This is a genomic window from [Chlorobium] sp. 445 (assembly GCA_002763895.1).
GTDB lineage: Bacteria > Bacteroidota > Chlorobiia > Chlorobiales > Thermochlorobacteraceae > Thermochlorobacter.
The window spans coordinates 1-50179 of sequence record NSLH01000019.1 but is presented as its reverse complement, the minus strand read 5'-3'; the positions used below and the strand labels follow the sequence as shown (position 1 = coordinate 50179).

Annotated in this window: 38 protein-coding genes, 1 tRNA gene and 7 pseudogenes; 29 read left to right on the top strand and 17 right to left on the bottom strand. The window is 47.4% G+C overall.

The annotated features are described in order from the left end of the window. The first annotated feature begins 26 nt into the window (after positions 1–26). Entirely contained in the window at positions 27–332 is a 306-nt protein-coding gene (locus tag CMR00_08745) for a low molecular weight phosphatase family protein (protein ID PIO47762.1), read from the top strand. Positions 333–334: 2 nt separating this feature from the next. On the opposite strand, the gene CMR00_08740 is transcribed toward CMR00_08745, so the two are convergent. From CMR00_08740 to CMR00_08730, 3 genes are read right to left on the bottom strand one after another with little or no spacing between them, the layout of a single operon-like run. Further along, positions 335–817 (bottom strand): hypothetical protein, encoded by a 483-nt coding sequence (locus CMR00_08740; GenBank protein ID PIO47761.1) that lies wholly within the window; start codon positions 815–817, stop codon positions 335–337. 59 nt (positions 818–876) lie between these two features. Further along, positions 877–1365, bottom strand: coding sequence for a molybdenum cofactor carrier (locus CMR00_08735; GenBank protein ID PIO47766.1), 489 nt, complete (start codon positions 1363–1365; stop codon positions 877–879). 9 nt (positions 1366–1374) lie between these two features. Then, the gene (locus tag CMR00_08730; GenBank protein PIO47760.1) at positions 1375–2154 is read right to left on the bottom strand and encodes a hypothetical protein; all 780 of its coding nucleotides are present in this window, start codon (positions 2152–2154) and stop codon (positions 1375–1377) included. Between CMR00_08730 and CMR00_08725 the strand changes: the two genes are divergently transcribed. Further along, positions 2140–2373, top strand: a complete 234-nt coding sequence (locus tag CMR00_08725) for a hypothetical protein (GenBank protein PIO47759.1) — start codon at positions 2140–2142, stop codon at positions 2371–2373. The genes CMR00_08730 and CMR00_08725 overlap by 15 nt on opposite strands. Here the strand turns inward: CMR00_08725 and CMR00_08720 are convergent. Next, complete coding sequence (locus CMR00_08720) at positions 2364–3626, bottom strand: hypothetical protein (protein PIO47758.1); 1263 nt, start codon at positions 3624–3626, stop codon at positions 2364–2366. The two genes, CMR00_08725 and CMR00_08720, sit on opposite strands and share 10 nt — an antisense overlap. A gap of 232 nt (positions 3627–3858) precedes the next feature. On the opposite strand from CMR00_08720, the gene CMR00_08715 reads away from it, so the two are divergent. The 3 genes from CMR00_08715 to CMR00_08705 are packed head-to-tail and all read left to right on the top strand — an operon-like array spanning position 3859 to position 5631. Next, positions 3859–4383, top strand: a complete 525-nt coding sequence (locus CMR00_08715; protein PIO47757.1) for a hypothetical protein — start codon at positions 3859–3861, stop codon at positions 4381–4383. A gap of 53 nt (positions 4384–4436) precedes the next feature. Continuing rightward, positions 4437–4832 (top strand): molecular chaperone Tir, encoded by a 396-nt coding sequence (locus tag CMR00_08710; protein ID PIO47765.1) that lies wholly within the window; start codon positions 4437–4439, stop codon positions 4830–4832. A gap of 31 nt (positions 4833–4863) precedes the next feature. Continuing rightward, complete coding sequence (locus tag CMR00_08705; GenBank protein PIO47756.1) at positions 4864–5631, top strand: phage shock protein A; 768 nt, start codon at positions 4864–4866, stop codon at positions 5629–5631. Positions 5632–5737: 106 nt separating this feature from the next. Here the strand turns inward: CMR00_08705 and CMR00_08700 are convergent, their stop codons facing one another. The 3 genes from CMR00_08700 to CMR00_08690 form a co-directional block, all read right to left on the bottom strand. Beyond that, positions 5738–7159: a glycolate oxidase subunit GlcD gene (locus CMR00_08700; protein PIO47755.1), complete on the bottom strand. Its 1422-nt coding sequence runs from the start codon at positions 7157–7159 to the stop codon at positions 5738–5740. Positions 7160–7161: 2 nt separating this feature from the next. Then, positions 7162–7596 (bottom strand): hypothetical protein, encoded by a 435-nt coding sequence (locus tag CMR00_08695; GenBank protein PIO47754.1) that lies wholly within the window; start codon positions 7594–7596, stop codon positions 7162–7164. 68 nt (positions 7597–7664) lie between these two features. Further along, complete coding sequence (locus tag CMR00_08690) at positions 7665–8585, bottom strand: ABC transporter substrate-binding protein (protein PIO47753.1); 921 nt, start codon at positions 8583–8585, stop codon at positions 7665–7667. 207 nt (positions 8586–8792) lie between these two features. On the opposite strand from CMR00_08690, the pseudogene CMR00_08685 reads away from it, so the two are divergent. Beyond that, positions 8793–9901 (top strand): annotated as a pseudogene (locus CMR00_08685) (erythromycin biosynthesis sensory transduction protein eryC1). A 31-nt stretch (positions 9902–9932) separates the two neighbouring features. On the opposite strand, the pseudogene CMR00_08680 reads toward CMR00_08685, so the two are convergent. Both CMR00_08680 and CMR00_08675 read right to left on the bottom strand, forming a co-directional pair. Continuing rightward, positions 9933–11098 (bottom strand): annotated as a pseudogene (locus tag CMR00_08680) (selenocysteine lyase). Positions 11099–11136: 38 nt separating this feature from the next. Then, positions 11137–11637 carry a hypothetical protein gene (locus CMR00_08675; protein PIO47752.1) on the bottom strand — a complete coding sequence of 167 codons (501 nt, stop codon included), beginning with the start codon at positions 11635–11637 and terminating at the stop codon, positions 11137–11139. A 1244-nt stretch (positions 11638–12881) separates the two neighbouring features. On the opposite strand from CMR00_08675, the gene CMR00_08670 reads away from it, so the two are divergent. Beyond that, complete coding sequence (locus tag CMR00_08670) at positions 12882–13205, top strand: hypothetical protein (GenBank protein ID PIO47764.1); 324 nt, start codon at positions 12882–12884, stop codon at positions 13203–13205. A gap of 16 nt (positions 13206–13221) precedes the next feature. Here the strand turns inward: CMR00_08670 and CMR00_08665 are convergent, their stop codons facing one another. Together CMR00_08665 and CMR00_08660 are read right to left on the bottom strand one after the other, a co-directional pair. After that, entirely contained in the window at positions 13222–14487 is a 1266-nt protein-coding gene (locus CMR00_08665; GenBank protein PIO47751.1) for a coenzyme F420 hydrogenase, read from the bottom strand. 198 nt (positions 14488–14685) lie between these two features. After that, entirely contained in the window at positions 14686–17235 is a 2550-nt protein-coding gene (locus tag CMR00_08660; protein PIO47750.1) for a Clp protease ClpC, read from the bottom strand. A gap of 471 nt (positions 17236–17706) precedes the next feature. Between CMR00_08660 and CMR00_08655 the strand changes: the two are divergent. Both CMR00_08655 and CMR00_08650 read left to right on the top strand, forming a co-directional pair. After that, positions 17707–17978 (top strand): annotated as a pseudogene (locus CMR00_08655) (cold-shock protein). A 30-nt stretch (positions 17979–18008) separates the two neighbouring features. Beyond that, positions 18009–18284 (top strand): hypothetical protein, encoded by a 276-nt coding sequence (locus CMR00_08650; GenBank protein PIO47749.1) that lies wholly within the window; start codon positions 18009–18011, stop codon positions 18282–18284. Here the strand turns inward: CMR00_08650 and CMR00_08645 are convergent. Beyond that, positions 18284–18356: transfer RNA gene (locus tag CMR00_08645), tRNA-Gly, on the bottom strand. The two genes, CMR00_08650 and CMR00_08645, sit on opposite strands and share 1 nt — an antisense overlap. 192 nt (positions 18357–18548) lie before the next feature. On the opposite strand from CMR00_08645, the pseudogene CMR00_08640 reads away from it, so the two are divergent. From CMR00_08640 to CMR00_08595, 10 genes and pseudogenes are all read left to right on the top strand, one after another. Further along, positions 18549–18976, top strand: a pseudogene (locus CMR00_08640) (methylmalonyl-CoA mutase). A gap of 49 nt (positions 18977–19025) precedes the next feature. Then, a pseudogene (locus CMR00_08635) lies at positions 19026–22116 on the top strand (preprotein translocase subunit SecA). Between the two features lie 143 nt (positions 22117–22259). Continuing rightward, positions 22260–23294, top strand: a complete 1035-nt coding sequence (locus tag CMR00_08630; protein PIO47748.1) for a hypothetical protein — start codon at positions 22260–22262, stop codon at positions 23292–23294. Next, entirely contained in the window at positions 23264–27754 is a 4491-nt protein-coding gene (locus tag CMR00_08625; GenBank protein ID PIO47747.1) for a hypothetical protein, read from the top strand. The genes CMR00_08630 and CMR00_08625 overlap by 31 nt, the downstream gene beginning before the upstream one ends. A 57-nt stretch (positions 27755–27811) precedes the next feature. Further along, complete coding sequence (locus CMR00_08620) at positions 27812–28825, top strand: hypothetical protein (protein PIO47746.1); 1014 nt, start codon at positions 27812–27814, stop codon at positions 28823–28825. Between the two features lie 9 nt (positions 28826–28834). Next, positions 28835–29674 carry a hypothetical protein gene (locus tag CMR00_08615; protein ID PIO47745.1) on the top strand — a complete coding sequence of 280 codons (840 nt, stop codon included), beginning with the start codon at positions 28835–28837 and terminating at the stop codon, positions 29672–29674. A 30-nt stretch (positions 29675–29704) separates the two neighbouring features. Then, positions 29705–30235 (top strand): hypothetical protein, encoded by a 531-nt coding sequence (locus tag CMR00_08610; protein PIO47744.1) that lies wholly within the window; start codon positions 29705–29707, stop codon positions 30233–30235. Between the two features lie 38 nt (positions 30236–30273). Further along, positions 30274–31494, top strand: a complete 1221-nt coding sequence (locus CMR00_08605) for a hypothetical protein (GenBank protein ID PIO47743.1) — start codon at positions 30274–30276, stop codon at positions 31492–31494. 95 nt (positions 31495–31589) lie between these two features. Beyond that, a complete protein-coding gene (locus CMR00_08600; GenBank protein PIO47742.1) occupies positions 31590–33860 on the top strand; it encodes a phosphoribosylformylglycinamidine synthase II in 2271 nt (756 codons plus the stop codon). 136 nt (positions 33861–33996) lie between these two features. Then, positions 33997–34428: an RNA polymerase subunit sigma-24 gene (locus tag CMR00_08595; protein PIO47741.1), complete on the top strand. Its 432-nt coding sequence runs from the start codon at positions 33997–33999 to the stop codon at positions 34426–34428. Positions 34429–34546: 118 nt separating this feature from the next. Here the strand turns inward: CMR00_08595 and CMR00_08590 are convergent, their stop codons facing one another. The 3 genes from CMR00_08590 to moaA all read right to left on the bottom strand — a co-directional run bounded on the left by CMR00_08590 (position 34547) and on the right by moaA (position 41729). Continuing rightward, on the bottom strand, positions 34547–39307 hold the full coding sequence (locus CMR00_08590; GenBank protein PIO47740.1) for a hypothetical protein: 4761 nt from the start codon (positions 39305–39307) through the stop codon (positions 34547–34549). Positions 39308–39449: 142 nt separating this feature from the next. Then, positions 39450–40640 (bottom strand): transporter, encoded by a 1191-nt coding sequence (locus CMR00_08585; protein PIO47739.1) that lies wholly within the window; start codon positions 40638–40640, stop codon positions 39450–39452. Positions 40641–40679: 39 nt separating this feature from the next. Next, positions 40680–41729, bottom strand: a complete 1050-nt coding sequence (gene moaA, locus CMR00_08580; GenBank protein PIO47738.1) for a GTP 3',8-cyclase MoaA — start codon at positions 41727–41729, stop codon at positions 40680–40682. A 121-nt stretch (positions 41730–41850) separates the two neighbouring features. On the opposite strand from moaA, the gene CMR00_08575 reads away from it, so the two are divergent. Together CMR00_08575 and CMR00_08570 are read left to right on the top strand one after the other, a co-directional pair. Then, positions 41851–42093, top strand: coding sequence for a molybdopterin synthase sulfur carrier subunit (locus CMR00_08575; GenBank protein PIO47737.1), 243 nt, complete (start codon positions 41851–41853; stop codon positions 42091–42093). After that, positions 42023–43006 (top strand): hypothetical protein, encoded by a 984-nt coding sequence (locus CMR00_08570; GenBank protein PIO47736.1) that lies wholly within the window; start codon positions 42023–42025, stop codon positions 43004–43006. The genes CMR00_08575 and CMR00_08570 overlap by 71 nt, the downstream gene beginning before the upstream one ends. On the opposite strand, the gene CMR00_08565 is transcribed toward CMR00_08570, so the two are convergent. Continuing rightward, positions 42990–43202, bottom strand: a complete 213-nt coding sequence (locus CMR00_08565; GenBank protein ID PIO47735.1) for a hypothetical protein — start codon at positions 43200–43202, stop codon at positions 42990–42992. The genes CMR00_08570 and CMR00_08565 overlap by 17 nt on opposite strands. Before the next feature lie 15 nt (positions 43203–43217). Between CMR00_08565 and CMR00_08560 the strand changes: the two genes are divergently transcribed. From CMR00_08560 to CMR00_08530, 7 genes and pseudogenes are all read left to right on the top strand, one after another. Next, a complete protein-coding gene (locus CMR00_08560) occupies positions 43218–44327 on the top strand; it encodes a two-component sensor histidine kinase (GenBank protein PIO47734.1) in 1110 nt (369 codons plus the stop codon). A gap of 44 nt (positions 44328–44371) precedes the next feature. After that, a pseudogene (locus CMR00_08555) lies at positions 44372–44823 on the top strand (molybdenum cofactor biosynthesis protein MoaE). Positions 44824–44950: 127 nt separating this feature from the next. Beyond that, the gene (locus CMR00_08550; GenBank protein PIO47733.1) at positions 44951–46303 is read left to right on the top strand and encodes a signal recognition particle protein; all 1353 of its coding nucleotides are present in this window, start codon (positions 44951–44953) and stop codon (positions 46301–46303) included. A 29-nt stretch (positions 46304–46332) separates the two neighbouring features. Further along, positions 46333–46742, top strand: a pseudogene (locus CMR00_08545) (30S ribosomal protein S16). Positions 46743–46797: 55 nt separating this feature from the next. Next, positions 46798–47301: a 16S rRNA processing protein RimM gene (gene rimM, locus CMR00_08540; protein PIO47732.1), complete on the top strand. Its 504-nt coding sequence runs from the start codon at positions 46798–46800 to the stop codon at positions 47299–47301. Positions 47302–47331: 30 nt separating this feature from the next. After that, complete coding sequence (locus CMR00_08535; protein PIO47763.1) at positions 47332–48006, top strand: tRNA (guanosine(37)-N1)-methyltransferase TrmD; 675 nt, start codon at positions 47332–47334, stop codon at positions 48004–48006. 68 nt (positions 48007–48074) lie between these two features. Continuing rightward, the gene (locus tag CMR00_08530) at positions 48075–48446 is read left to right on the top strand and encodes a 50S ribosomal protein L19 (protein PIO47731.1); all 372 of its coding nucleotides are present in this window, start codon (positions 48075–48077) and stop codon (positions 48444–48446) included. An 86-nt stretch (positions 48447–48532) separates the two neighbouring features. Here CMR00_08530 and CMR00_08525 read toward each other — a convergent pair whose 3' ends face one another. Then, positions 48533–49570 carry a prenyltransferase gene (locus tag CMR00_08525; GenBank protein ID PIO47730.1) on the bottom strand — a complete coding sequence of 346 codons (1038 nt, stop codon included), beginning with the start codon at positions 49568–49570 and terminating at the stop codon, positions 48533–48535. Between the two features lie 245 nt (positions 49571–49815). Here CMR00_08525 and CMR00_08520 point away from each other — a divergent pair, with 245 nt between their 5' ends. Further along, positions 49816–50169, top strand: a complete 354-nt coding sequence (locus CMR00_08520) for a hypothetical protein (protein ID PIO47729.1) — start codon at positions 49816–49818, stop codon at positions 50167–50169. Positions 50170–50179 lie beyond the last annotated feature (10 nt).

Sequence of the window (50179 nt, the reverse complement as noted above, 5' to 3'; positions counted from 1 at the left end):
CTAAAAATTCACGGCAACGGGGGAATGTGGAGGCCTACAGTTTCAGGCTCGCGCCGTCGGGCAAGGTCAATCCGAAAGCCATTGAAGCGATGAAGGAACTTGGCTACGACCTTACCACACACACATCAAAATCGCTCAATGAAATTCCCGATATCGAGTATGATTTTGTGGCAACGATGGGTTGCGGCGATGAATGTCCCTTTGTGCGCGCCAAGATTCGTGAGGACTGGGCAATTCCCGACCCGAAACACATGGAGCCCGAAGAGTTTCGCAAAGTGCGCGATTTAATTGAAGCAAAAGTCAAAGACATGCTTGCGCGAATTGGCGCGTAACTTTACTCGGTTGCGAAAATTTCTGCAAGCGAGAGTTCAATACCACTGGTGTGGTCGCTGACTGTGCCTTGTACGAAGGTTTTGGGTGGTGCAAATGCAGTGAAGACGGACACAGTTTGCAGCGCAGGTTGAATCACCCACACGGATTTTACTCCGATTTCAAGCAGAGCTTTGACTTTTTCAAGGAGTGTTTCCATTGCTTGCGAAGGGCTTTGAATTTCAACAGCAAGAATTGGCGGTTCAGCAAGTTCAGGTTTAATTTCAAGCCAATTAACGGGGCGCTTGTTGAAGACCAAGACATCGGGCGTAACACTTGCCGTTGGTGTCGGAATAGAGACTTCAGAGACTACGGAAAACTGCTTGCCGTATTGCTGGCGCAGACTGACAATCAGGTTAGCTTGAATGTAGCCGTGGTTAAAGTTTGGCATGGGTTTTCCGCGCTCGAGTTCGTAGTCGGAGAGTGTGTCAAGGACTTGCGTTTTCATCGTTCAGTGTTGTTTGAGTTGAAAAGAAGATACGAAAAGCGGAAAATATCGTGTGGAGTTTAGGCTTGAGTGTGTTTGAGTTGTAAGAGCGCAGGTTTCAAGGTGCGTGCTGTAGCAAGTGCGATGCCGTTGCAAGTCTTTTCGCTTGGACCGGCGATGTTAAGTGTTGAGGGTTGCAGTCTCAAGAGCCATTGGAGGATGGTGTGTGTAGCCTGTGTTGAGAAGGGGTTGGCAATCAGTGAAGGTTTGCCATAGTGTTGGGTGCACGCGATTGTCCAAGCAGTGCCGGGGTCGGGTTGGAGTGTATCGGGCAGGAGAATCAGTGTGGCGTGGCTATCGCGTACGTTCCATTCGGTGCGCAGGGAGCGGGCGATGTGTGGGGCGCGTGTGCTGTGTTCTTCGGGTGTTGGAATAAGCGGGAATATATCGGGGATTTGACCGTCTTCGCAGGCACGGTTGGGTGGGCACCAGCCGCCGATGTCGAAGCCAAGTTCGAGCGCAAGTTGCAGCGCGGCTTGATCGACGCCGGTTTGTCCGCCAGAGATAATTTTTGAAGCTTAGGCATTGAACCAGTATGTTACTTTTAGCACCACGCCGCGATTGCGAACACCAAAAGTTTCTATGTGATAGTTATCGGTATAGACGAGGAAGACATCGCTCATTGGGGCAAAGCGCCACTGCAAGCGAGCATTGAGGTTAATGTTTTCGAGTTGTGTGTTATACTGCAAGAATGCGGTGATAAAAAGTTCGCGTGTAAGAGAAAGATCGAAGCGTCCTTGCAGCAAAGTGAGTGTTGCACTGCGAAAGGGCTCGGGCAGCAGGATGTAATTTTGTTCAAGCCCAAGTGAAATTAAGCCGTAAGGTTGCGCACGGTAGCGTGCTGTCAGGCTATACTGAAAACGATTGCCATTGAAATACCCGCCATAGTTGCCAGAGCCAGAAAGAGAAAAACGCTCACGCAAGTCTGTCTCAAAATAAGCGCCATAGATTTGATACTCGTAGACCCCCAAGGACAGTTGATTGTCAGGTTCATTGCGTCCAGTAGGGTCAAAAGGAAAAGTCAGTCGAGTAAGGATGTCTCTGAAAGCGATGCCAAATCGAGCGGTGTTTTGCAGATTGAAAAAGTAAGTGAGCTCGAGCGCTCGGTCAAGTTCGGTGTTGAAGTCTTGCGATCGATACATATCGAGCCGAAAATCCAGACCATGATTGTTGATGAAATTTGACTTAGGGTAGAAGCGGTAAGTAGCTTGTGGTTCAAAGCGCCAGACCCCGCGTCGGGGCACGAAGCCGACTTCAGGGTTATAGTGCTCGCCGATAAACTCGTGGTTCCATTCCAAGCGAAACTCGGGCTGTTCATAGCGCAGGAAAAGTGCGGTAGCGTATTGATGTGGTTGAGCGCGTGGGGTAAAGTTATGGTGATAAAACAAGCGTCCAATCCATCGCCCATCGAAGGTGCCGAGATTAAAATCCACGCCAAAGACGCGATTAAAATCATTGCCTTCAATGCCGCGATAATTTGCCCCTTGACGATTGACGCCAAAGACCGTCAGGCTTGAGCGCTCAAAGAGCAGGCGTTGCAGTACAGCAACGGAGTAATTGTTCCCATTATACCGAAGCGAATCGTTGCGCGCTGTTTGAAGCGTGAGGGCGCCGATACGCCAATTGGCATCCAGATTGCCCGAGAGCCGCGCGCCAGCCAGAATTTGTGTCGGCTGACCGTTAAAGAGACCAATTTGGCGAGAAAAAATGGACGAATGCGTGAAAAACCCAGCGATGAAAAAAGGTCGCTATTTTCTAAGAAAAATTGGCGCAGTTCAGGAAAAAAGATGGTGAAGCGATCAAGGTTCGTGATTTGTCGGTCGACATCGACTTGTGAAAAATCAGGATTGAAGGTCAAGTCAAGGTTAAGTGCAGAGCTGAGAGCAAGTTTGGCATCGCCGCCGAAGTTTGCGGTCGGATTGGGGAATGTGCGCGTTTGGTAATTTGCATTCATGCTGCCAATGGTGTAAGGGATAAAAGAGAGATTTGCGCTACGGTTCTCAGGAGCACTCTCCCAGAGCAGTTCGCCAGCAAAAGCAAGGTTAGCGATGCGAAATGCGCGTGGAATGGGTGCCCAAGAGGAGCTTTCAGGGACTTTGAGGTTATTGCGTACAAAATTGATGCGCCAGCTGCCAGTGCCGCTCTTGAAGCGCAGCGTATTGAAGGGAATGGCAAGCTCTGCGATCCACTTACCAGAATCAATGCGTGCTTCTGCTTGCCAGGCATTGTCCCAAGTGGCACTGGAGCCAAACCCGCCGCCACCTGAAATGAGCCCTTCAGACTGTACGCCAAAAGGACTAACGCTGAACAAAAAGCCTGTGGTCTGATTCGAGAGCGGGTCTATGACGACGCTAAAGTTGTCGTTATCTTCGTAGCCAAAATCGCGCCGAAGCGATTGCACGACAAAATCGGCGTTGGAGTGATCATAGCAAATGGCACTGATGTAGAGTGTGGCATCGTCGTATGTGGCACGCACTTCGGTTTGTGCGCAAGCAAGTGAGGTATCAAATGGGAAGTTCTGTATGAAGCCAGTAGCAACCTCAGCGTCTTGCCACGCCTGTTCGTTAAGGTGTGCGTCAATCGTGATGCGGTCAATGGCTTTCTTGATAAAAAGCCTCTTCAACGAACCCACACGGATGGAATCAGCATGAGGGTGTGCAGGAGCGTCAGAAGTGACAAAAAGGAAAAAAAACAAGCAACAGACTCGAAAAACAAAACGAATAATGCGATTCTTGAAAAGAAAGTGAATTCCAAAATGCGAAAGAGACATTTGACGGTTGTGTTGAACGTATAGTGAAGCAGTGCTTGATTTACGCACCCATGCAAGTGAAAGTTGCCTGTCCGACACTATTTCATAGTTAAGCGATTTTGATGAAACGCTCAGATATTTTAGATTAGTCAAATCAACAAGTGTGTCAGCAGCGCAGTCAAGAACGCAGAAGGCAACATGCAAAGTATTATCTGTAACTGTGCACTTGCCTAAATATACGACCTAAACCCAAATGAGTGTCCTATCACGTCTAATCCGAGTGTTAAAAGCATACCAACTCTCAGGCTTAAGGTCAGAGCGTTTGACAGAGGCTCGCTTGGAGGACTTGCTACGTGAGTTTGAGCTGCAATACAATCGGGCAAGAGAAAAAGCCTATCGAGCGTATCAGGCGCAGCAGAAAGCGCATCAAGAAAAAAAACACTACAAGCAGGATAAAGGTTACAGCTACAGCGATAGTGAACAGTTCTATCAGCACAACTGGCGCGATTCTTATCAAAATCAAAGTTATGGAAGTTCATCGCGCTACAGCTCAGCATCGAGCATGGACTCAAAAATAGCGGGCTACTATGCGAACTTAGAAATTCCTTATGGTTCAGATTTGGAGACGGTCAGGCGAGCATGGCGAAAGATGGTCGCTAAGTATCATCCCGATAAGTTTGCTGGGCAGCCTGAAAAGCAGCAGATTGCAACAGAGCTCACAAAGGGCATTAACCGCGCGTACGAAGAACTCACGAAATATTTAAGTAAGAAAAATTGAACTCAACCACCAACTAAATCCGACAAAAGACTATGCAAAATCCGTTCAACGAAGTGGAAACCCGCTTCCAAGCGATAAAGAATATGATTCTGGATATGGACTTGAAGATTGTCAAAGAAGACGAACAAAATGAAATTTTGGTAGTCGAAGATGAAGAATACGGTATTAAAAATATGGTGATTGACTGCGAGGATACAATTTTAGTCATTGAGCAAGTCATCATGCCCGTGCCAGAAAATCCGGGTGATTTTTATGAAAAATTGCTCAAAATGAACCGTACCTTAGTTCATGGAGCATTTGTGCTCGATGAAGAAGGTAAAAACGTCATTTTCCGAGACACACTGCAAATCGAGAATTTGGATCCAAATGAACTGTACGCTTCGATTGAAGCGCTCTCGTTCGGTTTGGCTGAACACAGCAGCGAACTTCTCAGATACGCAAAAGCATAAACACAAACTCTAAAAATTTGAAGGAGGTTTTATGGCAGGATTATTCAGAAGAATTTTCAGAGTTGCGCAATCGGAAGCGCATGCAGTCGTCGATAAAATGGAAGACCCTGTGAAAATGACGGAGCAAGGTATTCGTGAATTGCGTGCTGATTTAGCAAAATCAATTCAAGCGCTTGCGCAAGTGAAAGCGGTTGCTGTGCGGCTGCGCAAAGATGGTGAAGATCAGTTGCGTCAAGCTCAAGAGTATGAGCGCAAAGCCATGGCGCTCCTGCAGCGCGCACAAGCTGGCGATCTGGATATGGCAGAAGCTGAGCGATTGGCAACAGAAGCCCTCAATCGCAAGCAAGAGTTTGAGTCGCGTGGTCGCCAACTGCTGGCTGATGCCCAAATCCAGCAGCAGCAGTCCGATGCTTTGCAAGCGAAAGTGCAAAAACTTCAATCTACCATCACGCGCTACGAAAATGAACTGATAACACTCAAGGGTAGAGCGAAAGCCGCTGAAGCCACGAAGAAAATCAATCAGCAGCTCTCGGGCGTGGATGCATCAGGTACGATTGCAATGCTTGAAAAGATGAAAGAGCGCGTAACACAAACCGAAGCAGAAGCCGAAGCCTACGCACAAATTGCAGAAGCCACGACAACCGTGGATGAGCAAATCAACAAAGTGTTGGCAACGCCCTCAAAAGCAGCGGCGTCCGATTCCTTACTGGAACTCAAGCGCAAGATGGGCATGTTGCCTGCTGCTGATTCTGGCACAAGTGCAACAAGCGGAGCAAATACAACTTCGTCAGCCCTCTAAACGCATCAGTCATCAAAAAGCCAAAACTTGCAGGGCAACTGTCATAGTTGCCTTTTTTCATACAAAGGCACGGTGGTGTGTTTGAAATCGTGACGCTGCTAAGGCATTAAGCTATACGCCGCTCGCACTTGGTTTTGAAGAAAACGCGTGAATCAAAAATTTTATTAGGATTGAGAACATTATTGGGATCGAGCGCAGCCTTAAAGCGACGCATGACTTCAACTTGGGTTTCACCAGCAGCTCGCTCAAGAAATTTTTTCTTTGCAAGTCCAGTGCCGTGCTCACCTGTAATGGTGCCACCAAAATCAATGGCGGCATTAAATACTTTTTCGAAGAAAAGTTCACTGCGATGCACCTCATCCTTATCGCGCTCACTGATCAGGCAAGTGGGGTGCAAATTCCCATCGCCTAAGTGTCCGAAATTTCCGACAAGCACTTGATGCGCTTTAGAAAAGCGTTGCGTCAGTTCCAGCATCTGAGGCAGGGCGGAGCGAGGCACACTAGCATCTTCCAAAATCGTGGTGGGTTTTAGGCGTGCCAGAGCAGAGAAAGCAGATTTGCGCGCCAGTTTCAATTTCATGGCTTCTTCGTCAGATTCAGCGGCTTTGACAAAACTTGCGCCCAGTTTTTGGGCAATGCGAAAGACCGTTGCAGTATCCTCTTCCACAACGGCAGCATGTCCATCAAGTTCAATCAAAACCAGTGCAGCAATGTTGGTAGGCAAACCAATTTTAGCATAGCCTTCCACAGCTTGAATCGTGGTTTGGTCTAAAAACTCAAACATAGCGGGCACGACGCGCGCATGCGCAACTTCGCCAACAAACTCACCGACCTTTGCCAGCGACTCGAGATGCACTAAAATCACTTTTGATGCCGCGGGTTTGGGCAGCAGTCGAAGCGTGGCTTTGGTGAAAATGCCCAGCGTGCCTTCTGAGCCAATGAAAACATCTTTGAGGTTCAAGCCCTGAACGTCTTTGATCGAACGTGTGCCAAGCGTTACAAGGTCGCCAGAGGGCAAGACAACTTCCACTGTAAGCACATAGTTTTTGGTTACGCCATATTTCAAACCCCGCAAGCCCCCAGCATTTTCAGCGATGTTACCACCAATGGTGGAAATTGTCGCACTGCCCGGGTCAGGTGGATAAAAAAGCCCTTTGGCTTCAACCGCTTTTTGAAGTGTCGCTGTAATGACGCCAGCCTCAACAGTGGCTGTAAAATCTTCCTCGTTAATTTCAAGGATGCGGTTCATCGGCGGGAAAAGCAAGACAATACTATTTTCAACAGGCACACTGCCGCCTGAAAGCCCTGACCCAGAGCCGCGTGGCACAACAGCAAAACCAGCTTGATTTGCCAGCATCATGATTTTAGAAATAATTTCGGCAGAGCGAGGAATAACGACCGCATCGGGCTTTTGACGCAGCATGGGCGTCGCATCGTAAGAATAGAGCAATTTGTCAAGCTCCGAGTCTGAATAGTTCTCACTGCCAACAAGCTCACGCAAGGTCTTGAGCACACTTTTTGCAATCATACTTATTGCTCCACACGTAAAAAGAAAATATGCCTGTTCGCAGAGCGGAGTGTCTCACGCAGGTTGGTTGCAAAGACAGTGTAGAAGTAAAAGGTGTCGTTGCGAAACGAAGGCAAGCTCTGCAAGGTCTGAGCACTAATGCGAAGGCTTTCTACAGTAGTCTCTATGCTCAAAACGCGACCATTGTCAAAGTTGGAATCAAGGTCAAGAATAGCATTGTACTTGATATTGCCAGATAAGTCAAAAGCCGCAGTCTCCCAAGAAAGTTGGAGCGTATCGCTTGTGCTCAAAACAACAAAGGAATCTTGTGCAGGCTTCAGGACGCGAAAAAGCCCAACTGTACGCCGAATAATCTCTGGTACGACAGGATTTTGCTGTTGGCAAGCCGCTAGTGTAAGCAGCGTCAGTGAAAGCGACAAAGCAAGAAGTTTCTTCATAGCTGAAGTTGAAAAATTTTGTGCACTAAACTAATCTAATCAATCCAAAGTGTGTAGAGGCACAACAGTTAGGGTATAGCAAAAGTAAAGACATCGCCAAGCGCAAGGCGATTAGTCCAATAGGTATGCACATCAGGCTGTTTTTCAATTTGCCCTGTACGATAAAGCCATGCTTGAAGTGATTCGAGATACTCTGCCGAGAGCGTAAAGTCAAACGTAAAACAGGGGACAGTGGCATCATAAATGGCGTTGCTGAGTGTATCATCAAGTGCCGTGCCCGTACGGCTAAGGTAAATGAGCTTGGTCTCGTCAGGGTGCTGATGAATAAAGTCAATGCTGTGTCTTAAAACTTTGAGCAGCGCACGAATGTCGGATTCTCGGGAAGCTAAAAGATGTGGCGATGTAATCAGAATCAGTTGGCAAAAGTCAGGAATGCCCCAATCTTTGAGCGCAAAGAATTCGGCTTCCAAGCCACGATGACGCGCTTCAATAATTTCAAAATTGTAGAACACAAGCGTAGCAACATCGGCTTTGCCTTCTGCAAGCGCATCCGTGTGGTAGAAACTATTGTTGACTGCGGTAAGCGGTGCGTCCTTAGGTCCACCATCCGCTTCAATCATAGTGCGCACAATAGCTAGACCGCCGGGACCGGGTGCACCCGGATACTGCACGCGTTTGCCGACCATATCGCGCGGACGCAAAATGCCGCGATGTTTCAAATACATCACACCGCCGTTCGTGTGCAAAAAGCGCGCAAAGCCAACAATCGACTTGCCCTTTGCAGCATCAAGCACAAGATGAATTGGCTCTGTAATCGCAACATCAAGGTCACCACGCTCAATAGCGTCAATCGCATCAAGGTGTGCTTTAGGCTCAATAAGCTCAAGCGAAAGACCTGCTTCTTTTAGCCAGCCTTTTTCTTCGGCAATCATAAACGGTGCGTGATCTGGGTTGAGAAACCACTCCAACCCCAAACGAATAACAGACATGGTAGGTGATTGTGTTATAGTGTTAAGGTATTCAGCACGAAAAAAGAACTCTTAACAAAAAGCACACAAACATAAAAGATACGTCCAATCTGTGTTTGCGCAAAAGAAAAAGGCGAGCATGAAGTCAATCGGTGTGCAAAGCAAGGTTTTGGTTTTGTGGAAAGAACCGTGTAGAATTGCACGCATTGTGCCAAAAAAAGACTCAAAATGAAAATTCCATTTGTTGATCTTAAAGCTCAGTACCATGCGCTCAAAGCCGAGATTGATCAAGCCATTGCAAATGTGATTGCAGAGACGGCATTTATCAGCGGCAAATATGCAAGAGCGTTTGAAGAGGCGTTTGCGCAATATCTTGGTGTAAAACACTGCATCAGTTGTGCTAATGGTACAGATTCACTTGAGATTTTGCTTAAAGCCATGGGCATCGGTCAAGGCGATGAAGTGATTGTACCGGCAAACTCTTGGATCTCCACCTCTGAGGCGGTCTCAAACATTGGGGCAATACCAGTGTTTGTGGATATTCTACCTGACTACTACACGATTGACCCGAGCAAAATTGAAGAAAAAATTACGCCGCGCACCAAAGCGATTGTGCCTGTGCATCTCTATGGCTTGCCAGCAGAAATGGACGAGATTATGGCAATTGCGCAAAAACACCAACTCAAAGTCATGGAAGACTGTGCGCAGTCGCACGGCGCAACCTACAAAGGTAAAATGACTGGCACATTCGGTAACTGCGCCTCGTTTAGCTTTTATCCTGGAAAAATTTAGGTGCCTATGGCGATGCAGGCGCAATGGTGACAAACGATGATGAAATTGCTCGCATAGCACGCTTGATTGCAAATCACGGACAGCCAAGGAAAAACGAACACGAGGTTGAAGGACGCAATAGCCGTCTAGATGGCTTGCAAGCGGCGGTGCTCAGCGTCAAATTGCCGCATCTAGAAAAGTGGACTGAAGCGCGTCGGCGCAATGCTGCACTCTACAAAAAGTATCTTGCCAACTTAGGGATCATCTTGCCAAAAGAACCAGCATATTCGCGCCATGTCTATCACTTGTTTGTGGTGCGTGTGGCAAACCGTGAGCAAGTCATAGAAAGACTCAAAGCAGAAGGCGTGGAGACAGGGATTCACTACCCAACGCCGCTGCCGCTTCTGAAAGCCTATCAGCGTTTTGGATACACCGTGCAAGATTTCCCTGTCGCTGCCTCGCAAATGCATCAACTTCTCTCTCTGCCTATGTATCCGGAACTTACCGAAGAAATGATTGAGTGTGTTGCCAAAGTGTTAGAATCTGTGGAAGTGCAACTGGTCTAAATTCTGCAAGCCACAAGGCACGGTGTAAAAACTATAACGATTGCAATCGCTCAATCAGGCGATCAATATCGGCGTGAGTGTGATAGAGTCCAAAGCCGAAACGCAAACGATTGGCACGGCGGTCAATATAAATATCCTTTGCTAAAAGTGCGGCTTCAAGTGCAGCAGCATCTTCGAGTTCAAATGTAAGAAAGTGTCCGCACTGTGTCAGATTGCGCGAGGGTCGCAGAGCAGAAAGTGGTAAAGCCTTGATGGACGATGCTTCAAGGCGCTGCAAAAACACGCTTGCAAGTGCTTGACGTAGTCGTCAATTGCCTCTACGCTAAGATGCTGCGCAGCAAGCCAACGCATAGCAGCATTAAAACGGTAAAGACCACTTGGATCGAAGGTTGCCCCCGCAAATCGCTGTCCGTCGCTGCTGTAGGCGACTTCCTCGTGGTGCTCTTCAGCAAGTGCACCAAATTCAGCAAACCAGCCTGTATAAACAGGACGCAAGGTGCAGCCCTTTGGCACAACTAAAAAGCATACCCCTTCGCCTGACTGCGCATATTTGTACCCCCCCGAGAGATAAAACACACGCGATTCAATCTTGCGCAGCGATGTAGGAATTGCACAAAACCCGTGATAGCCATCAATGACAATAAGCGTCTTGGGAGAAGCAACACTGCTCACGAGCCGCTCTAAGTCGGAGATAACGAACCCTGAATTGAAAAACACATGGCTAAAGAAAATCATATCGAATCTCTCGTTTGCAATTGCCTCACAAAAGCGCGCCTCGAAAGTCTCAAAAGGTTCAGTAGGAATCTTGCGTGCAAGAAGCATTGAAGGCATGGCTTCTTGCAAGCGTGCCAGTTGACGCGAAAAGCTATAAAACTCGCTGTCTGTCGTCAGAATTTTTACAGGCTTTGACCAATCGAGTGCGGAGAAAAGGCGCGCGACAAATTCATGCGTGTTCGGCGCAAAAACAATTTGTTCAGGGTATGAAAGCTCAAGCAGCGATGCAATATGCCGCTGTGCTTCAGGAATGACAGTCGAAAAGATGTGGCGCCATTTCTTGTCGGCATAGCGTGCGCTGTCGTCCCAGTATTGCAGTTGTGCCTCACGCGTGACATCAAGCCAAAGATGATGGCTATGAGCCGCAAAATGCAAGCGGTGTGGTGCAGCACCTAAAAAACGAGAGTAATGCGATTGATACATTGTCATGGACTGTGATGAGAACGAAAGATGTAGACTTGCTACCTAATAAAGCGAATCATTCGGCGAAATTGTGGCAAAATCTCTTCTGTAGTGGTTTCAATTAAACTCTGTGCAAGATCGTTTAATTTAGAATTCGGCGGACACATCCCAATTTGGTCAGCTAAATACCATGGCATTTCCCCTGGCACCGATGAAACCCAAATCACAGAGTACTGCGAGGCGATTTCATTTTTGCGAATAAACCGATTCTTTGCCAAAAGCTGGAAGACAGGTGATTCCATTGTTGTGATAATCAAAATCAGGCGAACTTGTGCGCCTTGCGGTTCAACAAGGCGCAAAGAAGGCGAACGATGAATGTGCGCCTTGAGCAATTTAACCAAACTATCACCGACAATATCGTTGCCGCGCCATTTGATTTCTATCGGGAATTTATCCGACGGTTGCGCTGCAACTTCTTGCCAAAGCATAGAGAGACTTGTCAAAAAGCAGAGGATGAAGAGTTGCATGAGAAAAGAAAAAATTTTATGCCTCGTTGCCATCGTAGTAATTTTGAAACAACTAAGTGTGCAAAGTAGCAAAATTGATAATGAAGAAATTACTTACGCTTGCCCTCTGCCTGCTGCTGGCGTTAGCAAAAGTGCATGCACAGCCCAGCCCTCAAAGTTTCTCCTCATTTCAAGCGTGGCGAGATACGCTTTTGCAACTTGCTTTGCAGAGCACGGATGCTGCAGGACGAGCAAAGCTCGATGCGTTTTGGTCAGCTATGCAAGAGGCACGTCGCATTCCGTTTGCGATTGGGGATTCAGTAGGGTTTCTCTATCGTGGCAATGCCAGCAGCGTGCGTTGGAATGGCGATTTCAACAGTTGGGGCAATGCTTCACAGATTCGCAATAGCGGCAACTTACTGCCAAATTCTGACATCTGGTTGCTTGAACAATCCTTCCCAAGTGATGCACGTATTGACTACAAAATTGTGCTCAACGGCTCGACTTGGATTTTGGACCCAAACAATCCGCTAACGCAGATGAGTGGGTTCGGTCCAAACTCTGAACTGCGAATGCCGAACTATCGCCCCTCGCCTGAGGTTGTTCTACGCACAGCGCAGCGTGGCAGTCTCTCTGAAAATCAACGCATACAAAGTGCACAATTAGGCTACACGGTGCAGTATCGAGTCTATACGCCGTTTGGATACGACGCTGCAAGCGCGCAACCGATGCCAACGATTTATGTAACAGACGGACACGAATACGCCAACGATGCGATGGGCAGCATGGTGATTGTCTTAGATAACCTTATAGCTGAGCGACGCATTCAACCGGTCATTGCCGTCTTCATTGATCCCAGAAATCCAGATAATCTCTCACAAAATCGGCGTGCGTCAGAATTGGTAACGAATGCAAATTATCTGAGCTTTGTGGCAGCAGAGCTCGTGCCGCACATTGATTCGCTTTATCGCACCGTGCGCCGTGCAGAACAGCGTGCGATTTTGGGCACGTCGCTTGGCGGATTAAATGCAGCGTATTTTGGTTTGAATGCCTCGCAAACATTTGGTTTAATTGCCATGCAATCTCCAGCGCTCTGGGTAGCGCCAAGCGTTGCTGCCGAGTATCAACAGCGGGCACGCTTGCCACTGAAATTTTTTCTTTCAACAGGCACACTCTTCGATGGCGAAAGCAATACACGAGCCTTTCGGCGGAACTTAGAAGAAAAAGGCTATCCTGTACGTTATCGCGAAGTCAACGAAGGACATTCTTGGGGAAATTGGCGCGCCTTGCTGAGCGAGATGCTCACTTACTTTTTTGCAGCAACATCGAGTGTGCGTGAAAGTGATGGTGCACTGCCAAAAGAATTTCGCTTAGAGCAAAACTACCCCAATCCATTCAATCCAACGACAACAATTGCTTACACACTTCCCAAGCGCAGTAAGGTGAGCCTGAAAGTCTTTGATGTGCTGGGACGTGAAGTCGCAACGCTGGTCAATCAAGTGCAAGAGGTTGGAGCCTATCGCGCATACTTTTCAGCGCACGGTCTGACTTCTGGCATGTATTTTTATCAGCTGCGCGCCGATGAATTTTCACAAACACGAAAAATGACACTCCTCAAGTGAGCGCGCCGATGCGCACCTACGGCTCAAAGCCATACTTCTCGAGCAGCCGATAGACATGCTTTGGAACAAGTGTCTGGAGCTTTTCAGGATAGCGCTCTTTGACAAAGTAGTAGTTGCGAATAAGATGAAAGTCAATAGAGTAGCGCGCAAACTCTATGCCCTTGAAACTAAATCGTGAGAGAATAAACGCCATCACTCTGCCGAGCCAGATTGGAATGCGTCGACCAGTTTGCTTATCGGCGCGTTGCCAGCGCTCGAGCATAGTTTGAACATTCATTTTGACCGCATCAGCGCAGCTGCCAGAGGATTCTTCAGGGAAAAACTCTAGTTCATCTTTGATGAGTTGAAAAAGCGTTTCACCTTTTTCTGTGCGAACAATGATAAACTGACGTTTTTCATCTTTGACAAGAGGTGCCGCTGCATAGCCAATTGTAATGTCGGAAAGACCATTCATGTAGTCAAAGCAGCTCATGCAACTGGGCGCAAAGACGTCAGGCTGCGAAAGTTCGCGTGGCAGTGAGAAATAAGGAACTTTTTCAATCTCCCCATTTTCATGTTTGAGATGCACCGTGAAATCTTGCATGAATTCATAATGCCGAACGGTGCTTGGAGATTTAGAAATGCGCTCCAGAGCCCAACGCAGTTTCTTTGGTTTAACATTATCGACGCACGGAATGCCGATGGTCAGAATCTGCATATCGCACAGATATGGAAAGCGTTGCTGGAAATCGCGCAAGACATGGATATGGCAAGAGGCGCCAATCACAAGAAGTTTTTTTACGCCTTGACGGTAGGCGGTTTCTAAACTTTTGAGCGTAGGTGAAATTACGGGCTTATTGCCACGCGCCTCATAAACTTCAGCGGAAGTGCGCGCTAAAACAGGTTCAGGAAAAAAGTAGTCGACTTTGCTGCGATGTAGAGTGGCAACAGCTTCAACCATGCCTGTTTCAAGGGCTTTGGCTGCAAGGCGCGTAATGATGCCACTCCACTGCGCCTCGGGAATCGGTGAGCGAAGCCGCGCAATATATCGCGCACGCATGATGCCAAAGCGCATTTCCTCTAAGTCCTCTTGTGAGCGTTCTCTACCGTATAATGCCGTTTCAGCATTGCCAAGCCAGCCGAGTTCGAAGACACAACTCTCAAAACTTTCTTTAGCGGGCCACGCACGCACTTGGCATAAACCACAGCTGCTACACAGTGTCTCCTTAGACTGCGGTGCGAGTGCTGAGGTAGGAATCAATGATGATGGCTGCGGTTGAGTTGAGCCAGTAAGATAAGTCATAAAGTTATACTCCTTTCAAAAAATGTAGAGGCGCTCTGCAGCGCATTTAAGCTAAGGTAAGAAAAACGGGGATAGCGGCAAATAGTGTGGGCAGAAGCGTTATGCTTATGAAGTGGGATAACATTTTGGTCTCAGGCAGAGCTAACCGCTACAGCATTGCGGAAAACACTCTGCCTGAAAACCGCAGGAAGCAACACACTACTGACTGCTTAATGTACCGACACTGGTTTGCACATCAACTTGAGGTGCGACTTCAGTAAAAGTCAGTTTGCCCTCACTTTCGCTAAAGCCGATTTCAATCGTGCTACCTTGCTTGAAGCGCATGCGCAGCAGTTCTTCTGCCAGTGGATCTTCGACATACTTTTGCAAAGCTCTGCGCAAGGGACGGGCACCAAACTTTGCATCATAGCCTTTCTCGATAAGGAAAGACTTTGCAGCATCGCTTAGGTGCACCGACATGCCCAGTGTCTTAAACCGTGCAAAGACTTTCTCGAGCATCAGATCGATGATCTTCGAAATATGCTCTTTTGTAAGTGGTTTGAAGACAATCACGTCGTCAATGCGATTGAGAAATTCGGGCGAGAAGAATCGGCGCAGTGCCTCATCTATAGTCGCCTTGACTGAATTGAACTTATCGTTTTCGGTTTCAATGGCAAAGCCCATTCTGCCTCTGGCGCGCATTTCAATATCGCGTGCAGCGATATTCGATGTCATGATGATAATGGTGTTCTTGAAATCTACACGCCGACCTTGTGCGTCGGTCAGAATACCATCATCGAGTAATTGCAAAAGCAAGTTAAAGACATCAGGATGCGCTTTTTCGATTTCATCGAGCAAGACGACAGAATAGGGTTTGCGTCGCACTTTTTCGGTCAGTTCGCCACCTTGATCATAGCCCACATATCCAGGCGGCGCGCCAACCAAACGGCTCACATTGAAGCGCTCCATGTATTCCGACATATCAATGCGAATCAGCGCATCATCATTGCCAAAGAGCTGTCGAGCAAGGGCTTTAGCAAGTTCCGTTTTGCCGACACCGGTTGGACCAAGAAAGATAAAGGAGCCAATAGGTCGATTCGGGTCTTTGAGACCAGCACGACTGCGCTGAATCGCACGCGCAATTTTTTCTACGGCTTCATCTTGACCAATCACGACGCGCTTGAGTTCATTAGGAAGTTGCAAGAGTTTCTGCGACTCGCTGGTGCCAACTTTCTCAACAGGTACACCAGTCATGCTTGCAACCACTGCAGCAACGGCGTCTTCTGTAACTTCAAAGACTTCGCTGGATTCTGCCCAAGCTTTTTCTCGTGCTTTGAGTTCTGTTTGCATGCGATGGTATTCATCACGCAAGCGCGCTGCTTCCTCAAAGCGTTGTTGTTTGACCATGTCCATTTTTTCTTTGCGCAATCGCTCAAGCTGGGCTTCTAAATCTAGAATATCTTGTGGCACTTTGATATTAGACAGATGCACACGGCTACCGGCTTCGTCGAGCACATCGATAGCTTTGTCTGGGAAGTAACGATCTTGAATGTATCGATCAGAAAGTTTGACGATAGCTTCAAGTGCCGCTTTGGTGTAGCGCACATTGTGATGTGCTTCGTAACGCCCTTTGAGTTGCTCCAGAATTTGCAATGTCTCTTCAGCTGTTGGTGGTTCAACCATCACTTTCTGGAAGCGGCGCTCGAGTGCCCCATCTTTTTCGATGTATTCACGATATTCATCGAGCGTAGTTGCCCCAATGCATTGCAGTTCGCCGCGTGCAAGCGCAGGTTTGAAGATATTAGAGGCATCAAGTGAGCCTTGACCACCGCCGGCACCAACAATGGTATGAAGTTCATCGATGAAGAGAATCACATCCGGCGATTTAGCAAGTTCTTGCATAATGGCTTGCAGGCGCTCTTCAAACTGTCCACGGAACTTTGTGCCAGCAACGAGAGAGGCCATGTCAAGCGCTACAACACGCTTGCCAAAGAGCACAGCGGGCACTTGCCGCTTGACAATGCGCAGCGCCAAACCTTCAGCAATTGCGGTTTTGCCAACGCCAGGCTCACCGATAAGCACAGGGTTGTTCTTTTTGCGACGCGATAGAATTTGCGTCACACGCTCAATCTCTTTTTCACGACCAATCACAGGGTCGAGTTTATCTTCTTGAGCAAGTTTAGTAAGGTCGCGCCCGAAGGTGTCCAGCGCAGGGGTCTTACTGCGACCCTTTGGCATGGGGCGCGATTTTGGCGGTTCAGGTGCCGCAGGTGTATCATTTGCACTTACAAGTTCTGGTTCATCGCTCTTTTCAGAGGACGCCGAAGCAGAAAGCAAGTCAGACTGCTCCGTGAGTTCGCGTCGCACATCAAGATAGGTTACGCCAAACTCCGAAAGCGTTTGCGAAACAAGAGATTGTTCATCGCGCAGCAGAGAAAGAAGCAAATGCTCTGTGCCGATGAACGATGATTTCATGGCTTGTGCCTCGAGCACCATACGACGCAGTGCCGTCTCAGCAGATTTTGTCAGGGGGAGATTGCCAAAGAACGGCACGCCGTTTGATGTGCCAATAACGTCTTCAATGGATTTTTTCAATGCATCAATGTTGACGCCCAGATTTTCTAGGGTCCTCACAGCGGTGTTATCCCGATCGCGCAAAAGACCCAGCATAAGATGCTCCGTGCTAATGTGGTCATATCCAAGCCGTAGAGCTTCCTCGCGACTGAAGCGCAAAGCTGATTGCACCCCACTGGAGAAGTTGCTGTCCATAATTTCTATCCCTCTCGTTTTTATAGCACGAACGGTGTGAGCCCGCTCACGCTGTGTTAGAAGATTCTTGAGTTCCACATGCACAAACGCTATGCCAAACTTAAAGTTTCGTTAAAAAAAACAAATTAGAGCAGGAAAAGTTGTCAGGCAGCATGCCAAAAAGTGTCCCTTTTATCAAAAAAAGGGTAATGACTATGACAAAAGTAATGCCAGAGAATAGGCAGAATTTTACAGCCAAACATAGGGCGCTAAAGCAATTTTGTCAGAGACTTAGCAAGTAAGCATAAGTTAGATCAATCACAGAAGAAAAAAACGGCTGTATCGACTGTAAAGAAATGAGATTTTGAGAAAGTCGAATTGATGAAGCGGGGGGCAACTTCTACATTGCTACGGAGAGAGAAGAGAACATTTAGCTGGTAGTAAGTGGCGGGGCAGAATTTTCAAACGCAGTAAACGAGAGGAGTATCAGCAATGGCAAACCGTAGCAATGTCAAATGGTTTGACGGCAAAAAGGCTATGGATTCATTTTGAATCCAAACGGCGGTGAAGATATTTTTGTGCATTATTCGGCTATCAACTCGGACCGCAAGTATAAGATGCTGGATCCTGGGGCACCGGTCGAATTTGAACTGATTACGACGACGAAAGGACTGCAAGCGCAAAATGTGCGGCAGTTGACACCAGTGTCGTCAGGAACACCGACATCAGGATCGGGTTCAAATGTGGATGGGACTGCAAGATAGCGAAAAAAGCACATTTCTGTCTCCGCTGTGATGCCTTTGGGGCTATACGCTAAGGGTGCGTGTAGCCCTTTAATTTTTTGCCAGCGAGACTTTAGGGTGCATGCTAGGGCGGAGAGGGTGGGATTCGAACCCACGGTAGTCTTGCGACTACATCGGTTTTCGAGACCGACCGATTCAGCCACTCTCGCACCTCTCCAGAGTTCCAGAGTTTCTGTAGAGTTTCTGTTAGCATCCTTGCTAACAGGGAAAAACAAGGGGGAAGCAAGAAAAAAAATAGCCTTGCAAACGCAAGGCAGTGTGTTGTGAGCGAGAGACGAGGTTCGAACTCGCGACCCTCACCTTGGCAAGGTGATGCTCTACCAGCTGAGCTACTCTCGCATACTCGCATAATGAACTCAAAGAACTTTCGTACAAGTTGGGATACAAATATGCATAAAAAATTTCTTTTGTGCAAGAGCTTTTTGCATAGCTCGGGCATTGGCGTAGCAAAGCGATTTCACTATCTTTGAAATTCAGTAAGTGCAGAGTAGTATGTGGTAACTCTACTTAAAACAAGAAGAACTCGAACTTGTGAATAGACCGATTCGCGTGCTCATAGCCAAGGCGGGTTTGGACGGGCACGACCGTGGTGCAAAGGTTATTGCTGCAGCGTTGCGCGATGCGGGTATGGAAGTCATTTACACAGGCTGCGCCAAACGCCAGAGATGATTGTGCAAGCGGCTCTACAAGAAGATGTTGATGTGATTGGTATCAGTGTATTGAGCGGCGCGCATATGACAATTTTTCCACGTGTGCTCAAACTAATGCGCGAAAAAGGTTTGAACGATGTTTTGCTCATGGGGGGCGGAATTATCCCAGAACAAGACATTCTCAAACTGCAAGAAATGGGCACAGGAAAACTCTTTGTGCCGGGCACGCCAACGGCAGACATTGTCTCTTACATTCGTGAATGGGTGCTCAAGCGAGAAACAAGCCAAGAAGGAAAGCAAGCGCTTTAGAACTGCGCTCTTTTTTAAATGAAGCCATGCAACACTAAACAAAAGTGATATGCTGAAATTTTTGGAAAAAGTATTTGGAACGAAGCATGACAAGGATGTCAAGCGTCTGATGCCGATTGTCGAGGAGATCAATAGCTACTACGAGGAATTTCAGAAGCTGAGCGATGATGAACTGCGTGCTAAAACTGAAGAGCTCAAAGCTCGCATCAAAGACTACACGGCAGAAATCGAAGAAGAACTAAGTGCTGAGAAGGAAAAACTGAGCAATCTCGATCTGACCTTTGAGGAAGCACAACATATCAAAGAGAAAATCGAGTCGCTTGAGAAAGAACTGCACAACGCCACTGAAGAAATTCTCAACGAGATTCTTCCCGAAGCATTTGCAATTGTCAAGGATACCTGCCGCAGGCTAGTTGGCAAAGAGTGGGTTGCAGGCGGCACGACGATTAAGTGGGACATGATTCCATACGATGTGCAACTGATTGGCGGTATTGTGCTGCATGAAGGTAAAATTGCGGAAATGGCGACGGGCGAAGGCAAAACGCTGGTTGCAACGCTGCCAGCCTTTCTCAATGCGCTGACAGGACGCGGCGTGCACATTGTTACTGTCAACGACTACCTTGCCAAACGCGACCGTGAATGGATGGGACCGATTTATGAATTTCATAATCTCAAAGTCGGGGTCATTCTCTCAGATATGACCTCAGCAGAACGCCGACAAAGCTACGCCGCTGATGTAACCTTTGGCACCAACAACGAGTTTGGCTTCGACTACCTGCGCGACAATATGGCAACCGACAAAGAAGAGGTTGTTCAACGTGGGTTTAACTATGCTATTGTCGATGAAGTCGACTCTGTACTCATCGATGAAGCGCGTACGCCACTGATTATCTCTGGTCCCGTCCCACAATCCGATACGAGTAAATTTATAGAGCTCAAACCAAAGGTCGAGCGGCTTGTTCGAGCGCAGCAGAACCTTGTGGCGAAAATTTTAAGCGAAGTCGAAAAGCTGCTTACCGAAAAAGATAAGATTGATAAAGATTGGGAGTTTAAGGCAGGGCTTGGGCTCTTGCGTGCCAAACGCGGTCAGCCAAAGAACAAAAAATTCATCAAACTCATTGGCGAAGGCGCAAATGCTCGCCTGATGCAGATGGTCGAAAACGAGTTTCTGCGCGACAACGCCCGGCGCATGCATGAAGTTGATGATGAACTTTATTACTCTATAGACGAGCGATTCCATCAAATTGATTTGACTGAAAAGGGGCGCCTGCTCATTACTGATGCTAATCAAGACCATGACTTCTTTGTGCTGCCTGATGTGGGCACGGAAATCGCAAAAATTCAAAATGATCCAAATCTTTCAGAGGCGCAAAAACAAGAAAAGAAAGACGAACTTTATAGAGTGTTTGCTGAGAAATCGGAACGCATTCACAATGTCTCCCAACTCTTGCGCGCCTACTCGCTCTACGAACGCGATGATGAATATGTCGTGCAAGATGGCAAGGTGCTGATTGTCGATGAATTTACAGGACGCATTTTGACTGGACGCCGCTATAGCGACGGGCTTCACCAAGCCATCGAAGCCAAGGAAGGGGTCAAGATCGAAGGCGAGACGCAAACGATGGCGACCATTACGCTGCAAAATTACTTTCGGCTCTACAAAAAACTTGCTGGAATGACAGGCACAGCGGAAACCGAAGCACAAGAGTTTTTTGAAATCTATAAGCTCGATGTTGTGGTCATTCCAACGCACAAAAAAGTCATCCGAGAAGATCGAGAAGATTTAGTCTTTAAGACCAAGCGTGAGAAATACAACGCTGTGATTGCAAAAATTGAAGAGTTGCGCAAGAAAGGGCAACCTGTGCTGGTGGGTACAACAAGCGTGGAAGTCTCTGAGACGCTATCACGGTTTCTCAAGATGCGGAAGATTCCGCATAATGTGCTAAATGCCAAGCAGCATCAACGCGAAGCGGAAATTATTGCACAAGCAGGACAAAAGGGAGCGGTAACGATTGCGACAAACATGGCGGGGCGTGGCACGGATATCAAGCTCGGTCCGGGTGTCAAAGAACTCGGTGGGCTGTTCATTCTGGGTACAGAACGACACGAAGCACGCCGCATTGATAGGCAGTTGCGTGGACGCGCAGGCAGGCAGGGCGACCCGGGTATCTCGCAATTTTATGTGTCGCTCGAAGATGACCTGATGCGTCTTTTTGGCTCAGAGCGCATCGCTTCAATCATGGATAGATTAGGGCATCAAGAGGGCGATGTGATTGAGCATCCCATGGTAACGAAATCTATTGAGCGTGCTCAGCGCCGAGTCGAAGAACAGAACTTCGGAGTCAGAAAGCGACTGCTGGAATACGATAATGTGATGAACCAACAGCGTGAGATCATCTATGCGCGCCGTCGTGATGCGCTCTACAAAGAACGTCTTCGCCTGGAAATCTTCGATCTCTTAGATACTTATGCCGAGCAAATCGCAGAAAAATATGTTGGCGATTATGACGCTGAAGGCTTAAAGGAGCAAGTGCTGCGAGAGCTCAGTGTACCCGATTGAACTGACGCGAGACAAATTTGCCGCCCTTGGCAAAGAAGGTGTAAAGGAGTTAGTCTATCACACCGCAAGCGAATTCTACAAACGCAAGGAAGAGCAACTTGGCAATGAGATGATGGGACGCATTGAGCGCTTTGCGGTGCTAAGTGTCATTGATGAAAAGTGGCGTGAGCACTTGCGCGACATTGACGACCTTAAAGAGGGAATTAACCTACGCGCCTACGGTCAGAAAGATCCGCTGCTGGAATATAAGAAAGAAGCCTTCGAGCTCTTTGTGCAGATGCTGAATGAGATTGCTGCACAAACGCTATCTGTTGCCTTCAAGCTGTATCCTGTCGCACAGCCAGTCATGGAGCCACGTCGTGTGCAGCGCAGTCGACTTAAAGCTGTTCATGCAGAGGCACAAAGCGCGTATAGTTCTAGCGCAGTGCAGAGCCAAGCAAACGCTGATATAGAGCAAGAAGAAGTGCCGAAGCAACAGCCAATCCGAGTAGAGAAAACACCCGGACGAAATGACCCATGTCCTTGTGGCAGTGGCAAAAAATACAAGAACTGTCATGGCAAAGCTGTAGCGGCAAGGTAAAGCAAACAAGGGGACAAATTGAGAACTTGATAGATTGCACTGCTGCCTATATTTTTGCAACAGCTAAAAAACACTCATATTCATGCATACCGCCTCATCACTGCACAAAAGCAGACTGCATGACTAACAAGATCAAAACTTTAATGACGCATATTCATCTGCGGCATGTGTTGGCTGCAAGTACCGCTTTATGGTTGCTTCTTACTCTTTTTCCTCAAAGACTGCTGGCGCAGCACATAACACCCTCGAGCAAGAGCGAAAAGATATCGCTTGAACCCTCCTCAGTGGTGTCTGTGGCAAAGGTAGATAACAGCAAAGTGCGGCTTGTATTAGAATTTGCTGTGCCATTCGTGAGAGAAATACAGGTAAGCGAAGACAATGTCGAGCAGGAGATTGCCTCGCTGACAACTAACCATCTGATGATGAATCAACTCTACCGCATCCCATCTTATCATTATGTTTTGCAAGCGGCTGTGCAATCGGCAAGGATTGTAGCGGAAGAGGGTGTCGGTGTGCTGCAAAATGTCGTGCTGAAAGCTCATCCTGAGAAGCTAAATGATGTGCCAATCGGTGCACGAGATGAATGGCGCGGGCAAGTAAAGGCAGAATTGAAAATTTCAGAGAAGGAAAACTTCCCAAAAGAAAAACTTAAATGGTTCTACGCAGGCTCTATGCGCGGCACACCGCTGACAAGCCTGACAATCTCACCATACATTTATGTGCCAGCGACTAAAACACTGCGCTATGCTCAGAAAGTTACAATTGAGTGCACACTGAATACACAAGAATCAACGCCAGAAGAATTTAAGGTTGATCTTGATGAAGCTGAATTGATGCGTCAGTCGCCACGCCGACGCAGTCCCTACACGCCACTTGAGAAAACCATAGGTGGCAAATTGATGTCCTTTTCAGAGGCGATGGGCGTGCAGCAGAGTGTCTTCGGGCGGTTGCCAGTAGTGCCAAAGTATCGCTTCATTGTCGACAAAGATGGGGTGTATCGCATTGGCTTTTTTGAGTTTCAAGATGCAGAACTCCCACGAGATTTTTTTCCGCTGATCCACGCACCTTCAGACTCTTCAACAAAGGACGCGAAGTGCCCATCTATGTCCGCGGTGAGCAGGATGGTCGCTTCAATCGAGATGACTATGTGGAATTTATTGGTGAAGCGCATCGCTTAGCATTTTCAGACCCGAATCGCCCAGAGATGTATAATGATCCCTACACCGATGAGAATGTCTACTACTTCTACTGGGAACAGACTCTCACACCGAGCAATCGAGGGCTACGCTTGGTCGAGATTCCAGCAGAGCCGCGGGGGATTAGCGGTGTGATTAACTTGCGCAATCAGTCGTTTCGCTCGACCCTGCACTTTGAGAACGATCTCTTATCAGAGCGATTTGCACTTGTCCATGATGTTTTCAACTCTCCGGGTTACCGACGCACACGCAATCACAGCGATGCAGGAGATAAGCGCTTCTGGGCACAAGTGGCAACAGACCGCGGCACGACATTACCTATCTCTATTCCAGCACCACAGACGAACAATACGACCGATTCCATCATTTTGCGTGCAGCTTTGCATGGTATCAGCAGTGCAAATGGGCGCAACCCACAATTTATAGCCAATATCTTCTTTAGCTTGGAAGTGGATTTCATACAAGTCATGAGAGCCGAGTGGGGCGATGGACGAACAAATCAACCTGCAGCTATCATTCGTTCAGGGCTCTCACCGTTAGCGCACCGATTACTTGGTGGGGTGTCTGCTGCACGGGTGGGGAGCGGCGAAGCCAACCCAAGTGTGTCGGCGCCTCTGTTTTACTTCAACTGGCTGGAGGTCACTTATCGTCGCTTGTATCGTGCTGTAGAAAATGAAATTGTCTTTACAACGCCGCCAGAGGCAAGACCGGGACGCTATCAGTTTGTAATCTCAGGGTTTACGACGCCTGATATTGAAATCTACAAACAAGGTACAGGGCGCTTAGGCAATTTTACAGTCGAGCAGTATGAAATCATTGATGAACGTGGTGAGAGAACAGGAAAATTTGAGTTCCGCGCCATTTTTCAAGATGAAGTGCTAAGCCCAGCAGACGTGCGCTATATTGGCATAACAAATGCAAAGAAACTGCTACCACTGCGCATTGAAAAAGTAACGCCTGCAAATCTCTTTGAGCCAAGTGTGAGATTGCGTGACAGAAATAATGCCTACAACTTCATCATCATTACCTCACGCGCATTTCTTACCGAAAAAGACGCAAACAATCTGCTAAGTCCAATACGCGCCTACAAGGAAAATCGAGAAGCCCGTCTGCGAGCTTTGCGTGAGCCCGATCGAGTGCTGGTAACGACAGTAGATAATATCTACGATGAGTTTAATGATGGTATCAAAAGTCCATATGCAATAAGGGAGTTTTTGAGTTATGCTTATCGAGAATGGCGTGAATCGCCGACATATGTGCTGCTAATTGGCGATGCAGTGTTTGGCAAGATCGCTCCAACTGATGTGCCCACGATGCATGTGCAAACCTACATTTTTGGCGCAACGGCTTCTGATGCTTGGTTTGCGATGATTGATGGTATTGATGCCTCGGGACAATTAGACCTTGTGCCTGATTTGCAAATTGCACGCATACCTGCACAAAATCAAGATGATCTGCAGGCTTACTTGCAGAAACTCATTACCTACGAGCAACAGCAAACCTTAGGTGAATGGCGCAACCGTATTTTGCTTATTGCAGGCGAAGCAGAAAGCGGTAGGGGCTCTATTGCTGATGGTACATTGGTAGATAAAGTGGTGCAGACCGATCAGCTCATCGATGGATACATTGACCGAACCTTGTTTGTCGATCGCTTGCACACTGCAGCAGGACGTAACCGTCTGGATGCCACAGCGCCACTTGATAAATATCGTGGAGGTCAAGATCAGCTCATCAATACCCTCAATCAAACTGGGGCGTTGGTTGTGAATTTTATGGGACACGGTGGCGGAGGTATCTGGGGAGATAGTCAGGTGCTAACACGCGAAGCCGTCGATCGCTTGCGCAATGGTACGCGCTTGCCATTCATTACCAGCATGACCTGTTTTGTCGGTGCCTTCGACGATCTTTCAAGCGTACGTGGAACTTTCGTCAATAGTCCTATTACGCTAACTGAAAAGCTCATCTTATCGCCGGAGCGAGGGTGCATCGGTATGATTGCATCAGCAGGGCTTGGTTGGTTTATCAATGATTTTTTAATGGCTCAATCGATTTACGAATTTCTGCTCAATGAGCGATTTCAAGATCTCTCGATCGGCGATATGCTCTTTCGTGGCAAAATTCGTTATTACTTGCAGTATCGCGATATCTACACTCTGCAAGCTCCAACCATGATGTATCAATACGGTGTGTTTGGCGATCCGGCATTGCGCTTAGCGCTGCCACGCAGAAGCACACCCACTGGAGAGCCCGCAATTCGTTGGGAACTGCCAACGCATCTGACAAACGTTGGGGGACGCTTGGTAATTCGTGGAACGGTAAACGGGATTACAAACGGCAACGGATTTGGCAGAATCACAGACCAAAATAATTTGGAAGTAACCACAAGTACAATTCTCTTTCAAGTCAGAAACGGCAGAATCGGGCAAGTAATTGGCGGTCAGTTTGCCGACAGTCTTGTGATTATCCTACCACAACCACCAGCGATTACAAGAACAAACATTCTCAATTTCTCGCGTGGTGGAGGACAGTTCAAAGCGCATATCATTTCTGAAGATGCAAGAGCAGATGTGAGCGGTGTTGTTCGCTTTAGCAATTCTGCACCGTTTATTCGCAGTGTGGTACCATCCAGCGACATTCGTACAAGCGAAAATCGAGCGGTGAATTTTACAGTGCGCGTTGATGCGCGTCAGCAGGTGCAAAGTGTAACGGTACGCGCAACTGTAACACGTGTCAATAGTGCGACGCAAACAAGCGAGACGGTCTTTGAGGCGAATTTGCCAACAGACTCAAGTGCACCCGGTGTGTTTGTAACAACAAGCAGCATTCCAGCCACAGCGATGCGGCGCGGTCATACTGTAACCTATTCAGCCGTGGTACGCGCAGGCAGCGAAGAAAGTCGTTCCGAGAACGTGCAAAGTGTCGTAGGCGAACGAGCAGATGTAGCAGCTGTGCAACAAGCCCGCGCAGGATTGAATCAGTTCTACGACAATCCTACAATTGATTTTTATCTCGAGGATAATCGTATCACGATTGGCGCAGAGGTCTACAACTGGAGCAATGTCGCAAGTCCAACACGTGTGATTTTCTACGAAAACTCTGTCAATAATTCTCTCTTTCAGAACATTCCCCCAACGCTGAGAGCAGTACGGCGAGTGATTGGCACGACAAATGTGCAAATTCCAGCAAATGGCAAAGTGCGTGCAACAGTGCCGGTTCCTGCAGACTTCAGGCTGCTGCAAAGCTACAACATTGCTGTGCAAGTTATTAGTGATACAACTATCGCACCAGATGTTGATGTCAGAAATAATCTCTCTAATCAGCGCACCATCACTTACAACCTTGTGCAAGTACAAAACACCACAGGCGCAAGTGTGCCAATCGATAACAATTGCACGCTAAGCTATGAACCAGAGACCTTTTCGAGAAGTGGAGCGCTCAAAGTAGAGCGTATTGAAAATCCCGTAAAAGTCGGACAGCCTGACAACGAATTTGTGCGACTGGCTTCACAATCTGACACCGCCACAACACGTTTAGCCTATCGCATCACACCTGTAGATTCAGCAATAACACTTGCGCGACCGCTGCGTCTTACTATGCGTCTGAATCCTAGAGACTTTGCCACACGCCGCACATTTGTCAATGGCTATTTCTTTTCTGAAGACATCGAGCGCTGGCTACGCATTCCAATTCAGTCGAAACCAGATGTCAATACGGTAGCAATCGACTACAACCGCTTTGGTACCTTTGCTGTGATGCATACCAACGACCAAACACAGCCGCGGATTACGCTCGGCATTGAAGGTCAGGAATATGCGCCCGGCGGGTTTGCTCCACGTCGTCCAAGAATCGTGGCGGTCTTGCAAGATCAAAACGGGATTTATTTAGATCGTCAATTCATTCGTGTCATTCGCAATGGTGATAGCTCTGCTGCGGTGCAAGAGAAACTCAATATTCCAATCTCTTCTCCAAATGCTAATAGCGTAGGAATTACTTACGACGATGAATTTCCGAACGGACAACAAGAAGTAGCATTTATTTTCTATGATGCAAATCTGAATGTGCGTCGCAGCGACACCTTGCGCTTTGTCGTTGAAGAAAACTTTCGTTTGCGCGTCTATGGCGCTTACCCCAATCCATTTGAAGACCGCACATTTATTGGCTATGAAATTATTGGTCAGGAGCCTGCCGATGAGTTTGAAATCAAAATCTATACTGCTTCAGGTCGGCTCATCAATACCTTTCGTCAGCCTGGTGTAGCGCCGCCCGGTTTTGAGAACAATGCAAATTTGACTTTCACGCAGGTAGGGGGGCGTGTGATAGAATGGTCAGGCTTAGATGAGCGTGGCAACAGCGTAGCAAATGGAGTGTACTACGCCAAAATACGTGTGATTCAAAGAGGGCGAGTCTTAGAAGAGATTATCAAAATCGCGCGCCTGCGCTAAGCCTTAAAGTAAATCAAGATGAAAAAGCAATTTCTGCTAATGAGTCTGGCGTTACTCATGTCAAGCTATGCAGTAGCGCAGGAAGAGCGATATGCTGCAGCTTTTTTGGATATCCCGCTGGGCGTACGCGCTTTAGGTGTGGGCGGACAGTTTACGCCAATCGATAACAAAGATGGCTCTGCGTTCTTTTGGAACCCGTCTGCGCTTGCACTCATCAAGGGCAAGTATATCTCAACGATGTATTCCAATCAGTTTGGCTCAATTGGCAATCCACTCTCAAATTACTTCCACATTGGCTACTCTCAAGATTTAGGTGCAGGTATCGGTGCCTCATTTAATTGGATTCGCAACAGTGTTGCAAATATCCCCTTGACCGATGAACCAACAGGCTCACGAGGCGACTACTTCCGACAAATTCGAGCGGGTATTTTAGACAATGGTGGCGCAACGTTCTCAAACAATGATGATGCGCTATTCATCTCGATTGCCAAGACACTGATCAATACCGTCGATTTTGGTTGGCAATATTTTCGCTTGCCGATTGAAATCCCACTGGGCGTAACCTTCAAGTATGTGTCGCAAAGTTTTGGCGGCGATCGACGTGTGAGCTTTTCGGGCAATGGTGTGGGCGTCGATATCGGCACACTCATCAAGTTTAAACTCGGAGACTTCATTGGCAGACAAATCTTCGGTGATCTCGTCTTTGGCTTGACGGTCAAAGATCTGTTCAATACCACGATTGCATGGAATACAGACCTGAGAACGCGCGCAGCTATTCCACGCTCATTTCTGATTCACGCCTCGTACAAACAGCCACTAGAATTTCTATACAGTTCGGTGATTCTGCTCATCACACGCGACACAAAGTATGAAGGACTGACCTCGCTAGGATTAGAATACCGTTTCCGTGATTTGCTCGCCCTACGCATCGGCAGTTATGACCGTAATCTAACACTCGGTGCAGGCATCTTTCTCTTTCGTGCGTTCTACATTGACTATGCGTATCAATCGAGCGAATTAGGCGCCCCGCACCGAATTGGGCTAACTGTAAACTTAGCAGAGTTTTTCTAGCTGTAAGCGATGACGAGAACAGGGATTTTTCTTATTGGGGCTGTTGCAATGAGTCTGCTCTTGCTGGGCTGTCCGCCTGACCCAGAGCCCCCAGCACCGCGTCGACCGCAGTTCGTGCCAAAGTCATCTGATACGGCAAAAGTAGAGCGCGGCATTCGCCCAGTGCCGGGACAAAATGCAATTCGATTAGAATGGTTTAGAAATACCGAAAGAGACCTTGCAGGATATCGTGTCTTTAGAACCAGTGAAGTCGCACAGGATACCACGCTGCCGATTAACTTTCGACTGCTGCGTGAGATTCCACTGGGCTCGCAAGAAGCAATTGGGCTGCCCGACACGGTGTTTATTGATGCAGCAGCTGTACCAGATGTACAATACTACTATCAGATCGAAGCCTACACGCGCAGGGGAGCACGAAGTGAGCGTTCAGTGCCAGAATCATTTCGCTTGGCAACGCGTGTGGAACCACGAACACCGATTGGGCAACTGGTGTTCTCACGCAGTGATACAACCATCTACTTTGAGTGGGGCAAACCCTCATTCGCAAGCGGATTCTATGTGCTCAAGCTCTATGAGTTCCGAGGATTTGATACCTTCTTTGAAGAAGACTGCGTGGCTATTTTGTATGATGGCTCAAGTTTCCGTGATCGGGATACAGTGAGCATTAATTTTGGTCAAGTGTTTCAAGCGCCAAGTCCAGTAAGGCGGATTCCAAATGGCTTGCGGGTTTTTAAGCGCTTGGAGAGTGGCGTACAATATCGCTGGCAGGTTCAAGCCTTCCCAGAAGATATTGACCGACGCTATGGCACCGCATCAGAACTTTTGGGATTTCGCGTGAGCATAAATTAGGTCCGTTAAAAAACCATAAAATTTGCCGAAATGCGAAAAAAAGTTTGCTTTGTCGTCCTACTTTGTGTAATTTTCGCACAAAGTGTTTCAGAAGCCCAAGTATTTGGAACAACACCGCAAGGTGAGACTCCTCAAAGCCCAAGTAGTGCGCCGTCGGCATATTTTTTTGGTCAAGGACAAGGGATCTTAATTGATGTAAATCTTTGGGGTCAAGTGCGCAGTCCAGGAAAATACTATGTGCCCTACAATACTGACCTTGTATCCTTACTCTCAATTGCGGGAGGACCAGCCCCAACAGCAAAACTCGATGATATTCGCATTGTACGATATGCTCGGGTGGACAGCGCAGTAGTGGAGAAAGTGGTGCGAGTCGATATAGACAAGTTCATTGAAACAGGGGAACAAAATTTTCCAGCACTGCTACGAGGTGATACGGTGATTGTGCCCGGCGGTCCAATTAGTGTGTTGAATACCATTATTACCGTAACAAATGCTATATTTGGCATTGTGAATGCTATATTCCTCATCGTCATCCTGAACCGCGAACTTGCAAGAAACTAAACTGGAAACCATAGACGATCAATCGGAGGATAAATACAATGAGAAAAACGCTTTACCTACTTCTGCTCACTGTTCTTTTAGGAGGAATCGCTGCGGAGACGAGGGCACAGTACGCTTTTACAGCAAGTAGTCGCCTCATTCGCACTCAAGAGGCACTTAATCCTAAGCAGGGCAGCCTTACCTTCTTTTCGCATTTTGATTTTAGTACAGTTGCAGGAGCCTATGCAGGACAGTTAGGAAATCTTGTAGCGCATTCTATCGTAACCAACTCGATTCACCTCGACTACGCCTTCACAAATAATATCTTGGTAGCACTCAATCCGCTTATCTACAGCGACATTCATCATCAAGATGCTGCATCAAATGTATTTGAGCGCATATTTTTAACGGCAAAAGTAGCTTCCTTTGGCATCGCAAATGACTATGTCTATGTCGGCGGTATGGCCACCTTTATGCTTCCGCTGGCAAGTCGCTGGAATCAATTTGGTAACCCGTACTCAGCAGGTGGCCCCGAAGTCGGTATCAATGTGCTACTGTCTTACTATTCCGATAACCTCTTTCCAAGAGAATCGTTCAACGTCAATCTCAACCTTGGGCTCTACAACTACTTTGATGCTGGTAAGAATATCTCCAATACGCCAGGGCGAAACTTTGAAGTGGAAGCCAATAGCAATGCGATTACATACTCACTTGGCTTAAAATATCCGACAACATCAGTTGACCTGATGCTTGAAATCTGGGGATGGGTATTTATCTCTGAGCCACCCGTTCAGGCGTACACGCGAGAAGCCATGGCATTTATCTCCGCAGGTGCACGCTTAAAACCTGTGGATTTCCTTGCACTCACACTCGGCTTCGACTACCAACTGACTGGCAGAGAAGACAAAACGCAATACGGTGCGTTTGGAATCGTACGTCGTCCACCAAATGCGCCTACAAACTACACAGAATGGCGCGTACTCTTCGGCGTGCAGTTCAATATCCTGCCGATTTTGAGTGGTGCAGCAGACCCAAGCTTGATTGACTTTACCACAGGCTCACAAGGCTCAGATATTATCCTGCGCAAACTCGAAGACATCGGTGATGACAAAGAATCCACGGCAAGAAAAATTGAGGAATTGCGTCGTCGCCGCCAAGATATTGAAAGGAATTTGGAACAGCTGCGCTCAATCTTGAAAGAAGGCGAACCGCAGAAGAAAGAAGAAGAGAAGAAACCGGAAGAAACGAAACCTGAAGAAAAGAAGCCAAACGAGAAGTAAAAGAGTTGAGCAAGAAACCCGAGCCTTTGTGGAACTTTGCCACAAAGGCTTTTTATTTTAGGACACTAACCTTAAAACTACTGCAAACTTTGCTAATGCAAGAGCCAACGGTAACACTTGAACTGGCAAAGCAGCATGGGCTGCTGGAAGAAGAGTATCACGCCATGTTGCGCATTCTTGGTCGCACACCGACTTACACGGAACTGGGCATTTTCTCGGTGATGTGGTCGGAGCACTGCAGCTACAAAAACTCAATTGCGGTGCTGAAAACACTGCCAAGAAGTGGCTCACGGTTGCTGGCTAAGGCAGGCGAAGAAAACGCAGGTCTGGTCGATATTGGCGATGGACTAGGCGTTGCGTTCAAAATTGAATCGCATAATCATCCCTCAGCTGTCGAGCCGTATCAAGGTGCTGCAACAGGTGTCGGTGGCATACACCGCGATATCTTCACGATGGGCGCGCGACCCATTGCCACACTTAACTCCCTGCGTTTCGGAAACCTGCAGGATGAGCGCGTACGCTATTTGATGGATGGTGTCGTGCGTGGCATTGGTGACTATGGCAATTCATTTGGCGTTGCGACCGTCGGCGGAGAAATCTATTTCGAGACATGTTACCAAAATAACCCCTTAGTTAATGCCATGTCTGTTGGAATTGTCGAGCATCATAAAGTTGCACGAGCAATAGCAAGTGGTGAAGGCAATCCGGTCTTGATTGTAGGCTCTGCGACAGGGCGCGATGGCATTCATGGGGCAACCTTCGCATCAGAAGAACTCTCCGAAAATTCTGAAGACAAACGTCCAAATGTGCAAGTAGGCGATCCCTTCACAGAAAAACTGCTGCTTGAAGCCACATTAGAAGCTATTGAAAGCGGCTATGTTGTGGGCATTCAAGACATGGGAGCAGCTGGTCTGACCTGTTCATCAGCAGAGATGGCAGCACGCGCAATAGAAAAAACAGGGGCGGGTGGAATGGAGCTCGAGCTTGAGCGCGTACCAACACGCGAAAAACATATGACCCCTTACGAAATTATGCTGTCTGAATCGCAGGAACGAATGCTCATTGTGGCTAAGAAAGGCTATGAACAACAGGTAATTGATATTTTTTCAAAGTGGGATTTGAGTGCTGTTGTGATTGGTCGCGTTACAAGCGATGGCATGCTGCGTGTGCGTTGGAACGGAGAGATTGTAGCAGAAATTCCTGCGCCAGCCTTGGTATTAGGCGGCGGCGCACCAGTCTACTACCGTGAAGCAATCGAGAAAAAGCCAAATACCACATTCCCGAAATTGAAACCAGACACGGAAATTGATTTTCAAAAAGAAATTTTGGCGATGCTCTCACGACCTAACATCGCCAGCAAGCATTGGGTGTATGAACAATACGATACATCAGTGCGCACCAACACAGTGGTAAGTGCAGGCGTGTCAGATGCAGCTGTGGTGCGCATTAAAGGCACAACGAAAGCCTTAGCTCTGAAAGTTGATTGCAATGCGCGCTATGTCTATTTGCATCCACGCAAAGGCGCACAAATTGCAGTCTCAGAATGTGCACGCAACATCGCATGCTCTGGCGCAAAACCACTTGCAATTACGAACTGCTTAAACTTTGGCAACCCTTACAAACCGGACATTTATTTCCAATTCAAAGAGGCAGTAGCGGGCATGGGTGAAGCATGCCGAAAGTTTGATACACCCGTAACAGGTGGCAACGTGAGTTTCTACAATGAATCTACGATTGGAGGTGAAACTGTCGCTATCTATCCAACGCCCACGATTGGAATGATTGGACTCATTGAGCATACAGACCATATCGTAACCGCAACCTTCAAACAAGCAGGTGAGAGTATCTATCTTCTCGGCAAACTTAGCCAAGACTTGAACGGTTCTGAGTTCCTATCATACTTCTATGGCGAACTTGGGATTGATGCGCCTCCATGCGACTTGGATGAAGAGAAAGCATTGCAAGAGTTTTTGGTAGCAGCAGCAAAAGAAAAGTTGTTGCAATCAGCGCATGATGTCTCAGATGGCGGGCTGGCTATTGCGCTGCTTGAAAGCGCTATTCTCAATCAAGATGTGCAAGTTGGGTTTAGTGTAAATCTTGAGCTAGCACCGTCAGATACAGCGATTCAAGCCACACTATTTTCAGAAGCGCAAGGTCGAGTGGTGATTAGTGTTAGCGCAGAAAAACAACATGCGCTGGAGACGCTAGCAAAATCTTTTGGGCTCATCTGTCAAAAAATTGGGGAGACGAAAAAAGAGCGGGTTGAGATTTCAATCAACCATCAAAAAGTGTTTGAAGCAAGCCTAAACGAACTCAACAAAGTGTATTTTCATGCCCTTGAGGAGGCAATCGGTATGCAAAAGTAAAGCTCGAAGAAAGAGACGTTTTAGACGGAATCTAAACTAACACAAGATAAAATAATAGCTTGACATTGAGCCCGTACAGCACTATATTGACTGCAAATGTGTAACAATAACTTCAAACTAACGCAAGGAGAACGATATGAATCACCAACCTGGAGCGTCCTACCTAGCGATGTTAGAAAGGATTGATGATGTCTACAATCTGGCTTATTGGATGAGTGGCGACGAAGCAACATCAGGTATGCTCGTAAGTCAAACTTACCTTGAAGGTGGCAACAGTGCAACATCTGTTGAACTCTTCAAAGCCTTTCGCAATGTGTATCTGCGATCGTTCGGACAAGAAGCGACTATTGAGCAAGATAGCAGTGTAGTAGTTGACGACAAAGATGTAGCGCGTGTGCTCGTAACCATGGCTGCTGACTTTAAACTTACAGTGCTACTTGCCGATATCATTGGCTTGTCCCATGCAGAAATTGCACAAGTGATTGGACAGCCGCTCTCAACGGTACGCGTTTGGCTGCACTGGGGACGCAAGCTCATCGGTCAAGAAGTTACCGAGAAAGTCAACTAAGGTATCCAAAATCAAAAGCAAAAAGCCGCGATGCAAAGCGGCTTTTTTGTTCGAAAAAAGCTAAAAAAGAAAAGGCGTTTCCTCTGGAAACGCCTTTTGCATCAATAAGCGATGCTGATTACTTCACTAGCATCATCTTGCGCGTCTGTTGGAAACCGGGCGCACGCAGCGTGTAGAAGTAAAGTCCCGTGCCTAAGTTACTAGCAACAAATCGATATTGATTTTCACCAGTGCGCGCTTGAATGGTTTCCGTTAAAATCGTTCTGCCTAAGATGTCTGTAATCACAAGTGTCGCTGTACCAGCTTCTTTCATCGTAAAGCGGATGATGGTGCTGGGGTTAAATGGATTAGGATAGTTTTGCTCCAGTGCATACTCATAGACTTTTGCCTGCGGAACTTCACGCACTTCTACCGTTACGACCTGAGGATAGTCATGAATCGTACCGTCCAAATCCACTGAACGCAATTGATAGCGGTAAGTCTGTCCAGCTTCCACGTTTTTATCGAGGAAAGCATATTCTGTGGCGGATGTAACTGTACCTTTACCACGCAGTTCGTTAGAAAATTGATACGATGCAATAGTGGAAGCTGGTGTGAGTGTCTCGCCACTCGGTGAGACGGTAGTGCGCATCACCATAAAGCCAGCATTGTTGAGTTCAGAGGCAGTTTGCCATTGCAGCCGTACACCTTGTGATGTCGCAGCACCAGTGAAAGACACCAGTTCAACAGGAAGTGGATTGTCCAAGGTCTCACTGCCGATGGAGAACTCCGAGAAGGAATTAAAGAGAGATGTGCTTTCAAGGTTACCAGAGATAATCGCAGCACCAAGATCAGACCAAGGCTGCGTGCTATTGGCGCGGCGTAGCCATCGCAGTGTGGGTGGATTGACAACGCCTAACAATCTGGAAATATTAGAACGCACGCGACCATTCGTAAAGACGACCCCTGTGTTTGTAACATCCCAGTAGTAGGAACTCACGCGAAGAATGTTTGCTGGAGGCGTGCTTGCAATCGGCGGTCCAAGGTAGTAGTTCACGGTCAAAGTGCCCGATGTGGTGACATCACCGATGAAGGTGAAGTTGAGGTCGGGAAAATCAAAAACGGTAGGGTTACCAGTGGGTATAGAAGCGATTTGAGTTACAGTTGTGACCGATGTGCCGGGGATAACTTGACCATACACTTGGAAAGGTAAGCCCTGGGGAAATCCGTTATCTAACAAATCTGCCCATGTTGTGCCATCGAATTGGCGTGCGTTGCCAGTTGAAGGCTGACCCTCAATGCTAATTGGTGGAACCCACGGACCGGAGGCTAAAGTACCGCCAGTTTGCCAGTCGAGCCAATAGGTGCCTGGACCTAAAACTAACGTAGCAGAAGTGCTTGGAAGCACTCTCTGAATCATGATAGGGCGATCGGTGTTGGTGAGTGTCGATGAGGTAACACGATAGATGCCCGAGAATCGCGTTTGAGCAAGACGGTTGGTTGTAGTATTGCCGAAGATGACTTCACTGCCGGAAGCACCGGGTGTGCCTCGCCAAATTCTCAAATTTACATTATTGATGGTAGAGGTCGTGGTAGAACCAGTTTGATAAGCAAAGAAGATAAGAGAATCAACTCTCCAACCTTGACCGGGTGGCACAGTAATTGGAGCGGCAACTCTGAATCCTGAAGAAATAGAGTGTTGAAAGCCAAACGAGCTAAGGCCAGTGCTGATACTGCTGGCGTCGGCAAAGTTAACGCCTTCGGCAGGATTGGTAACAAGAGGTCCGCTGTCGTAAAGCAGTTCAGGGGGCAGGGCTGAGACGGTAAACGTTGCAGACCCGGGCGTAAGAGAAAGGCCAGAGGCTTGAACCTGCACCCCCGATTGTGCCACATTATACGTCAAGTTTCTAAAGATAATGCGTGTTTGACCGGGATTAACTGTTGTAGTTAAGTTGCCGCTTAGCGTGCCAGAACCATTGGTTAGTGCAAGTGTCACCGTACCGCCTGATGTAGGCTGAGGCAAGTTAAAGGCATCGCGGGTTTCAGCGACGACCGCGAAAATTTTATTGACTGTTGGAGCAAGCGGGTTGATGATAGCAAGCTGTGTGGCAGGACGAGAAGGTACAAAGCGGAACGTGCGTCCAACATCTGGTCCCACAGTGCGGCGGACATTAAAGGTAACATTTGCGCCACTTCCAGCGTTAACGGCGCTCCACGCCGTGGTAGAGCCTTTCTGGAAAGTAACCAGTTGGGTGGCGCTAGTCGAAAGCCCCTTAATGCCTACACCAAACGTTCTGAACGCATCTGTTGCTGTGCTTTGCGTGAAGGTACCATACACAAACTCGATCATGCCGTTCTCGTGCAAGCGAATTTGGAAGTTCATATTGTTGAACTGGATACCGGGCGGAGTTTGTTTTTCACGCACATTTTTGAACTGAATCGTGCAGATGCGATTCGGTGCAGTTCCAGTGGTATGAACACGGTACTCAGGAGTTGAAGTCCCCGCTTGTAGGTCATGATTGAAAATAGAGAGAATATCAGTATCTGCAGGGTTCGTACTGGCAATAGCACCACCTGTACCAGTTTGGTCTTGTGGATTTGAGATGAAGAGAGCGGCAGAGGAAGGCTGGGTATTGCCAAGTTTAATAAAGCCATTAGTATTCAAAATAAATTGGTTATACACTCTGCCATTGTAGTCGAAATTGAAGCCGATATTTACAGGTGCAGAGTTTGCATCATCAAAGTTACTGGTAGTAATCACTGTGCCGTTTGTGCCTAAGTCTGTATAACCTGTATTCAAGTTAAAGGTGTTACTGGGTGTGTAGACAAATGGTGAGGAAGGAGAAGCAGAAATTTCAAAGAATGAACTGAACTCTATAACTGTACCTGAATTAGCGGTAAGGCGGATTTGATAATCATTCCCATCAGCAAGTGCAAGAGGAGGGGTGTAGCTAAAAGTGCCAGTGTTAGGCGCGCTCGATGAAATCGTGGAGTTAAATACGCCACCTTTATAGAGCTCAATTGTGATATTGGTCGTGATGGTGCCAGAGCTAACAAACCAAGTAATTGTAGCAGGCTGACCTGTTTGCCATGCGCTACCGGGAATTGGGTTCGTAATGGTTAGGGTTGGATTGCCTTGTGCGATTTGGACGGCACGTCTGGCATTAACTCTGCCGTAGCCCATTTGATTATTCCATGGACCGAGTGTTCGCCCTGTAGCAGTGCCGTAGAGATAGTTTCCAGTTTTATCACAAGAGCGCTGCAAAATTTCCTCGAGCTGGCCACCTGTAAGAGAAGTATTGACCGATGCCGCTAAAGCCACGACACCAGCGGCAACTGGACATGCGGCAGAAGTGCCACCAAAGAAAGTTTCATTTCCACTAGTATAGCCAGCTGTACCTGAACGATCAAGGGTAAGGGTATTGACGCCGGGGGCAACCACATCAAGAGAATCGCCAAATTGAGAAAACCCGGCTTTGCGATCGCTGTTGTCTGTGGCGCCCACAGCAATGATGTTAGCTGCACGAGCAGGGTATCCGACAACATTGGTTCCAGCGTTGCCAGCTGAGAAGAGCATGACCGCACCGAGTCCAGAACGAGCGTTCGTTCTCACACTGGCAAAACTGGCTTCCCACGAGGCATTGGCGCTGCCACCGCCCCAACTTTGGCTCACCGCAACTAGACCAGCCACGTTAACAGTGGCTACAGCACAGCGCGCGATAACGGCATCAGTCGTGCTAAAGGAACCAGTCGAAGTAAAGTTAAAGCCGTTTCGAACAAGATGAAGACGAACATTGTATCCTACGCTAGCAACACTGGCGTTATTGTTAGTGAGTGCCGCAATGAGACCTGCGCATGGTGTCCCGTGGTTTTCATTTGCTGCCCCGGGGTTAGTTGGTACAGCAGGACCACCAAAACCTGTGTTGCCATCCGTACCTGCGGCATCGTAACTGCTAACGATTTGACCTGCAAGTTCAGGGTGAGCAAGATCATATCCTGAATCCCATACGGAAACTACAACTGTAGAAGAGCCTGTGGTAATATCCCACGCACTCACGGTGCTGATATCTGCGCCAATCACCCCAACTTGTCCACCGATGGTCTGTCCCGTGTTTTGTAAAAACCATTGCTGGGTAAAAAGAGGATCATTGGGGGTCAAGTACAGGCGAATGGGTCCGATAGGAAGTGCTGCGCGCATCGGATTTTTGGCTTCACGCACAATTTTCAAGATTTCTCTGGCGCGCTCTTCATCGGGGTCTGGCGCAGGCTGGGTGGGAGGGGTGAACTTCTCAGCGCTTTGATGCGTGTGGCAGATGGTCATGAAATTAGGCTGGGCAAACTCCACCAAACCACTCTCCACCATTCTTTGAGCAGCAACAATCGGATCAACTCCATCGGCAAGTTGAACCAGTACTTGCTCTTTGTTCGGTCCCATATCAAAAGTTTCCACAACTGTAGCACTGTGCTCTGCATGCATGCCTTGCAAGCGAGAATCGCCCTTGACTTTCGGCATGTAAATTACTTCGTTCGTAACATAGAGCGTATCGCCAAGCTCGCTGATATAAGCTGGAAATGCAGCTTCGACATCTGGCTTTGCTCTGAGCTCTGCTAAGAGCTTTTTCATGCCAGATTCGTTGCGCTCACTTGGAGCAAGTTCATAGCGCAGCGCTTGCAGAAGTGGAGATTGATCTTTGGCTAAAGTAAGCTGGCGCATGTTTCGCAGCGCATCCATCTTCCGAGCCGCTTGGAGATTTTTTCTAAACTTGACATAAACTTCAGATACCGAAGGCTTTAGCTCAATTTTTTTGCCATGGTAGTAGTAGAAAGGCTTTTCTTGCGCAAAAACGACTTGCGCTGACAAAAGAAACACGGATATGAGAAAAAGTACACGACCCTTCATTGTTGTGTTGGTTTAGTTGATAGAGTTTGATAAAAATGAATTGCAATAAGAAAGGCTATGAGCCCGAACAAACTGAAAAAGAAACTGGAAAATAGAAACTGGTGTAAGATAGTGCAAAAGAGAAAGCAATACAACTGCTCTGCTAAGACGCCTCACTTGAGGCTAGTATCGGAGCCGGGCTTAGAGAGATAAAAAACAGTGTGCCGACTACCAAAGCAAGCAAAAAGCCGTAGGGTAGCCCAATGGCAAGAAAGGCGGTTAATCCTATTGCTGTAAGGTCGCGCAATGATGCAGCCGTGGAGGCACTGAATGCAAGCCGAAACAAGGCAAGGGCTTCAAAGAGTAGGAGCACGCCCAAAACAGGCAACGGAAAAGCTTTAAGTAAGACATCAAAACTGCTAGAAAAGAAAATACCCAGCACAAGATAAAACGCACCATAGATGATAACCGAGCCGCCAGTGCGTGCGCCAAACGCATAATGCCCCGCTAAACCGCCTGCACCATGACAAACAGGCGCACCAGAAAAAAATGGCGCAATCAAATTCATGATAGCATAAGTCAGACCAATTTTTTTGACACGAGGGGCGCGTTCAGGAAAGAGGTCTTGTGCGATGCGAGCTGTAGCCAGAATTGAGTTGCCAATAGAAAGTGCAATCTGCGGCAGAGCAAGAAGCAAAAATCCTTGTGTGATATCCTCAAGCAGAGGTTGGTGTAAGGCAGGACTATGTAGTGAAATTGTTAAGCTATCTATTGGAATGCGGTGAGGCTCTGGTGCAAAGAAGAAGGCGTAGCAAGCGCCAAGAAAAATCACAAATAGTGCAGCAGGATAAGAAGGGCGCTGAAGAACATAAGAAGCAAGAATGATCAAGAAGGCAATCAGGGCAAGTGTGTAGCCAAGAAGTCCTTCGCGCATGGCATAATCTTTGAGCGCAAGCAATGCAAGTTGGATTGCTAAGCCAAGTTGCAAACCGCGTACCACAGGCAGCGGCGTCCATTTAGCAATCCACTCCAGGGCGCCTGACAGTGCAAGGATGCTCATCAAGATGCCAATGGCAAGCCCACCACCAAAAAGAATGTTGCCACTGAGGTTCTGCGAGATCACAAGCGCTGCCATCGCTTTAAGGGGCTGGACAGGCATGGGTAGGCGATAGAAAAATCCTGTAAGAAGTTGCGCTGTGCCAAACAGGATAAGCACGCTCGCCGTGTCAAGTTGAGCTGTAAGTATCATGCCAGCAAGGAGTGGCAAGTCTGTGCCAATGTCGCCAAATGCACCATTCCATTCATTGCGGTCGAAGCGAATGTTGAGGCGAAAAGTCGTGCTAGGTGTGCTCATGCATGCAAATTCCTGTGATGGAAAAATGTTTGATTGAGATTAACCGCCGATAGTAGACATAGATTCTGTGACGGGCAAGTGTCCGATGCGATTGGCTTCGGCTTCAAAGCCATCTTTGTAACGCTCACTGACACATCGGCGAATCAAGGCTTCCAGTTCAGAGTCACTGGCGCCATGTCGCATCGGTGTTTTAACATCATAGCCACGATTATCATAAAGGCAGGTGTGAATCTCGCCCTTAGGGGTAAGCCGAATGCGGTTGCAGGTGCCACAAAACGTGCGTGAGTAAGCCGCAATGACGCCGACGGTGCCTAAGTGCCCTTCAATCGCATAGTTCATTGATGTCGAAAAAGGCCCGTCTTGGAGTTTGATCATGTTGGGGAAGGCTTCTTTGAGCACAGCCAGAATTTTGGTGTAGTTCCAAGTCAGGACCGGCTTATGCTGACCGGAGCCATTGAAGGGCATTTCTTCAATGAAGCGGACAGAGACAGGGTAATCACGAGAAAGCAGCGCAAGCGGCACAATGTCATGGGTATTGACGCCTTCTGTAACAACGGTATTGATCTTGGTAGCAATACCATGTTCGAGCAAGGCATGAAAGGTGTTCATCACGGCATCAAATTCATCGCGGCGTGTGATGGCTTTAAAGCGCTCTCGATCGAGCGTATCGAGACTAAGATTGACTGATGAAATCCCAATGCGTTTGAGGTCTTTGACAAACGGTGCGGTAAGCACGCCATTGGTGGTGATGTTAATTTCCTCAATGCCATCTATGGCAGCAAGACGTTCAAGAAATTCTATCAAACCATTGCGCACGAAAGGTTCGCCACCTGTAATGCGCAGTTTGCTAATGCCAAGCAAGGCAAAGAGTCGTGCCAAACGCAAGAGTTCATCAAAGGAAAGCACATCGCTGTGTGGAAGAAAATCAATACCTTCAGCGGGCATACAGTATAGACAGCGCAAGTTGCAGCGGTCTGTAACGGACAGGCGCGCATAAGTAATCGGTCGCCCATGATTGTCAATAAGCTTGGATGGATAAGCTACATTCGAGCTTGAGTGAATAGGCAAGAAAACCGCGCTTTCGTGCATGCTCCAAAGTGGTTTTGTTGTTTGCAAACCTAAGTAATTCAAACTTAAAGTGCGTGCAAACCGTTTTAGAAAAAATTTTTTAGTTTTAGATGCTTTTTTGGGGCTTTAAACAAAACAAGGGATGACACTGCACATTCATTTTTTTGCTATAGGGCGCGATATCACTGGAAAAAGCTATTTAGATTTTGTAATGCCTGAAGGGGCAACCGCACAGGATTTGATAGAGGCGCTGAAAGCAGTTTATCCGCGCTTTAGAGAACTCAAGTCGCTGCAAGTAGCCATCAACGAAGAGTATGCGCAGCCCACGCAAGTCTTGCGTGAAAGCGATGAAATTGCAATTATTCCCCCGGTGTGCGGCGGGTAAGTCTAAACCGTTATCAATGCAAGTAAAAAACTTCCTGAATGCCGCTGCAGCAATACTGTGGGCAAGCGCAATGCTCTTCAGCGTAGACGAGATGCTTGCGCAACCAGCAGTCATTGTCGATAGCTTGCGCAAGGAAGTTGGCTCTCAAAGCGGTGTTAAAAAGGTTGATGCGCTCAATGCATTAGCGCGTGCCTACTGGCGTACTATGCCTGATACGGCGCTTGTATATGCACTGCAGGCACAAACGCTTGCCGAATCTATAAACTACACTCGTGGACTTGAAAAAGCCCTCAACACAATTGCCTACATGTATGAAATAAAAGGCGAGTATGCTAAATCCCTCGAGGTGAGGTTGCGCGATATGGAACTGAGCAGACAAATTGAAGATGACACAGCACTGGCGTGGTGCTATCACAGTATGGGCAACATCTCAAACTATCAAGGTGATAACGACCGTGCCTTAGCGTGGCATCTTAAAGCGCTGGAACTGCGTGAAAAAATTGGTGACAAGCGCGGCAAAGGATGGTCGCTCAACAACATTGCGTGGGTATTTGAAAACCAAAATCAACTTGAGAAGGCGCTGGAATACCGAGAAAAAGCTGCAAAAGTCTGGCTTGAACTTCAAGACAACGAAGGACTGGCAGCCACAATGAGCTATCAAGCCGATGTGTATAGCCGAAAAGGTGAATATGATCATGCGCTTGCTGTAGCCCATCAAGCCTTAGCTCTCCGCCAAAAAGAGGGCATAGATCTAACCTACAATCAGTTGCAACTCGGCAAACTCTACATTGCTGCTGCAAAATATGATTCTGCCATGAGGATGTTGGAGTCGGCATTAAACTCAAATGAAAAGCGCTACTTTCCACGTGTCTATAATGCGCAGGCACTCGTACATCTCAAGATGAAAAACTGACGATGTTGGCATCACATATGCACAAAAGGCGATTGAACTTGCTGAGCAGGTAAAAGATGCAAAAGCGCTGGAAGAGGGTTTTCTGACACTTTCCAAGCTCTATGAAGCCAAAGGGAATTTTGCAAACACACATCACTTCTTCAAAAAATACGCGGCACTCAAAGATAGCTTGCAATCGCAAGCCGTGCAGAATCAAATCCTAAGCCGAGAAGTGAATTATCAGATTGGGCTACGCGAAAAAGAAATCGAGCAGCTTCGACAAGAAAAAGATGCGCAAACCATGATTCGCAATCAGCTTGTTGTGCTCATTTTACTCGTGCTCATCATTTCTGCCTTGCTCTACTGGCGTTACCGTGTCTCTATTCAAGCCAAACGCATCTTGCAAGAGAAGAATGAAGAACTGAGTGTCAAAAATGCACTCATTGAAATGCAGCACAAGAAACTTGAAACGGCGTTCAAAAATCTCAAAGAGACACAGCAACAACTTGTTCAACAAGAAAAACTGGCTGCGCTGGGTGAAATGGCAGCAGGTATCTCGCACGAAATTCGAAACCCACTGAACTTCATCAGCAGTTTTGTCGCTCTAGCTATTGAGCACTGCGAACAACTGATGCAACTCTTGAATCAAGAGACACCATCGAAGGAGCGTGCAAATCAAACCATAAAAAGCCTGAGAGATAAATTGGAGCGCATTGAGTATCATACCGTCCGCGCCTTGCGCATCGTAAGGTCAATTCTCGAACATAGCCGCAGCAGTTCAGGCGAACGCATTGAAACCGACCTTAATGCTTTGCTCAAAGAATATGTGCAACTGTGCTACCACAGCTACAAGATGAAAGATTTAAGTTTTAATGTCAGACTCAAGTACGATTTTGACGAGACGCTGCCAAAAGTGCGCATCGCACCGCAAGATTTCAGCCGTGTCTTTCTCAATATCACACAGAATGCATTTTATTCCGTCTATGAAAAAAAGAAAATGATAGCTGACACAGAGCCTAGCGCAGAGTTTATTGCTGAAGTAACTGTGGCAACACGTAATTTGCCGGGCAAGGTGCGAATTTGCATCCGCGACAATGGGCTTGGCTTGCCAGTGCATCTCAAAGAGAAAATTTTTCAATCCTTCTTTACGACGAAATCAGGAACGGATGGAATTGGTTTGGGCTTATCAATCAGTCGGGATATTATTCAGGCATACAATGGAAAAATTTGGGTAGAATCGCAAGAAGGTGAATATGCCGAGTTCATCATGGAGTTACCAGAAAGCATCATAGCGCCTGACCCTACACTCAAAGAGACAGAAGCACAAAAGGTCAAAGCCTGAAAAGCAAACGATGATAATCATTTTAACTAAACTTTCTTTACGCAATGAGTCAACTTGTTACTGTAACAGATAGTCTTGTGCTCTTGCGTCTGATGAGCGAGCCTATCTCAATTCAAGAGGTTTTAGAGGCTGTGCGAGCGCCAGAGTGCGGCGGACTTGCGCTGTTTGTAGGCACAGTGCGTAATCATTCAGGCGGCAAAGAAAATGTCTTATGGCTCGAGTACGAAGCCTATGAATCCATGGCACTCAAAAAAATGCGTGAGATTGCAGCATCGGTAAAGCAGCTCTACCCTGTGAGAAAAATTGCAATGGTGCATCGCGTTGGGCGATTAGAAATCGGTGATGATGCCGTTGCAATTGCAGTCAGCTCGCCGCATCGTAAAGAAGCGTTTGCAGCTTGTAAATTCATTATCGATGCGGTTAAATCCACCGTGCCAATTTGGAAAAGGAAGTCTTCGCTGACGGAGAAGTCTGGGTTGATGCATGCACGCGATAGAGGCGTTGCAAACTTCTAAATGTTTGCTTAACTTTACCGTCCGCAGTTTTTGCGGACTTTTATTTTTCTAGAGCAACTAAAGAAGAATCGACCAAAACGCACGGTTCCAAAAACGCACGGTTAAGTAATGTTCGAAGCGCTGAGCGATAAAATAGATAGCGCACTGCGTAAACTTTCTGGGCAAGCGCGCATCAATGAAGTTAACATCGGCAACGCTATGCGTGATATCAAGCGCGCTTTGCTGGATGCTGATGTCAACTACGCTGTCGTAAAGCAGTTCGTTGAAGATGTTCGCAAAAAGGCGCTCGGTCAAGACGTAATCAAGAGCGTGCAGCCGGGGCAGATGATTGTCAAAATCGTCTATGATGAACTCACGGCGCTGATGGGCGGCACACAAGCTGAGCTCAATCTCAAGACCACGCGCATTCCAGCGGTCATCATGGTTGCAGGCTTGCAGGGCTCAGGTAAAACGACCTTTTCAGGCAAACTTGCACTGCTACTCAAAAAGAAAGGACGCAACCCGCTGCTTGTCGCCGCTGACATCTATCGCCCGGCAGCAATTGAGCAGCTCAAAACTCTGGGGGCACAAATCGATGTGCCAGTCTTTGCGCTCGAAGAAGAAAAAAATGCGGTCAAAGTTGCAAAAGAAGGCGTAGAGTACGCACGCAAAAATGCCCGCGACATTGCCATCATTGATACGGCAGGACGTCTGCAAATCGATGAAGAGATGATGAAAGAAGCCGAAGACATCAAAAAGGCATTGAATCCTGAAGAAATTCTCTTCGTCGTGGATGCGATGATGGGTCAGGAAGCGGTCAATACCGCAAAAGCCTTCAATGAGCGGTTGGATTTCGACGGTGTCGTGCTGACGAAAATGGATGGCGACACGCGCGGCGGTGCGGCGCTCTCTATCAAAAGTGTCGTGCAAAAGCCCATCAAGTTCATTAGTCAGGGCGAAAAATTAGAAGATCTCGACATTTTCTATCCCGACCGCATGGCGCAGCGCATTCTCGGAATGGGTGACATTGTCAGCTTCGTCGAGAAAGCGCAAGAAAGACTTGACCTTAAAAAAAGTCAAGAGCTGCAAAAGAAACTGCTCGAGAACGACTTCAATTTGGAAGATTTCTACGCACAGATTCAAGAAATCAAAAAAATGGGATCGCTGCAAAATCTGGCATCCATGATTCCCGGCATGAACAAACTCCTGCCCGCTAATGAAATCAACGAGAAAGACCTCAAAAAAGTCGAAGCCATCATTTGCTCTATGACAAAGCAGGAGCGCCGACAGCCCGACATTATCAACGGCAGCCGACGAGCACGCATTGCGCGTGGCAGCGGTACAACGGTCCAAGAAGTCAATGCCTTACTCAAGCAGTTCAATGAGATGAAAAAGATGCTAAAATCCATCAACAAAATGGCATCTGCAGGACGAAAACTCTCGCTCGATAACTTACCGATTGGACGAATGCTTCAACGATAAACTTCAAACCGCACTTACTCTTTCAAGCAATGGTCAAAATTCGTTTGCGTAGAATTGGCAGAAAAAAACTGCCGATTTATCAATTGGTTGCAACAGACGCACGCGCACGCCGCGATGGTGCATTTCTCGAGGACTTAGGTCGCTATGAGCCTAAGAAAAAACCGCATTCTATCACGCTCAAAGAAGACCGTGTTGCGTACTGGCTGAGTGTGGGGGCGCAGCTACCACGACCGCACGCAGTGTGCTAAGCAACTCAGGCTTGCTGCTCAAACTCTACCTTGAAAAGAAGGGTAAGAGCGCCGAAGAAATTGCTGCTGAAATGGAAAAGTGGCGCAAAAAACGCGATGAGCGACTGGCGCGTAACCTGAAAAAGAAAGCCCTGCGACGCAAAAAGAAAAAAGAAGCTGAAGCAAAAGCTAAAGAAGCTGCCGCATCTTAAGCCAAATACAGCTGTCTGGCGTCTGGCGGCATAACGCCTTCCGATAGATAAGCCTATGGAGTTGTTCATCGTGGGTCGCATCGTAAAACCGCATGGCGTCAGAGGTGAAGTAAAAGTGCAGATAGAGACAAGTTTTCCCGAAAAGTTTAAGTCGCGTAAGCGTCTCTACATCGGTAAAAGCGCAAAAGACGCAAAACCAATTGAGGTAGCTCACGCCAGGCTAATTCAAGACGCTGTATTGCTCAAGCTCAAAGGCGTAGAGACACCCGAGGAAGCAGAAAAACTGAGAAATCAGTCTCTCTTCATTGATGAAACGCAGCTTGTCAAGCTCGGTAAAGACAAAGCCTATATTCACGAACTTGTTGGGCTAATCGCCTACGACACAAACGGCAAGCTAATCGGAACGCTAAACGATGTGGTTAATCTGCCATCTTGTGATGCGTACGAGATTCAGTGTGGCAACAAAAGTGTGCTGGTGCCAGCGCTTGATGAGTTTATCGAAGAAGTAAATCTGACCGAAAAACGTGTAGTGCTCAAACGCTTCGAAGAGTTTTTGTAGAAAGTGTCGCAAAATTGAAAAATTACGATGATGCGATTTGATGTGATCACAGTTATGCCGCGTTTTTTTACAAGCCCACTTGAGCATGGGGTCTTAAAGATCGCGCAGCAAAAGCAAGCAGCAAGTGTGTTCATTCACAATTTGCATGATTACGGTAAAGGCAACTATCAGCAAGTCGATGATCACCCATTTGGCGGTGGCTCGGGCATGATCTTGATGCCTGAACCAATTTTTTGCATCGTAGAAAAATTAAAAGCAGAGCGATGCTATGACGAGGTCATTTTCCTGACGCCCGACGGTGAGCAGCTCTCGCAAAGAATTGCAAACGAACTTTCGCTCAAAACCAATCTTATTTTGCTGTGCGGACATTACAAAGGCGTCGATGAGCGTGTCAGAGAAGCGTTGGTAACACGTGAAATTTCAGTTGGTGATGTGGTGCTCTCGGGCGGTGAATTGCCAGCACTGATGCTCATGGATGCGATTGTGCGGCTGTTGCCAAATGTGCTGGGCGATGCTGAATCCGCACTCTTGGATTCCTTCCAAGATGGAAAGCTCGACTGCGCACATTACACACGACCTGCAGAATTTCGCGGCATGAAAGTCCCTGAGGTCTTGCTCTCAGGTAATCACAAAGAAATTGCAAAGTGGCGTGAGCAAAATGCATTAGAACGCACACGTCAGCGCCGACCCGACTTGCTAAGTTAAATCTAAAATGCAACTGCAGTGCACTTTAGAGCCATTTTTAGAACTTAAACCGAAAGGACAACCAAACAATGCAAAAGATAAAACTTGTTGAAGCTGGATTTTTGAAGAACGACATTCCTGATTTTCGCTACGGCGACACTGTGCGTGTGCATGTACGCGTCGTCGAGGGCGACAAAGAACGCATTCAGCTCTTTGATGGCGTCGTGATTAGCCGTAGAGGAGAAGGACTGTCAGAGACTATTACGGTGCGCAAAATGTCGCACGGTGTGGGTGTTGAGCGTATTTTCCCACTGCATACTCCAACCATTGCAAAAATTGAGGTGCTCAAGCGTGGTAAGGCACGGCGTGCAAAACTCTTCTACCTGCGCAAACGTACAGGAAAAGCTGCGCTCAAGGTCAAAGAACTTGAAGCTAAAGAGAAAGCAACACAACAAGTCTAACGCAGTCTCATTAAACAATAAAAAACCAACAAAGCCCGACAGCGATGTCGGGCTTTTGCATTGCATAAAACAAGAAGCCTAAACACTTAAAGCAATTTTTTAAGCAAAATGTCGATTAGTAAGCCTAAAAGGAAAAGACCACCAAAGCGGCGATTGTGCATGAAAATCACGGCAGAGAACCACAGGGGCCAGATGTTGGCATCATAGTCATCAGGCTTAGTGGAAGGCTTTGGCGCGCGATAGAATTTCCACACCAGCGGTAGCGTTGAAAGTGAAAGAAAAACAAGCAGCATCGCTGGTGAAAAGAAGCCCGTAACAACGAGATAGACAATTGAAACATACTGCAACACTGCCATAAACAGCACGGCATAGCGCGCATTACGCTCACCAAGAATGACAGGCAGCGTATAGATACGCTTTGATTTATCGCTGTCTAATTTATCGATGTGCTTCCCAAAAAGCACGCAAGTTGGACCAAGCGCATAGGGCAAACCGGCAATCACCACATTCCAATCCCATGTGCCCGTGATGACATAATAGCCGCCACCAATCATAAGCGGTCCCCAAACCACAATCACGGTGATTTCACCAAGACCGATGTATTTGAGTGGCCAAGTGTAGAAGATGACGAAGACAACACCAATAAGCAACAGCTGCAGCACAAATTCGCCACGTACGCTCACGAGATAAAGACCGGGAAGAAGTGCTAAGAGAAGTGTAACAGTGGCAAAGATAAGTTGCTCACGCACGGTCATCAAGCCATGTTCAACAGGTTGGGGACCGTACTGTGCACGAAAATAATTACCGCGGTCGACACCCTTGACATAATCAATTAAATCATTGAAGAGATTATTAGCGGCATGAGCGAGCAGCAGACCAAGTACAACGCAGCCCCAAAGGAGCCAATCAAAATTGCCAGCGCGGTAGGCAAGCAAGCCACCAATTGCTGCCGAAGTGAAGGTCATCACCAAAACTGCCGAGCGTGTGGCAATAAGCCAGCGAGAGACAAGGTCCAACTCTTGCCACTCTTCTTTTGAGACACGCGGAATACCTTTGAGTGCTTTTAGCCACATGCCAACATTGAGCCGCGCAGGTTTCCTAATCGTTTCTGAAGCCGTGTTCATAATTCAAAATTCAAAGTTTTAGAATTGTAAAAGTACAAAACTGATGGTCAAAACTGACCAGTCGGTCGGTAATGAAAATAACAAGGCAAGAACAAACAAAAAAGTTCCCCGTCTGAGCTTAGCAAAATGTTTTGTACGATGCTGAATCAATGCTCGTAGTTCAAGGGCATTAGTGAGTTGTATAACACCGCAAGAAGTAAAACTTTTATTATACTGCATCACAAAAAACTATCACAATAGAAGATATGCCAAAAAAACATGTAAAAGCTTTGCGCGAGCAGGATAGCGCATTGCAAAAAAAACTCAAATCATTTAGCAAACGCTTCGAGAAAAAAATTCGCACGGTGCCAGATTTCCCCAAGCAAGGTATCATGTTCAAAGACATCACAACGGTGCTGAAAGAAAAAAAAATGTTTAGCGAAACGGTCGATATGCTTGCCGCCCTCTACAAAGGCAGGCGCATTGATAAGGTCGTCTCAATAGAATCGCGCGGGTTTATTTTTGGTGCAGCCTTAGCCTATAAACTTGGCGCAGGCTTTGTGCCTGTGCGTAAGCCCAACAACTGCCGGCTGAAAAAATCCGTCAGGAATATGTGTTAGAATATGGTAC

Excerpts from the sequence above, each read along its gene's own strand:
- CMR00_08740 (PIO47761.1), bottom strand. The coding sequence starts at position 817 with ATGAAAACGCAAGTCCTTGACACACTCTCCGACTACGAACTCGAGCGC.
- CMR00_08720 (PIO47758.1), bottom strand. The coding sequence starts at position 3,626 with ATGTCTCTTTCGCATTTTGGAATTCACTTTCTTTTCAAGAATCGCATT.
- CMR00_08715 (PIO47757.1), top strand. The coding sequence starts at position 3,859 with ATGAGTGTCCTATCACGTCTAATCCGAGTGTTAAAAGCATACCAACTC.
- CMR00_08705 (PIO47756.1), top strand. The coding sequence starts at position 4,864 with ATGGCAGGATTATTCAGAAGAATTTTCAGAGTTGCGCAATCGGAAGCG.
- CMR00_08700 (PIO47755.1), bottom strand. The coding sequence starts at position 7,159 with ATGATTGCAAAAAGTGTGCTCAAGACCTTGCGTGAGCTTGTTGGCAGT.
- CMR00_08695 (PIO47754.1), bottom strand. The coding sequence starts at position 7,596 with ATGAAGAAACTTCTTGCTTTGTCGCTTTCACTGACGCTGCTTACACTA.
- CMR00_08690 (PIO47753.1), bottom strand. The coding sequence starts at position 8,585 with ATGTCTGTTATTCGTTTGGGGTTGGAGTGGTTTCTCAACCCAGATCAC.
- CMR00_08675 (PIO47752.1), bottom strand. The coding sequence starts at position 11,637 with ATGGCAACGAGGCATAAAATTTTTTCTTTTCTCATGCAACTCTTCATC.
- CMR00_08670 (PIO47764.1), top strand. The coding sequence starts at position 12,882 with ATGCTCACTTACTTTTTTGCAGCAACATCGAGTGTGCGTGAAAGTGAT.
- CMR00_08665 (PIO47751.1), bottom strand. The coding sequence starts at position 14,487 with ATGACTTATCTTACTGGCTCAACTCAACCGCAGCCATCATCATTGATT.
- CMR00_08660 (PIO47750.1), bottom strand. The coding sequence starts at position 17,235 with ATGGACAGCAACTTCTCCAGTGGGGTGCAATCAGCTTTGCGCTTCAGT.
- CMR00_08650 (PIO47749.1), top strand. The coding sequence starts at position 18,009 with ATGCCTTTGGGGCTATACGCTAAGGGTGCGTGTAGCCCTTTAATTTTT.
- CMR00_08630 (PIO47748.1), top strand. The coding sequence starts at position 22,260 with ATGACGCATATTCATCTGCGGCATGTGTTGGCTGCAAGTACCGCTTTA.
- CMR00_08620 (PIO47746.1), top strand. The coding sequence starts at position 27,812 with ATGTCAAGCTATGCAGTAGCGCAGGAAGAGCGATATGCTGCAGCTTTT.
- CMR00_08615 (PIO47745.1), top strand. The coding sequence starts at position 28,835 with ATGACGAGAACAGGGATTTTTCTTATTGGGGCTGTTGCAATGAGTCTG.
- CMR00_08610 (PIO47744.1), top strand. The coding sequence starts at position 29,705 with ATGCGAAAAAAAGTTTGCTTTGTCGTCCTACTTTGTGTAATTTTCGCA.
- CMR00_08605 (PIO47743.1), top strand. The coding sequence starts at position 30,274 with ATGAGAAAAACGCTTTACCTACTTCTGCTCACTGTTCTTTTAGGAGGA.
- CMR00_08600 (PIO47742.1), top strand. The coding sequence starts at position 31,590 with ATGCAAGAGCCAACGGTAACACTTGAACTGGCAAAGCAGCATGGGCTG.
- CMR00_08595 (PIO47741.1), top strand. The coding sequence starts at position 33,997 with ATGAATCACCAACCTGGAGCGTCCTACCTAGCGATGTTAGAAAGGATT.
- CMR00_08590 (PIO47740.1), bottom strand. The coding sequence starts at position 39,307 with ATGAAGGGTCGTGTACTTTTTCTCATATCCGTGTTTCTTTTGTCAGCG.
- CMR00_08585 (PIO47739.1), bottom strand. The coding sequence starts at position 40,640 with ATGAGCACACCTAGCACGACTTTTCGCCTCAACATTCGCTTCGACCGC.
- moaA (PIO47738.1), bottom strand. The coding sequence starts at position 41,729 with ATGCACGAAAGCGCGGTTTTCTTGCCTATTCACTCAAGCTCGAATGTA.
- CMR00_08575 (PIO47737.1), top strand. The coding sequence starts at position 41,851 with ATGACACTGCACATTCATTTTTTTGCTATAGGGCGCGATATCACTGGA.
- CMR00_08570 (PIO47736.1), top strand. The coding sequence starts at position 42,023 with ATGCGCAGCCCACGCAAGTCTTGCGTGAAAGCGATGAAATTGCAATTA.
- CMR00_08550 (PIO47733.1), top strand. The coding sequence starts at position 44,951 with ATGTTCGAAGCGCTGAGCGATAAAATAGATAGCGCACTGCGTAAACTT.
- rimM (PIO47732.1), top strand. The coding sequence starts at position 46,798 with ATGGAGTTGTTCATCGTGGGTCGCATCGTAAAACCGCATGGCGTCAGA.
- CMR00_08535 (PIO47763.1), top strand. The coding sequence starts at position 47,332 with ATGCGATTTGATGTGATCACAGTTATGCCGCGTTTTTTTACAAGCCCA.
- CMR00_08530 (PIO47731.1), top strand. The coding sequence starts at position 48,075 with ATGCAAAAGATAAAACTTGTTGAAGCTGGATTTTTGAAGAACGACATT.
- CMR00_08525 (PIO47730.1), bottom strand. The coding sequence starts at position 49,570 with ATGAACACGGCTTCAGAAACGATTAGGAAACCTGCGCGGCTCAATGTT.
- CMR00_08520 (PIO47729.1), top strand. The coding sequence starts at position 49,816 with ATGCCAAAAAAACATGTAAAAGCTTTGCGCGAGCAGGATAGCGCATTG.